General features: G+C 59.9%; 46 protein-coding genes, 1 tRNA gene and 2 rRNA genes (2 of these 49 only partly in view). 13 read left to right on the forward strand and 36 right to left on the reverse strand.

What is annotated here, in order from left to right:
• Both poxB and BLV18_RS12705 read right to left on the reverse strand, forming a co-directional pair.
• On the reverse strand, positions 1-1,142 hold the 5' portion of the coding sequence (poxB, locus tag BLV18_RS12700) for a ubiquinone-dependent pyruvate dehydrogenase (protein WP_090358992.1). Its footprint begins 577 nt before the window's first position; only the first 1,142 of its 1,719 coding nucleotides appear in the window; the start codon lies at positions 1,140-1,142; the stop codon falls past the left edge of the window.
• A 232-nt stretch (positions 1,143-1,374) separates the two neighbouring features.
• Entirely contained in the window at positions 1,375-1,785 is a 411-nt protein-coding gene (locus BLV18_RS12705) for a DUF3597 domain-containing protein (RefSeq protein ID WP_090358994.1), read from the reverse strand.
• A gap of 263 nt (positions 1,786-2,048) precedes the next feature.
• Between BLV18_RS12705 and BLV18_RS12710 the strand changes: the two genes are divergently transcribed.
• Both BLV18_RS12710 and BLV18_RS12715 read left to right on the forward strand, forming a co-directional pair.
• Positions 2,049-2,417, forward strand: coding sequence for a histone-like nucleoid-structuring protein, MvaT/MvaU family (locus BLV18_RS12710; RefSeq protein WP_090359024.1), 369 nt, complete (start codon positions 2,049-2,051; stop codon positions 2,415-2,417).
• Positions 2,418-2,504: 87 nt separating this feature from the next.
• The gene (locus BLV18_RS12715; protein WP_090359026.1) at positions 2,505-2,831 is read left to right on the forward strand and encodes a hypothetical protein; all 327 of its coding nucleotides are present in this window, start codon (positions 2,505-2,507) and stop codon (positions 2,829-2,831) included.
• 55 nt (positions 2,832-2,886) lie between these two features.
• On the opposite strand, the gene BLV18_RS12720 is transcribed toward BLV18_RS12715, so the two are convergent.
• The 4 genes from BLV18_RS12720 to BLV18_RS12735 form a co-directional block, all read right to left on the reverse strand.
• The gene (locus BLV18_RS12720) at positions 2,887-5,118 is read right to left on the reverse strand and encodes a xanthine dehydrogenase family protein molybdopterin-binding subunit (RefSeq protein ID WP_090359027.1); all 2,232 of its coding nucleotides are present in this window, start codon (positions 5,116-5,118) and stop codon (positions 2,887-2,889) included.
• Entirely contained in the window at positions 5,115-6,110 is a 996-nt protein-coding gene (locus tag BLV18_RS12725) for an FAD binding domain-containing protein (protein ID WP_056842227.1), read from the reverse strand. Before BLV18_RS12725 ends, BLV18_RS12720 begins: the two co-directional genes overlap by 4 nt.
• A complete protein-coding gene (locus BLV18_RS12730) occupies positions 6,110-6,685 on the reverse strand; it encodes a (2Fe-2S)-binding protein (protein ID WP_236690495.1) in 576 nt (191 codons plus the stop codon). Before BLV18_RS12730 ends, BLV18_RS12725 begins: the two co-directional genes overlap by 1 nt.
• Before the next feature lie 375 nt (positions 6,686-7,060).
• Entirely contained in the window at positions 7,061-7,984 is a 924-nt protein-coding gene (locus BLV18_RS12735; RefSeq protein ID WP_090359030.1) for an AraC family transcriptional regulator, read from the reverse strand.
• 227 nt (positions 7,985-8,211) lie between these two features.
• Between BLV18_RS12735 and BLV18_RS12740 the strand changes: the two genes are divergently transcribed.
• Positions 8,212-9,360, forward strand: coding sequence for an MFS transporter (locus tag BLV18_RS12740; protein WP_090359032.1), 1,149 nt, complete (start codon positions 8,212-8,214; stop codon positions 9,358-9,360).
• On the opposite strand, the gene BLV18_RS12745 is transcribed toward BLV18_RS12740, so the two are convergent.
• Positions 9,338-10,243, reverse strand: a complete 906-nt coding sequence (locus tag BLV18_RS12745) for a LysR family transcriptional regulator (RefSeq protein WP_090359034.1) — start codon at positions 10,241-10,243, stop codon at positions 9,338-9,340. The genes BLV18_RS12740 and BLV18_RS12745 overlap by 23 nt on opposite strands.
• 99 nt (positions 10,244-10,342) lie before the next feature.
• Between BLV18_RS12745 and BLV18_RS12750 the strand changes: the two genes are divergently transcribed.
• The gene (locus BLV18_RS12750) at positions 10,343-11,512 is read left to right on the forward strand and encodes a mandelate racemase/muconate lactonizing enzyme family protein (RefSeq protein ID WP_090359036.1); all 1,170 of its coding nucleotides are present in this window, start codon (positions 10,343-10,345) and stop codon (positions 11,510-11,512) included.
• Positions 11,513-11,614: 102 nt separating this feature from the next.
• Positions 11,615-12,922, forward strand: coding sequence for a C4-dicarboxylate transporter DctA (dctA, locus tag BLV18_RS12755; RefSeq protein WP_090359038.1), 1,308 nt, complete (start codon positions 11,615-11,617; stop codon positions 12,920-12,922).
• Positions 12,923-13,074: 152 nt separating this feature from the next.
• Here dctA and BLV18_RS12760 read toward each other — a convergent pair.
• Positions 13,075-13,151, reverse strand: a tRNA-Arg gene (locus BLV18_RS12760).
• Between the two features lie 299 nt (positions 13,152-13,450).
• Here BLV18_RS12760 and BLV18_RS12765 point away from each other — a divergent pair.
• The 3 genes from BLV18_RS12765 (at position 13,451) to BLV18_RS12775 (ending at position 14,584) form a co-directional block, all read left to right on the forward strand.
• Complete coding sequence (locus BLV18_RS12765; RefSeq protein ID WP_090359039.1) at positions 13,451-13,678, forward strand: hypothetical protein; 228 nt, start codon at positions 13,451-13,453, stop codon at positions 13,676-13,678.
• A gap of 10 nt (positions 13,679-13,688) precedes the next feature.
• Positions 13,689-13,874 (forward strand): PA3371 family protein, encoded by a 186-nt coding sequence (locus tag BLV18_RS12770; RefSeq protein ID WP_056842221.1) that lies wholly within the window; start codon positions 13,689-13,691, stop codon positions 13,872-13,874.
• Between the two features lie 383 nt (positions 13,875-14,257).
• On the forward strand, positions 14,258-14,584 hold the full coding sequence (locus tag BLV18_RS12775) for an Arc family DNA-binding protein (RefSeq protein ID WP_043190613.1): 327 nt from the start codon (positions 14,258-14,260) through the stop codon (positions 14,582-14,584).
• Between the two features lie 58 nt (positions 14,585-14,642).
• Here BLV18_RS12775 and brnQ read toward each other — a convergent pair whose 3' ends face one another.
• Both brnQ and mqo read right to left on the reverse strand, forming a co-directional pair.
• Positions 14,643-15,956, reverse strand: coding sequence for a branched-chain amino acid transport system II carrier protein (brnQ, locus tag BLV18_RS12780; RefSeq protein ID WP_049859861.1), 1,314 nt, complete (start codon positions 15,954-15,956; stop codon positions 14,643-14,645).
• A gap of 272 nt (positions 15,957-16,228) precedes the next feature.
• A complete protein-coding gene (mqo, locus tag BLV18_RS12785) occupies positions 16,229-17,881 on the reverse strand; it encodes a malate dehydrogenase (quinone) (RefSeq protein ID WP_090359042.1) in 1,653 nt (550 codons plus the stop codon).
• A 473-nt stretch (positions 17,882-18,354) separates the two neighbouring features.
• On the opposite strand from mqo, the gene BLV18_RS12790 reads away from it, so the two are divergent.
• A complete protein-coding gene (locus BLV18_RS12790; RefSeq protein ID WP_090359044.1) occupies positions 18,355-18,918 on the forward strand; it encodes a GNAT family N-acetyltransferase in 564 nt (187 codons plus the stop codon).
• Between the two features lie 63 nt (positions 18,919-18,981).
• Here BLV18_RS12790 and sucD read toward each other — a convergent pair whose 3' ends face one another.
• The 9 genes from sucD to sdhC all read right to left on the reverse strand — a co-directional run bounded on the left by sucD (position 18,982) and on the right by sdhC (position 30,336).
• Positions 18,982-19,863, reverse strand: a complete 882-nt coding sequence (gene sucD, locus BLV18_RS12795; protein WP_090359046.1) for a succinate--CoA ligase subunit alpha — start codon at positions 19,861-19,863, stop codon at positions 18,982-18,984.
• Complete coding sequence (gene sucC, locus BLV18_RS12800; RefSeq protein ID WP_049859858.1) at positions 19,863-21,029, reverse strand: ADP-forming succinate--CoA ligase subunit beta; 1,167 nt, start codon at positions 21,027-21,029, stop codon at positions 19,863-19,865. The genes sucD and sucC overlap by 1 nt, the downstream gene beginning before the upstream one ends.
• A 176-nt stretch (positions 21,030-21,205) precedes the next feature.
• On the reverse strand, positions 21,206-22,639 hold the full coding sequence (gene lpdA / locus BLV18_RS12805; RefSeq protein ID WP_049859857.1) for a dihydrolipoyl dehydrogenase: 1,434 nt from the start codon (positions 22,637-22,639) through the stop codon (positions 21,206-21,208).
• Positions 22,640-22,739: 100 nt separating this feature from the next.
• Positions 22,740-23,975, reverse strand: coding sequence for a 2-oxoglutarate dehydrogenase complex dihydrolipoyllysine-residue succinyltransferase (gene odhB / locus BLV18_RS12810; RefSeq protein ID WP_049859856.1), 1,236 nt, complete (start codon positions 23,973-23,975; stop codon positions 22,740-22,742).
• 42 nt (positions 23,976-24,017) lie between these two features.
• Positions 24,018-26,849, reverse strand: coding sequence for a 2-oxoglutarate dehydrogenase E1 component (locus BLV18_RS12815; protein WP_049859855.1), 2,832 nt, complete (start codon positions 26,847-26,849; stop codon positions 24,018-24,020).
• A 246-nt stretch (positions 26,850-27,095) separates the two neighbouring features.
• Positions 27,096-27,800, reverse strand: a complete 705-nt coding sequence (locus BLV18_RS12820; RefSeq protein WP_043193659.1) for a succinate dehydrogenase iron-sulfur subunit — start codon at positions 27,798-27,800, stop codon at positions 27,096-27,098.
• Between the two features lie 11 nt (positions 27,801-27,811).
• Positions 27,812-29,584 carry a succinate dehydrogenase flavoprotein subunit gene (gene sdhA / locus BLV18_RS12825; protein ID WP_049859854.1) on the reverse strand — a complete coding sequence of 591 codons (1,773 nt, stop codon included), beginning with the start codon at positions 29,582-29,584 and terminating at the stop codon, positions 27,812-27,814.
• Positions 29,585-29,587: 3 nt separating this feature from the next.
• Complete coding sequence (sdhD, locus tag BLV18_RS12830; RefSeq protein WP_049859853.1) at positions 29,588-29,956, reverse strand: succinate dehydrogenase, hydrophobic membrane anchor protein; 369 nt, start codon at positions 29,954-29,956, stop codon at positions 29,588-29,590.
• Positions 29,950-30,336 carry a succinate dehydrogenase, cytochrome b556 subunit gene (sdhC, locus tag BLV18_RS12835; RefSeq protein WP_177327952.1) on the reverse strand — a complete coding sequence of 129 codons (387 nt, stop codon included), beginning with the start codon at positions 30,334-30,336 and terminating at the stop codon, positions 29,950-29,952. The genes sdhD and sdhC overlap by 7 nt, the downstream gene beginning before the upstream one ends.
• A gap of 350 nt (positions 30,337-30,686) precedes the next feature.
• On the opposite strand from sdhC, the gene gltA reads away from it, so the two are divergent.
• Positions 30,687-31,976, forward strand: coding sequence for a citrate synthase (gltA, locus tag BLV18_RS12840; protein ID WP_049859852.1), 1,290 nt, complete (start codon positions 30,687-30,689; stop codon positions 31,974-31,976).
• Between the two features lie 48 nt (positions 31,977-32,024).
• Here gltA and BLV18_RS12845 read toward each other — a convergent pair whose 3' ends face one another.
• The 9 genes from BLV18_RS12845 to BLV18_RS12885 all read right to left on the reverse strand — a co-directional run bounded on the left by BLV18_RS12845 (position 32,025) and on the right by BLV18_RS12885 (position 39,010).
• Positions 32,025-32,627: an START domain-containing protein gene (locus tag BLV18_RS12845; RefSeq protein ID WP_090359048.1), complete on the reverse strand. Its 603-nt coding sequence runs from the start codon at positions 32,625-32,627 to the stop codon at positions 32,025-32,027.
• A 37-nt stretch (positions 32,628-32,664) separates the two neighbouring features.
• On the reverse strand, positions 32,665-32,916 hold the full coding sequence (locus tag BLV18_RS12850) for a YkgJ family cysteine cluster protein (RefSeq protein WP_090359050.1): 252 nt from the start codon (positions 32,914-32,916) through the stop codon (positions 32,665-32,667).
• A 130-nt stretch (positions 32,917-33,046) separates the two neighbouring features.
• Positions 33,047-33,391: a translation initiation factor 2 gene (locus tag BLV18_RS12855; protein ID WP_244156860.1), complete on the reverse strand. Its 345-nt coding sequence runs from the start codon at positions 33,389-33,391 to the stop codon at positions 33,047-33,049.
• 238 nt (positions 33,392-33,629) lie between these two features.
• Entirely contained in the window at positions 33,630-35,069 is a 1,440-nt protein-coding gene (locus BLV18_RS12860) for an aminotransferase-like domain-containing protein (protein WP_056842215.1), read from the reverse strand.
• A 111-nt stretch (positions 35,070-35,180) separates the two neighbouring features.
• Positions 35,181-35,981 (reverse strand): OmpA family protein, encoded by an 801-nt coding sequence (locus tag BLV18_RS12865; RefSeq protein ID WP_090359056.1) that lies wholly within the window; start codon positions 35,979-35,981, stop codon positions 35,181-35,183.
• Positions 35,982-35,995: 14 nt separating this feature from the next.
• Complete coding sequence (locus BLV18_RS12870) at positions 35,996-36,334, reverse strand: DUF4398 domain-containing protein (protein WP_090362264.1); 339 nt, start codon at positions 36,332-36,334, stop codon at positions 35,996-35,998.
• 24 nt (positions 36,335-36,358) lie between these two features.
• On the reverse strand, positions 36,359-37,186 hold the full coding sequence (locus BLV18_RS12875) for a substrate-binding periplasmic protein (RefSeq protein WP_090359058.1): 828 nt from the start codon (positions 37,184-37,186) through the stop codon (positions 36,359-36,361).
• A gap of 129 nt (positions 37,187-37,315) precedes the next feature.
• Complete coding sequence (locus BLV18_RS12880; RefSeq protein WP_049859845.1) at positions 37,316-38,260, reverse strand: electron transfer flavoprotein subunit alpha/FixB family protein; 945 nt, start codon at positions 38,258-38,260, stop codon at positions 37,316-37,318.
• On the reverse strand, positions 38,261-39,010 hold the full coding sequence (locus BLV18_RS12885) for an electron transfer flavoprotein subunit beta/FixA family protein (protein WP_049859844.1): 750 nt from the start codon (positions 39,008-39,010) through the stop codon (positions 38,261-38,263).
• A gap of 564 nt (positions 39,011-39,574) precedes the next feature.
• Between BLV18_RS12885 and BLV18_RS12890 the strand changes: the two genes are divergently transcribed.
• Positions 39,575-41,239: an electron transfer flavoprotein-ubiquinone oxidoreductase gene (locus BLV18_RS12890; protein WP_090359060.1), complete on the forward strand. Its 1,665-nt coding sequence runs from the start codon at positions 39,575-39,577 to the stop codon at positions 41,237-41,239.
• 25 nt (positions 41,240-41,264) lie between these two features.
• Positions 41,265-42,032 carry an SDR family oxidoreductase gene (locus BLV18_RS12895; RefSeq protein ID WP_090359062.1) on the forward strand — a complete coding sequence of 256 codons (768 nt, stop codon included), beginning with the start codon at positions 41,265-41,267 and terminating at the stop codon, positions 42,030-42,032.
• Positions 42,033-42,036: 4 nt separating this feature from the next.
• On the opposite strand, the gene mrdA is transcribed toward BLV18_RS12895, so the two are convergent.
• The 6 genes from mrdA to BLV18_RS12925 form a co-directional block, all read right to left on the reverse strand.
• Complete coding sequence (gene mrdA / locus BLV18_RS12900; RefSeq protein WP_090359064.1) at positions 42,037-43,929, reverse strand: penicillin-binding protein 2; 1,893 nt, start codon at positions 43,927-43,929, stop codon at positions 42,037-42,039.
• Positions 43,930-44,027: 98 nt separating this feature from the next.
• Entirely contained in the window at positions 44,028-45,101 is a 1,074-nt protein-coding gene (locus tag BLV18_RS12905; RefSeq protein ID WP_049859840.1) for an AI-2E family transporter, read from the reverse strand.
• 99 nt (positions 45,102-45,200) lie between these two features.
• Positions 45,201-46,517: an ATP-binding protein gene (locus BLV18_RS12910; protein WP_090359066.1), complete on the reverse strand. Its 1,317-nt coding sequence runs from the start codon at positions 46,515-46,517 to the stop codon at positions 45,201-45,203.
• Positions 46,514-47,182 carry a response regulator transcription factor gene (locus tag BLV18_RS12915; RefSeq protein WP_056842207.1) on the reverse strand — a complete coding sequence of 223 codons (669 nt, stop codon included), beginning with the start codon at positions 47,180-47,182 and terminating at the stop codon, positions 46,514-46,516. Before BLV18_RS12915 ends, BLV18_RS12910 begins: the two co-directional genes overlap by 4 nt.
• Positions 47,182-47,493, reverse strand: a complete 312-nt coding sequence (locus tag BLV18_RS12920; protein WP_049859837.1) for a PepSY domain-containing protein — start codon at positions 47,491-47,493, stop codon at positions 47,182-47,184. Before BLV18_RS12920 ends, BLV18_RS12915 begins: the two co-directional genes overlap by 1 nt.
• Positions 47,493-47,801, reverse strand: a complete 309-nt coding sequence (locus tag BLV18_RS12925) for a PepSY domain-containing protein (RefSeq protein WP_049859836.1) — start codon at positions 47,799-47,801, stop codon at positions 47,493-47,495. Before BLV18_RS12925 ends, BLV18_RS12920 begins: the two co-directional genes overlap by 1 nt.
• A 243-nt stretch (positions 47,802-48,044) precedes the next feature.
• Here BLV18_RS12925 and queD point away from each other — a divergent pair, with 243 nt between their 5' ends.
• The gene (queD, locus tag BLV18_RS12930; protein WP_090359068.1) at positions 48,045-48,401 is read left to right on the forward strand and encodes a 6-carboxytetrahydropterin synthase QueD; all 357 of its coding nucleotides are present in this window, start codon (positions 48,045-48,047) and stop codon (positions 48,399-48,401) included.
• A 120-nt stretch (positions 48,402-48,521) separates the two neighbouring features.
• Here queD and rrf read toward each other — a convergent pair.
• A 5S ribosomal RNA gene (gene rrf, locus BLV18_RS12935) occupies positions 48,522-48,637 on the reverse strand.
• Positions 48,638-48,783: 146 nt separating this feature from the next.
• Positions 48,784-50,997 (reverse strand): 23S ribosomal RNA (locus BLV18_RS12940) (it continues 679 nt past the right edge of the window).

Below are 50,997 nucleotides of genomic sequence, written 5' to 3' on the forward strand. Positions count from 1 at the left end.
CCCACGTCGCAGGTAAACACGGCGTCTTCGGCCGCCAGCTCGCTGACCAGTCGACTGACGTATTGCGGATGGATGATGGTGCTGTTCGGACCACTCTCGGCGAGGTCGTCGAGGCCCTTGCGCGCGCTGTCGTAGTCCGCCAACGCCTTGTTCAAGTGCATGGTGTCGGTGCGTTCTTCAAGGCGTGGCAGCAGTTGCTGCACGGTGTGCTTGATATCGCCGATCAGGCCGATGGCCAGCGGGCATCGGTTACCCAGGGCTTCCGGCTGCAGGTCGATCTGAGCGATGCGCGAATGTTCGGGAAAGAACTGCCGATAAGGGAAGTTGGTACCCAGCATCAACAGGGTGTCGCACTCTTTCATGGCATTGAAGCCGGAGGCGAAGCCGATCAAACCAGTCATGCCCACATCGTAGGGGTTGTCGTACTCCAGATGTTCCTTGCCACGCAGCGCATGCACGATCGGCGCCTTGAGTTGCTTGGCCAGGGCGACGACTTCGCTGTGGGCGCCTGCGCAGCCAGCACCGCACAGCAGCGTCACGCGCTTGCCGCCGTTGAGAAACTGGGCGAGTTCGTCGATCTGGGCGGGCTCGGGCACCACGACCGGCTTCGGTGGTGCGATCCACTGGCTCACCGTAGCCTCAAGTGGGCTCAATGCCACGTCACCTGGAATCACCACCACCGCCACACCGCGGCGACTGATCGCCACGCGCATGGCGCGCTCGAGAATCTGCGGCAATTGCTCGGCACGCGAGACCAACTCGACATAGTGGCTGCAGTCCTTGAACAGTGATTCCGGGTGCGTCGCCTGAAAGTAGTCGATACCGATTTCGCTGCTGGGAATGTGCGCCGCAATGGCCAGCACCGGCACACCGCTGCGGTGGCAATCGAACAGGCCATTGATCAAATGCAGGTTGCCCGGGCCACAGCTGCCCGCACACACCGCCAGCTCACCGGTGAGATGAGCTTCACCACCGGCAGCGAATGCCCCGGCTTCTTCGTTGCGCATGTGTATCCAGTCCAATCCGCCCAGCCGACGCATCGAATCGGTAAAACCATTCAATGAATCGCCGACTACGCCATAGACGCGCTTGACGCCTGCTTGCTTGAGAGTATTGACCATGAAATCGGCTGCGGTAGGCATTCGGCGCTCCTTCGAAATATAAGTTCATGAATCTGAGTGCCGGCCTGCCGAGGGTGTTCAAACCGATTTATTAACAAAAATATAGAATCAGCCCGGTCACTTTTCTGCAGGCAGCGTTTATCGCTGCACTAAGGGTCGGGGTCGCCCCGAAGGATACGGGTATCCAAATGCAAGAAGGCCCGACAGATGTCGGGCCTTCTTAATAAGCGCTACGGAAAGCGTGAGCAAACTATCAGTTCAGCAATTCCGCTGGCACGTTGCCGCCGTTTTCAGCGAGCTTTTTCATCACAGCCGAATGCAGCCAGGTGTTCATGGCCGCCGAGTCATCGGTGGAACCGGTGTAATGCAATTCTTCGGCAAGTTCCTTGCGAGCGGTCAGGCTGCTGTCCAGACCCAGCAGTTTCAGCAAATCGACGATCGAAGTGCGCCAGTTCAGCGTCTCGCCGTGATTGGCGGCCAGCGCTTCAAGTTTTTGAGCCACATCCACCTGGGTGATCGGCGCAGCCGAAGGTTGGTTGGTGACAGTGGTGGTTGGCGAGGCACCTGGCGCGGGGGCGGCAGGGGTTTGTGTAGAAGCGTCTGCGTCCGGAACCGCGTGCTTGCCGATACCCAGTTTCTCGAGGATGCTGCTGAAAAAGCTCATTTCGTATCTCCAGATTTCATGGCTGCTGCCGTGGATTCGACAGCCTACTTAAGACCTGACCTGCCTGGACTCTGAAAAGTTTTATCGGATCGGTCACATCCCTGCTGCGCCCTTCCCCCTAATAGTGCTCACCTTGTTGCTTAAAGTGTTAACACAGGTTATTTAGTTGTGGCGTCAATGGGCGTACTGCGCCAGAATCCTACCTTGATAGCTTTACCGTTCTTATCCACGATCCATACCACGATCCATGCCTGGGGATACCAATGTCCAAACTTGCTGAATACCGTCAACTCGAACGTCATCTGGCCGAACAACTTGCCGCACTCGAAGCCATGAAAGGCGACAAAGGCCTGGAACAGGAAATCGAGTTCGAGACCAAGTTGCGCGCGCTGCTGGGCGAGTACAATAAAAGCCTCAAGGACATCGTTTCCATTCTTGACCCACAGGGCGGCGGCAAAACAGTCAAGGCGCCTGCCGCACCCGAGAAGGCCACTCGCAAGCCGCGCTCTTTGAAGACCTACAAAAACCCGCATTCGGGTGAAGTTGTCGAAACCAAAGGCGGCAACCACAAGACGTTGAAAGAATGGAAAGCCGAATACGGTTCCGACACCGTCGAAAGCTGGTTGAGCTAAGTCACACTGACCGGCAGGCGGCGCCATGCGGCCCGCTTGCCGGATTGTCCCATCCCCTCCGATACCTCTCCTTTTCGAAGATCGCCGATGTATCCCACCACGCCCGATGGACGCTATTTCGTAGTACGCGGTCGGCTCTGGCGCTGCAGCAATCCTGCCCTTGCCGAAGATGTGCGCCAGCATTGGGTCAACGCGCTGATGGATGCCCGGCGAGCCGTCAAGGCTGCCAAACACGCCGAAGATCCCCAGGCGCTGAAACAGGCGCGTGCGCAGGTCGACGCTGCCAAGCAGGCCTTGGGCGAACGGGGTGAAGTGTGGTGGACCGACGGCAGCGCCGACATGAATCGACGCATGGCGCGCAATACCGTTTATGCAGATTGGTACGCGGGGCTGGATGAGGCATCGCTGAAGTAGCGCGCCACGGCAAAGCTGGACCGCGCCGAGAAAACCCCGGCGCGGCACACAGCGATCAGACGCTGACGATGGGTACACCATCCATCAGCTTTTCCAGGGTGATCGGCAGGTTGCGCACGCGCTTGCCAGTGGCATGGTAGACCGCATTGGCCACCGCCGCCGCCAAACCGGTCACACCAATCTCACCGACCCCACGCGCACCGTACTCGTTGAGGTTGTAATCCGGGTAATCGAGCAGAATCACATCGATCTCCGGCTGGTCGGCATGCACCGGCACTACATATTCGGCATAGTTGTTGTTCACCGGCATGCCATTGCGTTCGTCGTAGTCGGTGGACTCGAACAACGCCATGCCGATGGCCATGACGATCGCGCCTTCGACCTGATTACGCGCGGTCTTGGCGTTGATGACCTTGCCGACGTCGATGGCGCTGACCACACGAGACACCCGCAGGCGCGAGATACCCGGATCCCAGCGAACCTCGACGAAATGCGCGCCGAACGAACTGAAGGCGTGCTTCTTGGTGTCGGCCATGCCGGTATGGGCCTCACCCTCGGCACTGGCGATCTTGAGCTTCTTCAGCACTTCGGCGAATTCCAGGCTGGTCGAGCCATCCTGCAGACGACCGTTGCTCACCGTAATCGCTTCCGCCTTGGCATTGGGCAACCCGCCCTGTTCGGAAACGGCAAAGCTCTTGAGTTGGGTAAGCGCTGCACGGGTGGCCTCGGCCACAGCGGGCAGTGCACTGGCCGTCATCCAGGAGCCACCGGAAACCGGCGCGGGTGGATAGGACGAATTACCCAGCTCCACCGTGATCCTGTCCAAGGGCAGACCGGTGATGTCGCTGACGCACTGGGCGAGCACCGTGTAGGTACCGGTGCCGATGTCCTGGCCACCGCAATACACCACGGCACGGCCGTCGGCAGTCAGCGAAACCCGCGCCTCGCAGGGCGTGCGGAAGGCATCCCAGTTGCACTGCGCCATGCCGTAGCCAACGATTTCATGGCCATCGCGCATGCTGCCGATACCGGGCTTGCGATTGGCCCAGCCAAAACGTTCCGCACCTTGCGCCAAGGCTTCGCGCAGATGGTTGCCGGACCAAGGCAGGTTTTCCTGCTCGTTCTGCTCGGCCCAGTTCAACTGACGGAACGCCAGCGGGTCCATCTTGCAACGCTCGGCCAGCTCGTCGATGGCCGACTCCAGCGCGAACAGACCAGGTGCCGCCCCCGGCGCACGCATCGAGGTCGGTGCCCCACGATTGACCTGGACCGTGCCGTGGGTGACCTCGACATTGGCACACGAATACAGGCTGGCGCTCATGCCCCCGCAGTTTTCGACGTACTGGTCGCCGATGCCGGTGGTATTGAGCGATTCATGCCGAAGCGACACCAGTTTGCCCTTGCCATCGGCGGCCAGGCGCATGCGCTGCCGGGTTTCCGGACGATGGCCCACGGTGGTGAACATCTGCGCCCGTGGAATCACCAACTGCACGGGGCGACCGACCACCTTGGCAGCAGCGCAGGCCGCGACCGAGTGTGGCCAGATCCACAGCTTGCCACCGAACCCCGAACCAATGAACGGCGCGCGAACTTCGACGCGCTCGGTCGGCAGGCCAAAAATCTGCGCCAGGGTGTTGCGATGGACCACTACCGACTGGGTCGATTCGTACACCACCAACTTGCCGTTGTCCCACATGGCCACGGTGGCGTGCATCTCCATCGGGTTGTGGGTTTCCACCGGCGTCGTGTAGATGGCGTCGACCGTCTGTGCACCACCGTCGAACGCACCGGCCGGATCGCCGCGCTTGTGACCCTGCCCACCATCGGCAGCCGCCTTGCGTTTCAGACCCTGCTTCAGATTGGCTGCAGCGGCACTCTCGCTGTAGCTGACCTTGACCTTGTAGGCCGCCTCACGGGCGTGCTCGAACGTGTCGGCCACCACCAGCGCCACGAACTGCCCGGCATAGCGCACCACGTTGTCTTCGAAAGGCAGCCTTTTTTCATCGGTACGCGAGCCCGACAGCACGCCGGCCAAGGAAAACGGCACGGGCGAAGTATGGAACGCCTGGGGAAAGTTGCCGTGGTGCAGAATTTCCAGCACGCCGGGCGAGCGCCGTGCAGCGTCGATGTCCAGGGACTTGATCGAGCCACTGGCTACGGTGCTGTAGACGCCATAGGCGAAAACCATGCCCTTGGGCTGATGGTCGGCCGCATAGTGCGCGGCACCGGTGACCTTCAGGCGACCGTCGACGCGGCGTGGGGATGCCCCCATGATTGACTCGCTCATGCGATGGCTCCTGTGCCCAGTGTGGTGAGGTTGCGCACAATGGCCTGCTGCCCCAGCGGGATCTTGTAGGCATTGTGGGCATACGGCTTGGCGCCTTGCAGGGCAATGGCCGCGGCCTTGGCAAAATTCTCCGGGGTCGCCGCCGCGCCACGCAGCGCACGCTCGGCTTCGAGCGCGCGCCACGGCTTGGTGCCGACGCCGCCCAGGGCAATGCGCGCCTCACGGATGACCTGACCGTCCATCACCAGAATGACCGCGCTGGAGGCCAGGGCGAACTGGTAGGAAGCCCGATCACGCAGCTTCAGGTAGGCGGATTTGCCGCCCGCCAAAGGCGCGTTCAACGTGACGTGCGTGATCAACTCGTCAGGCTGCAGCGCGTGTTCTTTCCAAGGCGTCGCACCCGGCAGCAGATGGAAGTCCTGGAAGTCGATTTCCCTTTTGCCGTTGGGGCCCTGCACCTGAACGGTGGCGCCGATCGCCGCCATGGCCACGCACATGTCCGACGGGTGGGTGGCAATGCACTGATCGCTGGTGCCCAGTACGGCGTGTACGCTGCGGTTGTGCCCGCCGATGGCAGCGCAGCCGGATCCGGGTGTACGTTTGTTGCAGGCAGAAACGCCGTCGCGGAAGTAGTTGCAACGCACGCGCTGCATGACGTTGCCGGCCGTGGTGGCCTTGTTGCGCAGCTGCGTGGTGGCTCCCGACAGCAGTGCCTGGGACAACACCGCATAGTCGCTCTTGATGCGCGGATGATTGGCCAATCCGGTATTGGTGACCATGGCCCCTATGCGGGTGCGACCGTCACTCAAGGTCTCGACCTGATCCAGCGCCAGGGCATGCACATCGATCACTCGATCGGGCTGCATGATATCGATCTTGACCAGATCGAGCAGCGTCGTGCCACCGGCCAGAAACGCCGTGGCTTCATTGCGGGCATGGGTGGCAACGGCCTGTTCGGGGCTGGTTGCGCGGGTGTATTCCAAGGCTCTCATCAGCTGGCTCCCTGTACTTTGCCACGGGCATCCTGCACGGCGGCAAGGATGTTCTTGTACGCGCCACACCGACAGATGTTGCCACTCATGGCTTCGCGCACGCTGGCGTCATCGGCACCGATGTTCGGGTCCTTGATGATCGCCGCGGCCGTCATCATCTGGCCCGAGGTGCAGTAACCGCACTGAAACGCGTCGTGGGCCCAGAAGGCTTCCTGAATGGGGTGCAGCTGACCATTACGCTCCAGCCCCTCGATGGTGGTGATTTCGTCACCTTGGTGCATCGCCGCCAAGGACAGGCAGCTGTTCACCGGCTGGCCATTGATGTGCAAGGTGCAGGCGCCGCACTGGCCATGGTCACAGCCCTTCTTGGTGCCGGTCAGCTGCAGGCGATCGCGCAGCACGTCCAGGAGCACGGCATTGCCAGGCACATTGAGGGTGTGCGGCTGGCCGTTGACCTTGAGCGTGATCCGCTGCTCGCCCTTGGCCAGCGGCTTTTCGCTGTCATCGATGGGCGCCAGCTGTGCGGCCTGGGCCCAGACCGGCGCGGTCGCCGCCGCCATGCCCGATATGCCCATGGTCCGCAGAAAGTTGCGGCGCGACGGCGTGGTCAGTTCCTTGAACAGCTCGCCGGAGCCTTCGGGATCTGAGGAAGTCTTTTCGGTCGGATCGGTCATGTAGCGGTCCTCATCTATTTTTTTATGTCACGAATCACGGTCTTGCTGTGCCTAGGTGCAGACATCTGGAGAGCACCATTGGTTGATGTCGTACGTCAGGTCGGTTCGCGGTTTGGTTTCAAAGCGTGTCGCACGTCACGCGCCAGCGATGGGACTGTGTATATCGGAAGCCTGCGAACGCAATCAGCACAAAGACTTTCAGTATGCATTCGGCCACCACACGGCCCTTGCCCAATCGAAGCGCGTTCTTGCCTATTCCAATGAAAGAAAGCCGAGCTAGCCCTCGCCACGCAGGACGGCGATGTCACGCTTGGGCGGCGCGCCGAACAGACGACGGTATTCGCGACTGAACTGTGATGGACTCTCATAGCCGACCTTGAACGCCGCGCTGGAGACGTCCTGATGTTCATTGAGCATCAAACGCTTGGCTTCGTTGAGCCGCAGCCATTTTTGATACTGCAACGGACTCATCAAGGTGAGTTGCCGGAAATGGTGATGAAAGGTCGGAGTGCTCATCTGAACCTTTGCCGCCAGCTCGTCGACACGCAGCGGCGACGTATAGTTGAGCTTCAACCAATCGATGGCCCTGCCGATTCGATACCCCTGCCCATCCACCGAAGTGATCTGCCTGAGCCGTCCGGTCTGATCGCTCTGCAGCAGGCGGTAGTGGATTTCACGCTGTATCAGCGGCGCCAGTACCGCAATGGATTCCGGCTCATCGAGCAACACCAGCAAACGCTCCAGCGAACCGAGCATCTGCACGGTCACCGACCCGATACCCACGCCCCTGACCCTGACAGGAGTCCGATCGCGGGCCGCAGGCAGATCGCTCAACGCGATCAGCTCGGCGAGCATGCGCACATCCAGCCTCAACGTCAGCCCCAGGCAAGGCTTGTCGGGGCTTGCGACGAGCACTTCAGAGTTGGCCGGCAGATCCAGAGACGTGATCAAGAACCTCGACGTGCTGTATTCGTAGCCCTCCCCGCCTACCCACAGACGCTTCTCGCCCTGCGCCACCAGGATGATGCTCGGCTCCACCATGCAGGTCACCGGCGGTGCGGGATGATCACGCCTGAAAAGCCCGAGGCCGGGAATGTCCGTGGGGTAATCACCTGGGCTGGCGACGCGCGAACCGATCATGCGGGCCAGCCTTTCTGGCGCCGATACCGGCTGGAAAACTGTGTCGACTGTGTGGGTCATATGCACCTCGGGCTCCTGCAGCGACTTTAACCCGCGCTTGACTGTTCGTCCTGCCTCGCCCTGAACACTCATCGAATCAGGCAAGTAATCCAGTGAAATGCGCTACAGACCGTCTCATGAGCGCAGGAGAATGCACATCCGAACACTCATTGGAGAGGCAACATCGGATGGAAAGGTCTCCGACACCTGTCACCCAGTCCCCTCGATCCTGGGGCGCCGTATTCGCCATGTCGCTGGCTGCCTTCGTACTGGTAGCTTCGGAATTCATGCCTGTCAGCCTGCTCACACCCATCGCCTCGGACCTGCACATCACCGAGGGCCAGGCGGGTCAGGGCATTTCCGTATCGGGGCTGTTTGCCCTGTTCACCAGCCTGTTGATCGCGTCGGTCGCCGCACGCGTGGACCGCAGACCACTGCTGGTTGCCCTCACCGTGCTGATGATCGTCTCCGGCGCAGTGGTGGCGTTCGCGCCCAACTATTGGGTATTCATGATCGGCCGGGCCGTGATCGGCGTCGCGATTGGCGGATTCTGGTCCTTGTCGGCAGCCACTGCCATGCGCCTGGTCCCACAAGAGCAGATCACTCGGGCCATGGCCGTCGTCAACGGTGGCAACGCACTGGCGACCGTAGTCGCGGCCCCTCTGGGCAGCTTTCTCGGCGCCCTGATCGGCTGGCGCGGCGCGTTCCTGTCGCTGCTCCCCATCGCCGTCCTGGCCTGTGCATGGTTGCTGGCGAGCCTTCCCTCCATGAAACCGCAAGGCGGATCGAGCGGCAGCAATGTGTTCCCCTTGCTGAAAATCGCACCCGTCGCCTTGGGCATGCTCGCGATCAGCGTGTTTTTCATGGGCCAGTTCATGCTGTTCACCTACCTGCGTCCGTTTCTGGAAACGGTCACGCACGTCAGCGTTTCCACCCTCTCATTGATGCTCCTGGGGCTGGGGGTGGCCGGGCTGGCCGGAACGTTCCTGATCGAGGCCTTCCTGAAGCATGGGCTGCACCGCACGCTGATCGTCATTCCCCTGCTGATGTCCGCGGTGGCCCTGGCGCTGGTTGCCTTCGGCAGCTCGACGACGGTGACCGCTGCACTGCTCGGCTTTTGGGGGCTGGTGGCGACGGCCGCACCGGTGGGCTGGTGGACCTGGCTTGCGAAGACACTGCCGGACGACGCCGATGCCGGCGGCGGCCTGATGGTGGCGATCATCCAGTTGGCCATCGCCTCTGGCGCCATCGTCGGCGGGCTGATCTTCGACGCAAGCGGCTACCGTGCAACCTTCGAGTCCAGCGCAGCGTTGCTGGCAATGGCCGCGATTCTGGCGGCGATTGCAGGACGCGCCACATCCCGTGCATCGGCTTTCAGCCGCGCGGCAACGGACTAAGCGCCAGATCACTGCCCGCCCTTGCCCAGAACGCTTCGGCCGACTGGCCCAGATGGCCTTTTGGCCGAGTCAGATGAATCTCCAGAGGTATGTCCCAGCCTTCGTCGAGCGCCCTGACCAGGCGGCCTTCCTGAACTTCCTGCTCCGTCAGGCTCTTGGGTAGCCAGGCGACGCCTTTGCTTTCCAGCGCCATCGACATCAGCACGGCCGCGAGATGACTGCTGAACAGAGGCTGCAGATGAAGGTAGTCCTCCTTGCCCCGAAGGCGGTGAGCAACGATCCGCCCCAAACCTGATTGATGGGTATAGGCCAGATAAGGAAGTGCCGCTGGCGACGTACCGACATGAACGCCGGCACTGGCGAGCGGTACCAGAACATCCTCACCCACCTTCTTGCTGACGAACTGGTCGGGAGCCAGCAGCGGTGGGACGTCGGGGTGACGATGGCAGAGCAGAAACTGAACCTGGCCGTGTATCAGCATCTGCTCGCAGACGGCCATGCTGTCGGAATGAAGCTGCACCGCTTCGATCGGCGCACCGGTATCGGAGCTGCGCAGCCACTTGGGGAAAAACGTGAACGACAGCGAATGGGTCGCAGCGAACTTGAGTGACCGGGCCGACACGCCCGCCACTTCCTGAGCCTCGTTGCGCAGCCGGTAAAGGTGCCGGGCCGCCTCCTGCGCGCCGGGTAGAATCTTGCGCCCTGCCTCCGTCAACGTTGCGCCATGGGGCGTGCGCACGAGCAATTCCACACCCATCCAGTTTTCCAACGAGCGGACCCTGCGGCTGAAAGCCGGCTGGGTGATGTGACGTGCTTCGGCGGCGCGCACGAAGCTGCCGTATTCGGCAAGCGCCGAAAGATCTTCAAGCCAGACGAGTTCCACGGGCCATGCCTTCTGTGCATAGGGTTCGGCATTAATAGCATTGGGCGGGTGACTGCGCAAAGCATAACGTGAGGCCACAACCAACAAGAGGAACCCTTTATGCGCATCGTGGACATTCGTGAAAAGACCGTCTCCATTGCCTCCCCCATTGCCAACGCCTACATCGACTTCTCCAAGATGACCTGCTCGGTGGTGGCCGTGATCACCGACGTGATTCGCGATGGCAAGCCGGTGATCGGCTATGGCTTCAACTCCAATGGTCGTTACGGTCAGGGCGCGCTGATGCGTGACCGCTTCCTGGCACGCATCGCCGAAGCCGATCCCGACACCCTGGTCGATTCGGTAAACGAAAACCTCGATCCGTTCGCCATCTGGAAAACCCTGATGACCAACGAAAAGCCGGGCGGTCATGGCGAGCGCTCGGTCGCCGTCGGCACCCTGGACATGGCGGTGTGGGATGCGGTCGCCAAGATCGAAGGCAAGCCCCTGTATCGCCTGCTGGCGGACCGCTACCGTAATGGCGTCGCGGACGACAAGGTCTGGGTCTACGCGGCGGGTGGTTATTACTATCCCGGCAAGGACCAGACCAAGCTCAAGGCCGAGATGCAAAGCTATCTGGACCGCGGCTACGACGTGGTCAAGATGAAGATCGGTGCCGTACCGCTGGATGAAGACATCCGCCGTATCGAAGCCGTTCTCGAGGTGGTAGGCGATGGCCGTCGATTGGCCGTGGATGCCAACGGCCGCTTCGATTTGCAGACCGGCATCGCCTATGCCGAAGCGATCAAGCAGTACAACCTGTTCTGGTATGAGGAAGTCGGTGATCCGCTGGACTACGCGCTCCAGGCCGAACTGGCCAATCATTACGAACTGCCCATGGCCACCGGCGAGAACCTGTTTTCCCATCAGGACGCCCGCAACCTGCTGCGTCACGGCGGCATGCGCCCCGATCGCGACTACCTGCAGTTCGACTGCGCGCTGTCCTACGGGCTCGTGGAATACATGCGCACCCTGAAGGTGATGGAAGAGCTGGGCTGGTCTTCGCGTCGGGTGGTGCCGCACGGTGGCCACCAGATGTCGCTGAACATCGCCGCCGGCCTGCACCTGGGCGGCAACGAATCCTACCCGGATGTGTTCCAGCCATTTGGCGGCTTCGCCGACGGCATCCAGGTCGAAAACGGTTATGTCGGCCTACCGGACATTCCGGGCGTCGGCTTCGAAGCCAAGTCGGCCCTGTACGCCGTCATGTGCGAACTGGGCGAAGGCTGACCGCCACCCTTCTGCGGCCTGCCCAGAACAGGCCGCAGACGCCGGCGTCGGACACCGACGCCACGCCACACGCCCATCACAACAATAAAATGAGGTGCTCTCGTGGAAGTCTCCAGATCTCGCTGGTACGGCCAGCTGTATGTCCAAGTGTTGATCGGCATCGTCATCGGTGCCGCCATCGGCTATTTCGCCCCCAACATCGGCGCCAAGCTTCAACCCTTTGCCGATGGTTTCATCAAGCTGATCAAAATGCTTCTGGCACCCATCATTTTCGGTACCGTCGTCGTCGGCATCGCAAAAATGGGCAGCATCAAGGAGGTTGGCCGCATCGGCGTGAAAGCCCTGATCTACTTCGAGATCCTCTCGACCATTGCGTTGGTCGTAGGCTTGATCGTGGTCAATATCGTCAAGCCCGGCGTCGGCATGAACATCAACGTCAATGCACTCGACGCCAGTGCCATCAACAAATACAGCCAGGCGGCCAGCGAACAAGGCGGTACGGTCGAATTCTTCCTCAACATCATCCCGCACACCTTCGTCGGTGCGTTTTCCAACGGCGTGATGCTGCAGGTGATACTGCTGTCGGTACTGATGGGCATCGCGCTGGTTCAATTAGGCGAAGTCAGCAAGCCGCTGATCAATACCATCGATCTCTTCCTGCAAGGGCTGTTCAAGATCGTCGCCATGGTCATGCGCCTGGCGCCGCTCGGCGCAGGCGCCGGCATGGCGTTCACCATCGGCAAATACGGCATCGGTACCTTGCTGTCCCTCGGCCAGTTGCTGGTCGCGCTCTATATCACGACGCTGATATTCATCGTGGTCGTGCTGGGCGCGGTAGTCCGCTGGTCGGGGATGCCGTTGATGCAGTTTCTGCGCTACTTCAAGGACGAAATACTCATCACGCTGGGCACCTGCTCCACCGAGGCGGTGTTGCCGCGCATGATGGTCAAGCTGGAGAAGCTGGGTTGCAGGAAATCAGTCGTGGGCATGGTCCTGCCTACCGGGTACACGTTCAACGCCGACGGCACTTGCATCTACCTGACCATGGCAGCGATCTTCATAGCCCAAGCGACCAATACCCCCCTGACGTTCGCCGACCAGATGATTTTGCTGGCCGTGTTCCTGCTGACATCCAAAGGCTCGGCGGGCGTGGCTGGTGCCGGGTTCGTCACGCTGGCGGCCACGCTGACCACCATTCACTCCATCCCTCTGGTGGGTCTGGTGCTGCTGCTGGGTATCGACCGGTTCCTCAACGAAGCCCGCGCGGTGACCAACCTGATCGGAAACGGCATCGGCACCATCGCGATTGCAAAGTGGGACAACTCGTTCGACGCCGAAACCTGCCAGCGCGAACTGGCAGCCATGAAAGACGAAAAGGCCGCGAAAAAAGCGCTGCTGGCGCAAAAGTGAGAGGCCGTGCTCGCCACGTCCGGGCATCACGACTCATGGCGCAGGACCGTTGAGTACACCGAAAAAAGGTTGTTACAACCCACTAGGTCATGACGGTCTGGCTTTTGGATGTCCTGAAAGGCTGGCGACAGATAAACAATCGCACGTAAAAATGGTGTCCCAGGCGGGGTTCGAACCTGCAACCTTCCCCTTAGGAGGGGGATGCTCTATCCAATTGAGCTACTGAGACACACAGCGGCGTACCGGGCGGCACGACGAACGGCATGCATGTTACCCAGCCGGGCAAGGTTTGTCATGCAGCATGGAGAGGATTTTGCCTCGTAGAGTCGCTCGAAAACTCAGCTTCGGCGCTCATGCATTTTGCAATACTCAACTGCACTCGGCAGTGCAGGATGCAATATCAAATTGCCCTGAGCACTGCGCATACCGCTGAAATCACTGGGTTTTTCCAAATCGCTGAAGTTGGCACGCCGCCTGCTACACCCGATGTTGAACCACGCTTCGACATTCAGGCTGCGGAGAATTTCAATGAACAGCGTCCTCTTGATGCTCAACGCTATGACATTTGTCATCCTCATTGGCTTTCAGTTCCACAGCCAGACCACCGATCCTGCGCTGGTCCATGTCGATGCCACACGCTTCATCCCCGCCCCCGTCGCTCGCGTTGCGTCTTCCAGCACCGAGGCGCCGCTCACGGCCGCCAAGGGCGTCAGCGAGCCCGCCACGACCCAGCGCACTGAACGCTATACCTTTTAAGGAGTTGGAGATGTCGAGATATGCCTTGGCATTCATGTTGATTGCCATAGCCTGTTGGACCAGCGCGTTCGCGTTCGGACAACACACGTCTGCCTTGGGGATCGCGTTGCAAGCCATGGGCGGTATCGCCAGTCTTGCGTTGTTGCTGGCGCTGATCAAAGGTCGCAGGATCAAATTCGATCCCCTGTTGCGCTAATCGCCTACAAGATCGACGCCTGCCGACAATCAATGCTAGCAAATGGACCAGATGTCACTATGCTACCCCCCTAGGTAGCTCGCGCGTGCTGTGCGCGGTATGCACAAAACGGGTCAGAGCACCTCTTGAAGCAATCTCCAATCTGTATGTGAACGTGTCCTGGCAGATGCGAGCAGCCTGTACAAAATACAGTGCAGGAGGGACTGGCAAAATGCCACGATTCGGATCATTATTTGTCACAGAATTGGCGTCAAAGCTATGTCGCATTAGTGCATCATAGCGCCGCATCGGCAGGCTGGAACAATTTGCCGATCGGCGTGTCCTAACCGACATCCTGCGGCCTACTTCAAGAACCGCTCCCCCTGAACTTATCGGTCATCACTATGCGCCCACTCAAACAGGCTGTTTACTCCAGCCGCACGGCTGACAAATTCGTAGTACGTCTTCCTGACGGGATGCGTGAGCAGATTGCTGAGGTGGCTCGTAACCATCACCGCAGCATGAACTCCGAGATCATCGCACGCCTGGAACAGAGCCTGATCCAGGAAGGTGCCTTGGGTGAAGAGTTGAGCATGAAGATGGACAGCCCGGAATTGTCCCTGCATGAGCGTGAGCTCCTGCAGCGCTTCCGTCAGCTGTCGCACCGACAGCAAAATGCACTGGTGTCCTTGATCGCCCATGACGTCGAGGCCGCAGCCGAAGCGTCATGAACACCGCCGCAAAAAAAAGCCAGCTCTAGAGCTGGCTTTTTTGTGGGTGACGAAAGGCTCAGGCCGCAGCGTGAACGCGCGCGCCCAGCACACGATCGACTACCACCGCCACGAGCAGCACAGCAACCGACGGCACCAGCCAGGCCAGGCCTTGTTCACTCAGCGGAAGGTCTAGCAAGGATGCTGGCAACCACTGCGAAAGGCCCGCCCCTTTGATCGCATCGATGAGGCCGAAGAGCAACGAGACCAGCATCACCGGGCCAAGAATGCGCGACTGCGAATACCACAACCCGGCGCAGAAACTCAGCGCCACTAGCACGATGCAGGGCGGATAGATGGCGGTCAGCACGGGGATGGAAAACGCGATCAGCTTGGTCAAGCCCAGGTTGGATACCAGCAGCGAGAACAGCGCCAGCAAGAGCACCAGCGTCTTGTAGGACAGTGGCAGGACTCGGCTGAAATACTCGGCGCAGGCGCAGGTCAGGCCAACAGCAGTCACCAGGCATGCCAGCGAGATCAGCACGGCCAGGAAACCACTGCCCAGCCCGCCGAAGGTGTGCTGCACATAGGCGTGCAGAACCGCAGCGCCGTTGGTAGCACCGGCCGCAACGGCGTGGCTACCCGACCCAAGGCGGAACAGACTGATGTACACCAGGGCCAGCCCTACTCCGGCAATCAGCCCGGCGATGATCGCGTAGCGCGTGATCAGCTTCGGCGACTCGACGCCTCTGGAGCGAATGGCATTGACGATGACGATGCCGAACACCAGCGCACCCAACGTATCCATGGTCAGGTAACCATTGATGAAGCCGAGTGAAAATGGCGCAGCGACATACTCGGGCACCGCATCACCGCTGGGACCTACCGGCAAGGCAAACGCAGCAATACCCAATACGGCCAGAGCGATGATTTTCAGCGGAGCCAGAAAGCGCCCTACGGTATCGAGCAGACGTCCGGGATAGAGTGAAACGATGTATACCAGCAGGAAATACACCGCGCTGTAGAGAAACAGCGCCAGCGGCGTTTCACCGGTCAAGGGCGCCAGGCCTACGGCAAACGACACGGTGGCAGTGCGCGGCGTTGCGAACAACGGGCCCACCGCCAGATAGCACACGGCGGCCAACAGACCACCCGCCAGCTTGCCGATCGGGCTGCTCAGCGCGTCCATCGAACCGCCGACCCTGGCCAGCGCCACCACGGTGATCACCGGCAGACCTACCGCCGTCACCAGGAAGCCCAGTGCCGCCATCCAGACGTTCGGCCCAGCCTGCAGGCCGACGAAGGGTGGAAAGATGATATTGCCCGCGCCTACGAACAAGGCGAACGTCATGAAACCAAGCGCCAGAATATCCTGGCCTTTAAGCACTTTCATTGGAAGGAAACCACGTCAATAGATTGGAATTGAGAGAGGTTTTCCCCATGGATTGAGGGAAACACGGTCGACCGGATGAGGCCAGACTGGATGCGCAGGCGGCTGCCTTGTGGGCGGGCCCGGCAAAATGGCGCGTAGAGTAGCGAAATTCGACGCTCCTCGCACTGTTGCAGTGCGAAGTGTCCGCTGAGTGCACCTGAGTGTCGCATCGGTGCAAGACTCAGCGGAAACGATACAGCAAGTTCCAAAAGCCTCAGACGTGAGGCTCGAACTTACAGCGCCATGTCGGCCGCTGGGTTGCTTTCAGCTTTCGGTGCCGTCTGACCTTCGATCGGGTTGGCAGCGGCAGCGGCCTGGTCGATCACAGGAGGAGCAACGGCCAACTGCAGAATCTTGGCGGTGTAGTTCCACTCTTTCTGCACGGCTTCCGGCGAGTTGTTCAGCGCAGTACCGTAGCTAGGCACGATCTGACGCAGCTTGGCTTGCCACTCGGGTGTCGCGACCTTGTCCTTGAACGCCTTTTCAAGCACGTTGATCATGATCGGTGCAGCCGTCGATGCGCCAGGCGATGCACCCAGCAAACCGGCAATGCTGCTGTCCTTGGAGACGACGATTTCAGTACCCAGTTTCAGCACGCCGCCCTTGTCTGCGTCACGCTTGATGATCTGCACACGCTGGCCAGCCTGCCACAGACGCCAGTCTTCTTTCTTGGCGTTGGGGAAGTACTGTTTCAGCGCTTCATAGCGATCGTCATCCGACAGCATGACCTGACCGGCCAGGTATTCGATCAGCGGGTACTGCTCGATGCCGACCTTGGTCATGGGCCATACGTTGTGCAGGTTGGTGCTGGTCAGCAGGTCCAGGTACGAACCGTTCTTCAGGAACTTGGTCGAGAAGGTGGCAAATGGGCCAAACAGGACCACACGCTTGCCGTCCAGGACACGGGTGTCCAGGTGCGGAACGGACATGGGCGGTGCACCGGTCGATGCGATGCCGTAGGCCTTGGCCATATGCTGCATGGCCACACTTGGGTTCTCGGTCACCAGGAACGAGCCGCCCACTGGGAAGCCACCGTATTCCTTGGCTTCTGGGATACCCGAATCCTGCAGCAGATGCAGGGCAGCGCCACCGGCACCGATGAACACGAACTTGGCGTCGGTTTCGGTCTTGGTGCCGTCTTTCAGGTTCTTGTAGCTCACGCGCCACGAACCATCGTCATTGCGCTTGATGTCTTCAACTTCGCTGGACAGCTTCAGGTCGAAGCCTTTCTGGCCCTTCAGGTGACCGACGTACTGGCGGGTGATCTCGCCGAAGTTCATGTCGGTACCCAGCGGGCTCCAGGTGACGGCCAGTTTCTGATTGGGGTCGCGGCCCTCCATCATCAACGGCACCCACTTCTTGATCTGCTCGTGGTCCTGGGAGAATTGCATGCCGGCGAACAGCGGGCTCGCCTTCAGCGCTTCATAGCGCTTCTTGAGGAACTCGATGTTGTTATCGCCCCAGACGAAGCTCATGTGCGGCGTGGAGTTGATGAACGTGCGTGGGTTCTTCAGCACACCCACCGTCACTTGGTGAGCCCAGAACTGACGGGAAATCTGGAAGGCTTCGTTGATCTCGATCGCCTTGGCGATCTGGACCTTGCCGTCCTTGTCTTCCGGGGTGTAGTTCAGCTCGGCCAGGGCCGAGTGGCCGGTACCCGCGTTGTTCCATCCATTGGAGCTTTCTTCGGCGACAGCGTCCAGGCGCTCGACCATTTCCATCGACCAGCTCGGCTCGAGCTCGTTGAGCAGCACGCCCAGCGTGGCGCTCATGACACCGCCGCCAATCAGCAGGACGTCGACTTTCTTCGCTTCGGCCGCTTGTGCCGACACCATCCCCATGGACAGAGCCAGACCCAGCAGCGCTGTGTTCGCTTTCTTCAACATACAGAAATTCCTAGGATTGAACGCCACCGTTCGATTCAACAGCCATCAGGTTTCAAGGGCCTCATCAGCGGCAACGTGAAACGGATAGCGGGCAAACCGATAAATGGCATAGAAGGCCAAAATCACAACATCGGCCTCACATTCATGTCCTTCGCGTGCTGAATTTCTTGTTGAACATTGTTTTCAGCGACTTCAGTGACATCGACCTTGGCACGCCTTGCGGCATCAAGGTCATTGCTGGCAGCCGGCCAGAATCTACAACCTGAACATTCGTTCATGGACTGCGACATTATGGCGGGTCGACATATTACATGAGAGTGGCTACCTGCAACCAGATCAATGTCGTTGATTGCTGTCATCCTTATAAATGTTTTGAGCAAATACGGAAAATCCCTACAGAGACAAAGGACAATTCCGAAGCTTAGTCCACCATCGATCCAGTAGAGTCCTTAGCTTTTGACGAGCATCCAGCAATGACTCACGGCCCACACGCGATCATCCCCATCCTGAAAACCAGCAGACTGCAGTTGCATCCTCTTACCCTCGCCGACGCCCCGCGCTATCAACAGTTGATTGCCCACTGGGGCATGGTTCGCTACATCACCGACAATATGCCGTGGCCCTACCCCGCCGACGAGGCAGAGCGCTACATTCGAGAGGACGCGCTTCCGGCCATGGCCAACGCGGAGGAATGGCACTGGACGCTTCGACTGCGCGATGCGCCCGAACTTATCATCGGCGTCATCAGCCTCATGGATGAGTACAACGACAACCGTAGCTTCTGGATTGCCGAGCCTTGGCAGAACAAGGGGCTGGTGAGTGAGGCCTGCCAGGCGGTGAATCGCTTCTGGTTCCAAGCGCTGGGCAAACCCGTCTTGAGAGTCGCCAAAGCAGCAGCCAACGAACCGTCCAGACGGATCTCGATGCGCGAGGGCATGCGGGTGGTGCTCAAACGCCAACAATCCTTCGTCGGTGGCACCATGGAGGAGGAAATCTGGCAACTGACGCGTGACGAATGGTTGAGCCAGCAACGCTGAACGCCTGAAACACAAAAGCCACCCGAAGGTGGCCTTTGCGACTGCGCGTCGAGCAAGCGAAGCTTACTTGGCAGTCCAGCCGGTCAGCTCGGCCAAAGCCTTGCCGATGTCAGCCAGCGAACGCACGGTTTTCACACCAGCGTCCTGCAGGGCAGCGAACTTCTCGTCTGCAGTACCCTTGCCGCCGGAGATGATTGCACCCGCATGGCCCATGCGCTTGCCTGGAGGGGCAGTCACACCAGCGATGTAGGAAACGACCGGCTTGGTCACGTGTGCCTTGATGTAGGCAGCGGCTTCTTCTTCGGCCGAACCACCGATCTCGCCGATCATGACGATCGCTTCGGTCTGTGGGTCTTCCTGGAACAGCTTCAGGATGTCGATGAAGTTCGAGCCCGGGATCGGGTCACCACCGATACCGACGCAGGTCGACTGGCCGAAACCGGCGTCGGTGGTCTGCTTGACGGCTTCATAGGTCAGTGTGCCGGAACGCGACACGATACCGACCTTGCCCGGCAAGTGGATGTGGCCTGGCATGATGCCGATCTTGCACTCGCCCGGAGTGATCACGCCTGGGCAGTTAGGGCCGATCAGGATGACACCCAGCTCGTCGCACTTGACCTTGGCTTCCAGCATGTCGATGGTCGGAATGCCTTCGGTGATGCAGACGATCAGCTTGATGCCGCCGAATGCTGCTTCAAGGATGGAATCCTTGCAGAAAGGAGCCGGTACGTAGATGACCGAGGCGGTAGCGCCTGTGGTTTCCACGGCTTCTTTCACGGTGTTGAACACAGGCAGGTTCAGGTGGGTGGTACCACCCTTGCCTGGCGTCACGCCGCCAACCATCTTGGTGCCGTAGGCGATGGCCTGTTCGGAGTGGAAAGTACCCTGCGAGCCGGTGAAGCCCTGGCAGATGACCTTGGTGTCTTTATTGATCAGGACGCTCATTACTTGCCCTCCGCAGCTTTGACAACTTGTTGAGCAGCGTCGGTCAGGCTGGTGGCTGCGATGATGTTCAGACCGCTTTCCGCCAGTACTTTAGCGCCCAGTTCAGCGTTGTTGCCCTCAAGGCGCACAACCACCGGGATTTTCACGCCGACTTCTTTCACCGCGCCGATGATGCCTTCGGCAATCATGTCGCAACGAACGATGCCGCCGAAGATGTTGACCAGTACGGCCGCGACATTGGTGTCGGACAGAATGATCTTGAACGCTTCGGTCACGCGTTCCTTGGTAGCACCGCCGCCAACGTCGAGGAAGTTGGCTGGCTTGCCGCCGTGCAGGTTGACGATGTCCATGGTACCCATGGCCAGGCCGGCACCGTTGACCATGCAACCGATGTTGCCTTCCAGCGCCACGTAGTTCAGTTCGAACTTGGCAGCGTGCGCTTCACGCGGGTCGTCCTGCGAAGGATCGTGGAAACCCTTCAGCTTGGGCTGACGGTACATGGCGTTGGCGTCGATGTTGATCTTGGCATCGAGGCAATGCAGATCGCCGTCCGCCTTGATGACCAACGGGTTGACTTCCAGCAGGGCCAGGTCGTGGTCCTGGAACAGCTTGGCCAGGCCAACGAAGATCTTGGCGAACTGGGCAACCTGCTTGCCTTCCAGACCCAGCTGGAATGCCAGCTCGCGGCCCTGGAACGGCTGAGCGCCGACCAACGGATCGATGGTGGACTTGAGGATCTTCTCGGGAGTGTCGTGAGCGATCTTCTCGATGTCCACGCCACCTTCGGTGGAAGCCATGAACACGATGCGACGGCTGGAGCGGTCTACAACGGCGCCCAGATACAGCTCTTTGGCGATATCGGTGCAGGACTCGACCAGGATCTTGGTGACAGGCTGACCGTTGGCATCAGTCTGGTAAGTCACCAGACGCTTGCCCAGCCATTGCTGAGCGAAAGCCTTGGCGTCTTCCTTGCTGCGAACCAGCTTTACACCACCAGCTTTACCACGGCCACCGGCGTGGACCTGGGCCTTGACGACCCACTCGCTGCCGCCGATCTTGTCGCAGGCTTCTGCGGCTTCTTCGGGGGTGTCTACCGCGTAACCCTTGGATACTGGCAGGCCGTATTCAGCGAACAGCTGCTTACCCTGATACTCGTGAAGATTCATGCTTATTACCGTCTTCGTTAGGTACTGCGCTTTTCGGCGCTGCGCTTCGTGATTGAAGTGCCGCGCCACCTGTGACTGCTACTCGCCGGTTGACCGACGAGGCGAGTCCGGCGGACGTTCCGCGGCATCCCTGCGGACAGGTATGCGACGGGCAATCCACCGTGGTTTCTTATTGTTTAACGCTTCTTGCGGTTGGCGATGTGGATGGCGCCGCCATTCACGGCCAGGGCCGCTTCGTGCAGGGCTTCCGACAGGGTCGGATGCGAGAAGACCATCATGCCCAGGTCTTCGGCACTGGTGCCGAATTCCATGGCGATGGCGCCCTGCTGAACCAGTTCTGCGGCGCTTGGGCCGATCACGTGGACACCCAGTACGCGGTCGGTCTTGGCATCGGCGATGACCTTGACGAAACCGCCGGTGTCGTTGGCTGCCATTGCACGACCGCTGGCCGCGAACGGGAAGCTGCCGACGTTGACTTCAACGCCTTCGGCCTTGAGCGCCTGCTCGGTCTTGCCGACCCATGCAATTTCCGGGTGGGTGTAGATGACCGATGGAATCAGATCGTAGTTCATCACGGCCTTGTGGCCCTTGATGCGCTCGACGACCATGATGCCTTCCTCGGACGCCTTGTGCGCCAGCATCAGACCACGGACCACGTCACCAATGGCATAGACGCCAGGGACGCTGGTCGCGCAGTAGTCATCGACATAGATGAAGCCGCGCTCGTCAATGTCAACACCGCTGTCAGAAGCCAGCAGGTCAGTGGTCACCGGACGACGGCCGACAGCGACGATCAGCTTGTCGAAAGTGATCGACTGCTCGCCATTGGCATCGGTGTACTTGACCACGACTTCTTCGCCCTGAACCTCGGAGCCGGTCACGCGAGCGCCGAGCTTGATGTCCAGGCCTTGCTTGGTCATGGTCTTCAGGGCCTCCTTGGACACCGCGGTGTCTGCAGCCATGAGGAACGTATCCAGTGCTTCGAGCACGGTGACCTGGGCGCCAAGGCGCGACCATACCGAACCCAGTTCCAGACCGATCACGCCGGCACCGATAACGCCGAGACGCTTGGGCACTTGCTGGAATTCCAGCGCACCGGTGGAGTCGACGATGATCTTCTGGTCGACCGGCGCCGGTGGAATGTCGATCGGACGCGAGCCGGAAGCCAGAATGACGTTGTCGGCTTCGACGACTTCAACGCCGTTGGGGCCCGTCACTTCGACTTTCTTGCCAGCCAGCAGTTTGCCGTGGCCTTGCAGCACGGTCACGCCGTTGGACTTGAACAGGCCGGCAACGCCGCCAGTCAGGTTCTTGACGATGTTGGACTTGCGACCAATCATCGCCGGGACATCCATGGTCACGCCGGCATGGTTGATACCGTGGATGGCAAAGCCGTCCTGGGCTTCGTGGAATTTCCACGAGCTGTCCAGCAGTGCCTTGGACGGAATGCAACCCACGTTCAGGCAGGTACCGCCGAGGGCCAGCTTGCCCTCGCCGTCTTGATACTTCTCGATACAGGCAGTCTTGAGGCCCAGCTGTGCGGCCTTGATGGCAGCGACGTAGCCACCAGGGCCTGCGCCAATCACTACCACGTCGAATTTCTGAGTCATAAAACAATTCCTATTAACGGCATGCTTGAAGCCCAGCCAGCGGGGTCCGGATCAAGCTGCGTGGGCTCGATGGCGGATCCCGCTACCTGTGGCTGCCTTGTCAGATATCCAGCAACAGACGCGCTGGATCTTCCAGCAGGTTCTTGATGGTCACCAGGAACGTCACGGCTTCCTTACCATCGATCAGGCGGTGGTCATAGGACAGCGCCAGGTACATCATCGGGCGGATGACCACTTGGCCGTTGATCGCCATGGGACGCTGCAGAATGTTGTGCATGCCCAGGATGGCCGCTTGCGGCGGGTTGACGATCGGGGTCGACATCATCGAACCGAAGGTACCACCGTTGGTGATGGTAAAGGTACCCCCGGTCATCTCGTCCATCGACAGCTTGCCGTCGCGCGCTTTCTTGCCGAAGGTGGCGATGCCGCCTTCGATCTCGGCCAGGCTCATGGCCTCGGCATTGCGCAGGACGGGAACCACCAGACCACGGTCGCTGGACACCGCGACACCGACGTCGGCGTAGCCGTGGTAGACGATGTCGGAGCCATCGATCGAGGCGTTGACAGCCGGGAAGCGCTTGAGCGCCTCGGTGGCCGCCTTGACGAAGAACGACATGAAGCCCAGGCGCACGCCGTTGTGCGACTTCTCGAACAGGTCCTTGTACTTGGAGCGCAAGGCCATGACTTCGGTCATGTCGACTTCGTTGAAGGTGGTCAGCATGGCCATGTTCGACTGGGCTTCGACCAGGCGCTCGGCGACCTTGGCGCGCAGACGGGTCATCGGCACGCGCTTCTCGGTGCGGTCGCCGGTGGTCTGGACCACGGCGGCTGCCGCGGCAGGCATGGCAGGCTTGGCGGCCGGTGCCGACTTCTTGGCTTCGATGGCGGCGACCAGGTCTTCCTTGGTGACGCGACCGTCTTTGCCGGTGCCCTTGACGCTGTTCAGGTTGATGCCGTTTTCTTCGGCCAGCTTGCGTGCAGCCGGACCACCGATGGCGTCATCGTCGCCGGCAGCAGGTGCCGAAGCCGCCTGTGGTGCGGCGGCTTGAGGCGCGGCAGCGGCCTGAGGTGCAGCAGCAGGCGCAGCGGCGGCAGCACCGCCCTCCTCGATGGAGCCCAGGACTTCGTCCGACAGAACGGTGTCGCCTTCGTTCTTGACGATCGCGCCCAGGACGCCGTCGGCAGTGGCCAGCACTTCCAGGACGACCTTGTCGGTCTCGATGTCAACGATCAGGTCATCGCGCTTGACCGCATCGCCCGGCTGCTTGTGCCAGGTCGCAACGGTGCCGTCGGCGACCGATTCCGGGAAGGTAGGGGCTTTGATCTCGATAGCCATTATCAGTAATTCCTTAAATTCGGTTTCAGGTGCGCGTTGGCATTAAACGGTGAAGGCATCTTGCAGCAGTTTGGCTTGCTGCTCGGCATGCATCGAAGCGTAACCACAAGCCGGGGCGGCCGATGCGTCACGGCCGGCATACTCGAGGACCAGGGTCTTCTTGTGATTGCTCATGCTGCGGCGCAAGTGATGCTGACTGCTGTACCAGGCACCCTGGTTCATCGGTTCTTCCTGACACCAGACCACGTGCTCCAGATTGGTGTAGGCAGCGATCGCTTCCATCAAGTCGTCTTCAGGGAACGGATACAGCTGCTCGATACGCACGATGGCGACATCTTCGCGGCCTTCGGCGCGGCGCTTCTCCAGCAGGTCGTAGTAGACTTTGCCGCTGCACAGCACCAGACGCGTCACCTTGGCGGCGTCCAGGGTATCGATTTCCGGGATGACGGTCTGGAACGAACCTTCAGCCAGGTCTTCCAGGGTCGACACCGCGAGCTTGTGACGCAGCAGCGACTTGGGCGTGAGCACGATCAGCGGCTTGCGCAGCGGACGGATCACCTGACGACGCAGCAGATGGTAGATCTGCGCGGGCGTGGTGGGCACGCACACCTGAATGTTGTGCTCGGCGCACAGCTGCAGGTAACGCTCCAGACGCGCCGACGAGTGCTCCGGGCCCTGCCCTTCGTAGCCGTGCGGCAGCAGCATGGTCAGACCGCACAGACGGCCCCACTTGTGCTCGCCGCTGGTGATGAACTGGTCGACCACGACCTGTGCACCGTTGGCGAAGTCACCGAACTGCGCTTCCCAGATCACCAACGCGTTGGGCGAGGTGGTCGAGTAGCCGTATTCGAACGCCAGAACCGCCTCTTCGGACAGGAACGAGTCGTACAGATCGAAGCGCGGCTGGCCGTTGTACAGGTTCTGCAGCGGAATGTAGGTCGCCGCATCCTTCTGGTTGTGCAACACCGCATGGCGGTGCGAGAAGGTGCCGCGGCCGATGTCCTGGCCGGTCATGCGGATCGGGTGACCTTCGAAGGCCAAGGTGGCGTACGCCATGGTCTCGGCATAGCCCCAGTTGATCGGCAAGCCACCGGCCTGCATCTTCTGGCGATCTTCGTAGATCTTGGACACCTGGCGCTGCACGACGAAGCCTTCGGGAATTTCCAGCAGCTTGGCGGACAGTTCCTGCAGGGTCTTGAGGTCGAAGCGCGTGTCATGGCGCGCCGTCCAGGCATGGCCCAGGTAAGGACGCCAGTCGACGAACAATTCCTTGTTCGGTTCCTTGACCAGGCTCTTGACCACATGCAGACCGTTGTCCAGCGCATTGCGGTACTCGTCGATCTGGCTCTGCACGCTGCCTTCGTCGAGCACGCCGGCCTTGATCAGGCTTTCGGCATACAGCTCGCGGGTGGTGCGCTGCTTGGCGATCTGCTGGTACATCAGCGGCTGGGTGCCACTTGGCTCGTCGGCCTCGTTGTGGCCGCGACGGCGGTAGCACACCAGGTCGATGACCACGTCGCGCTTGAACTGCATGCGGTAGTCGATGGCCAGCTGGGTGACGAACACCACGGCTTCCGGATCATCGCCGTTCACGTGCAGGATCGGCGCCTGGATCATCTTGGCCACGTCGGTCGCGTACTCGGTGGAGCGCGCGTCGTACGGGTTGCTGATGGTGAAACCAACCTGGTTGTTGATCACGATGTGCACGGTACCGCCGGTCTTGAAACCGCGGGTCTGCGACATCTGGAAGGTTTCCATGACCACGCCCTGGCCGGCGAATGCAGCGTCGCCGTGCAGCGAGATCGGCAGCACCTTGTCGCCGACCGCATCGTTGCGACGGTCCTGGCGGGCACGTACCGAACCCTCGACCACCGGAGAAACGATCTCCAGGTGGGACGGGTTGAACGCCATGGCCAGGTGCACTTCGCCACCTGCGGTCATCACGTTGGACGAGAAACCCTGGTGGTACTTGACGTCACCGGAGCCCAGCTCGACCTTCTTCTTGCCTTCGAACTCGTCGAACAGGTCACGAGGGTTCTTGCCGAAGGTGTTGACCAGTACGTTGAGACGGCCACGGTGGGCCATGCCGATCACGACTTCCTTGGTGCCGTAGGAGCCCGAGCGCTGAATCATCTCGTCGAGCATCGGGATCAGGGCTTCGCCACCTTCCAGACCGAAACGCTTGGTACCGGGGTATTTGGTGCCCAGATACTTCTCAAGGCCTTCGGCAGCCGTGACGCGCTCCAGCACGTGGCTGCGGATCTCGGCCGAGAACGAAGGACGACCGCGCACGCTTTCCAGACGCTGCTGGAACCAGCTGCGCTGCTCGGAATCGGTGATGTGAGTGAACTCGGCGCCGATGGTGCGGCAATATGTCTGCTGCAAAGCCTCGAGAATTTCACGTAGGCTCGCCTCCTCCTTGCCGATGAACAGGTCGCCGGCACGGAAGGTCGTATCCAGATCGGCATTGGTCATGCCGTAATGGTTGATTGACAGGTCTGCCGGAGCAGGCCGTTGCCACAGCCCCAACGGGTCCAGTTGGGCTGCCTGGTGGCCGCGCATCCGGTAGGCCTGAATCAGTCGCAGCACTTCCACTTGCTTCTTTTCGTGCTCGCTGCTCACGCTCCCGGCGGAAACCGGTTGAGCACGGCGCTGGTTTTTGGCCAGCAGGACGAAATGATCGCGAATGGTGGAGTGTGCAACGTCGGTGGCAGTGCTGCCTTCGGCAGGCAACTTCTGAAAGTAGGTGCGCCATTCCTCTGGCACAGCGTTAGGGTCGTGCAGGTAAAGCTCATAGAGCTCTTCCACATAGGCAGCGTTACCACCGGATAGGTGGGCGCTGTTCCACATGCGCTGCATCACGCTTTCTTGCATGCTTGGTCACCCTCGGTTAGGGGACACCACCGGCGCTGACAGCTTGGGCGTATTGACGCGGTCCGTGTAGAGCGACCGTGCAAGCCACCTCAGAGTTGTACGCTGGTAGTCCGGGTACCAGCCCGGAGCCCCTGCTGGTCTTGTTTCTTCGAAAGTAAAAGCGAAGCCATACGCAGCCGCGCTCGGGTTTTCGCCACAGCGCAGGATCGATCCCGCGCTGTGACGGCTTGCGGTGTAGCAGTTGAATCAGACGCCGTTGGACAACAGCATGTTCCGCACATGGCCAATGGCCTTGGTGGGGTTCAAGCCTTTCGGGCAGACGCTGACGCAGTTCATGATGCCGCGGCAGCGGAATACGCTGAACGGGTCATCCATCGATGCGAGGCGCTCGCTGGTCCGGGTATCGCGGCTGTCGGCCAGGAAACGATAAGCCTGCAGCAACGCTGCCGGGCCCAGGAACTTGTCAGGGTTCCACCAGAACGACGGGCAGGATGTCGAGCAGCATGCACACAGGATGCACTCGTACAGACCGTCAAGCTTTTCGCGCTCTTCCGGAGTCTGCAGACGCTCGATGGCCGGAGCCGGAGTGTCGTTCTGCAGGAACGGTTTCACCTTCTCGTACTGCTTGTAGAAGATGCTCATATCCACGACCAGGTCACGGATGACGGGCAATCCTGGCAGCGGACGCACGATCAACTTGTTACCTTTTACGACAGCGGACAGCGGCGTGATGCACGCCAGGCCGTTCTTGCCGTTGATGTTCATGCCGTCGGAACCGCACACGCCTTCACGGCACGAGCGACGATACGAAAAGCCTTCGTCCTGTTCCTTGATCAAGGCCAGCACGTCCAGCACCATCACATCCTTGCCACCGGTGTCGACCTGGAATTCCTGCATGGACGGCGCTGCGTCCTGATCCGGGTTGTAGCGATAAACACTGACTTGCAACATGACGGCCACCCTCAATAAGTCCGGATTTTCGGTTCGAAAGTCGGAACGGTTTTCGGCGAGAAGTTCACGGCGCGCTTGGCAACACGTTTTTCACCCGGGAAGTACAGGGTGTGGCACAGCCAGTTTTCGTCGTCGCGATCTTCATAGTCTTCACGGGCGTGAGCGCCGCGGGACTCTTTGCGATGCTCTGCAGCGATCGCGGTGGCTTCCGCCACTTCCAGCAGGTTCTGCAATTCCAGCGCTTCGATCCGGGCGGTGTTGAAGCCCTGGCTCTTGTCGTTGATCTTGACGTTGGCAATGCGCTCGCGCAGGCCGGCCAGCTGATCGATACCTTTCTGCATGTACTCGCCGGTACGGAACACACCGAAGTAGTTCTGCATGCAGCTTTGCAGTTCCTTGCGCAGGCTGGCGACGTCTTCGCCGGTAGTCCGTGCATTGAGGCCGTCCAGACGCGCCAAGGCGACTTCCAGATCGGTGTCGCTGGCACGGCGGTAGTCAATGCCTTCGCTCAGTGCCTGCTCCAGGTGCAGACCGGCAGCGCGACCGAATACCACCAGGTCGAGCAGCGAGTTGCCACCCAGGCGGTTGGCACCGTGAACCGACACGCAAGCCACTTCGCCCACGGCGAACAGACCAGGGATGATGGCGTCGTTGCCATTGGCATCCTGGGTGATTGCCTGACCGTGGATGTTGGTAGCGACACCCCCCATCATGTAATGACAAGTTGGCACGACAGGAATCGGCGCAGCGGCCGGATCGACGTGGGCAAAGGTCTTGGACAGCTCCATGATGCCCGGCAGGCGGCTGTGCAGCACTTCCTCGCCCAGGTGATCGAGCTTGAGCATCACGTGATCGCCATCGGGACCACAGCCATTGCCGGCGATGATTTCCTTGACCATGGAGCGCGCAACCACGTCGCGACCGGCAAGGTCCTTGGCGTTCGGTGCGTAGCGTTCCATGAAACGCTCGCCGTGCTTGTTGATCAGGTAACCGCCTTCACCGCGACAACCTTCGGTGACCAGTACACCTGCGCCAGCGATGCCGGTCGGGTGGAACTGCCACATCTCGATGTCCTGTACCGGCACACCGGCACGCAAGGCCATGCCGACGCCGTCACCGGTGTTGATCAGGGCGTTGGTGGTGGACGAATAGATGCGCCCGGCCCCGCCAGTTGCCAATACGGTGGCGTTGGCACGGATGTAGGAGGTTTCGCCGGTTTCGATGCAGATGGCGATCACGCCAACGATCGCACCGTCCTGGTTCTTCACCAGATCGACCGCATAGTATTCATTCAGGAATACAGTGCCGGCCTTCAGGTTCGCCTGATAGAGGGTGTGCAGCAAGGCGTGACCGGTACGGTCGGCAGCAGCACAGGTACGTGCCGCCTGGCCGCCCTTGCCGAAGTCCTTGGACTGGCCACCGAACGGACGCTGGTAGATGCGGCCCTGCTCGGTACGCGAAAACGGCAGCCCCATATGCTCGAGCTCGAAGACGGCCTCCGGGCCTACCGAACACATGTACTCGATAGCGTCCTGGTCACCGATGTAGTCGGAACCCTTGACGGTATCGTACATGTGCCAGCGCCAGTCATCGTTCGGGTCGGCCGAAGCGATGGCGCACGTGATGCCGCCCTGCGCCGACACGGTGTGCGAGCGAGTCGGGAAGACTTTGGTGACAACGGCAGTCTTGTGACCGCCCTGGGCCAGCTGCAGCGCTGCGCGCATGCCGGCACCGCCACCACCAATGATGATGGCGTCGAAGGAAAGCGTACTAATGTTAGCCATGAATCAGATACCCCAAAGAATCTGCACACCCCAGACGAAGTACGCGAACATCGCGACGCCGCATACCGCCTGGAACAGGAAGCGTATAGCCGTGGCCGACTTGCCGAACGACATTGGCGTCAGGTAGTCGGTGGCGATGGTCCACATGCCGACCCAGGCGTGGGCGCCCAGGGCGACCAGGGCCAGGAGGCTGAAGATGCGCATCCAGTTGCTGCTGAACAGCGAGTGCCATTGGGTGTACTCCATGCCTGGATTGGCAATGATGTACCCGATCAGAAACAGAAAATAAGCCGCGAGAACGACCGCAGACACGCGCTGTGCCATCCAGTCATAGAGGCCCGAACGCGAAAGGTTCGTAACGTTGGTTACCATACCCAAACTCCTGCCAGAACGATCAGCACCACCGAGATGATGAGAACGATTTTGGAGCCCAGCTTGCCGCCTTCCAGCGTCTCACCGATGCCCATGTCCATGATCAGGTGGCGCACACCGGCCACCAGGTGATACAGCAAGGCGGACAGCAGGGCCCAGATCACAAACTTGGCCAGCGGGCTGGTCAAATACGCCTTCACCTCGCCGAAGCCTTCCTCGGAGCCCAGGGATTTGCCCAATGCGTACAGCATGAGAGCGATGCCCAGGAACAGGATGACACCGGATATACGATGGAGAATGGACGTGTAAGCAGTGACAGGGAGTTTGATGGTCCTTAGGTCTAGGTTTACAGGTCGTTGGCTATTCACGGCTTTTTTCACACTGAAGAGCCCCTAGCAAGCAGGGCAAGTTGTAGGGAAGTGTACTGGTCAGGTACTCACCACCCAGGGAGTGACGACCCCGTCGAAATGGCTCGGAAAAGCCCCCGGCGGTCGGCTGCCGAGTATAGACAGTTAGGATACTAATGACAACGCACGCGCAGGCCTCGGACGGCGGATTGCGCAGCCAGGGCAAAAGGTTTGAACGGGGCGGAATTTCGCGAAAAAAGCGTGCTCGAAGCCCTCTGGAGCCTCACTTTAAGCAAATTGACATTCGAATTTATCTCACTATAGTGGTGCGGGCCCTGCGTGGGGGGTCTGTCTGATGATTTCAAGCATTAATAGGAGGCCACATGGCTGACAAAAAAGCGCAGTTGATCATCGAGGGCGCAGCCCCCGTCGAGCTGCCGATTTTAACCGGCACCGTTGGTCCCGATGTAATCGACGTCAGGAGTTTGACTGCCACGGGCCGCTTCACTTTCGACCCAGGCTTCATGTCGACCGCGTCGTGCGAGTCGAAGATCACCTATATCGACGGCGATGCCGGAATCCTGCTGCACCGCGGCTATCCGATCGAGCAACTCGCCGAACAATCCGACTACCTTGAAACCTGCTACCTGCTGCTCAACGGCGAACTGCCGACTGCCGAGCAGAAGGCCAAGTTCGTCGGCAACATCAAGAACCACACCATGGTTCACGAGCAGTTGAAGACCTTCTTCAACGGCTTCCGCCGCGATGCCCACCCCATGGCCATCATGTGCGGCGTGGTCGGCGCACTGTCCGCGTTCTACCATGACTCGCTCGACATCAATAACCCCCAGCATCGCGAGATCTCGGCGGTACGCCTGGTAGCCAAGATGCCGACCCTGGCAGCCATGGTCTACAAGTACTCCATGGGCCAGCCCATGATGTACCCGCGCAACGACCTCTCGTATGCCGAAAACTTCCTGCACATGATGTTCAACACCCCGTGCGAGATCAAACCGATCAGCCCGGTGCTGGCCAAGGCCATGGATCGCATCTTCATCCTGCACGCCGACCACGAGCAGAATGCGTCCACCTCTACCGTACGCCTGGCAGGCTCTTCGGGCGCCAACCCGTTCGCCTGCATCGCTGCCGGCATCGCGGCGCTGTGGGGCCCTGCCCACGGCGGTGCCAACGAAGCGGTGCTGACCATGCTCGATGAAATCGGCGATGTTTCCAACATCGACGCCTTCATCGCCAAAGCCAAGGACAAGAACGATCCGTTCAAACTGATGGGCTTCGGCCACCGCGTCTACAAGAACCGCGACCCACGGGCCACGGTGATGAAGCAGACCTGCGACGAAGTATTGAAGGAACTGGGCATCAAGAATGATCCGCAGCTCGAACTGGCCATGCGCCTGGAAGAGATCGCGTTGACCGACCCGTACTTCATCGAGCGCTCGCTGTACCCGAACGTCGATTTCTATTCGGGCATCATCCTCAAGGCCATCGGCATTCCAACCAGCATGTTCACGGTGATATTCGCCCTGGCGCGCACCGTTGGCTGGATTTCCCATTGGAAGGAAATGCTCTCGAGCCCGTACAAGATCGGCCGCCCACGCCAGCTGTACACCGGCGAGAAAAGCCGCGACGTCACAGCGCTGGACGACCGCACCTAAGCGTTCGCGCTGCAACGAAAGGCCGCCCTCGGGCGGCCTTTTGCTTTTCTATTGTTCCGCCTTGGCACGCAGCGCCTTGAGGGTGTTGAATGGCGCATCCACGACGAACTTGTTGGCGAGCCAGGAAGGCACGCTGCCACCCGGCTCGGTATGCACCTGGTAGATCACCTGGGTCTGATTGGCACCCTGAGGCACCATCTTCCAGAAGCCTTCGACCTGAGCCACACGCACGAAGCCTTTTTCCTCCGGCACATAGTTGGCCGCCCCAGCCAGGTTACGGGTAACGCTGCCATCGCTGCCATCCACCGTGGTGATGTGCAACACCGAATCCCTCGGCGTCACCGGCCATGGCGTATTGAACTGGGTGTAGGTCCAGGTCTGGTCGCCCTGATGCTTGAGCAGCTTTTGCGCCTTGCACTCGTGAATCCAGGTGCACGCGCCGGCGACGTCTTCCTGCATTGCCCGCAACTTCGCTACGCTGGCCTTGATGACGGTTTCGCCACGATAGGCCTTGTACTTGGAGCCTGCGACCTCGCTCAGCGAGACCTTGATCCCCTCCTCGTCCTTGGCCACCACCCACGACTCCGCCTGGGCGGACACGTGGACACTACCCAGCAGGGCTACCAACGCTATCGAATGCATCGCTCTCATTGTTGTTGTTCCTTGTTGTCGAGAATGGAGCCCTTGCCTATGCGGTCATCTGCTCCCACCAACCCAGAATGCGCACGGCATCCTGATCGCTGTCACCGCACACCTCGGGATCGGCATTGAACGCCGAGCACACTGCCGGCCGCTCGGGCAGACCGAACAGCGCACAGAGATTGTCCAGAGATAGCTGCACACAGCGCTGCCCTGCCGGCTTACCTGAAGGCATGCCAGGAATAGGCGAACTGATGGAAGGGGCGATACAGCAGGCGCCACAGCCTTCGCGGCATTTCATGACGTCATGACCTCACAGGCACGGTGGGTTGAAGAGCCCCCATGGTAGTGACCAAACGAGCGTTTGAAAATGCCCGCATCGATATTTCAATCAGCCAAACTGTAACGGTCGATACTGCGGGCGGCACTGATCACTGCTTGAAATTGAAGTCCAGCGCCGCACCCTCGACTTCACGACCGTCGCCGCGCCGCTGCAGCTGCATTTCGTTGTTCAGCAGACGGCCATTGAGCTGGAAGTCCTCATTGCCCTTGTCACTGAAGAAAGCGGGCAGGATGGGTTTAGGCGCACGCTCGGCAAGCGGAGTCGGCTGGACCGCAGCGTTGACAGGCTGAGTCGGCGGCTTAAGGTCCTTGACGATGTCCTTGGGCAGGCTCAGATCCAGCTTGGCCTCAGGCACAGGAGTGGCGATGACGTCCGACTCCTTGCGCGAACGGCTTTTGGCCGCCTTCTTGCGAACCGCTGGCTTTTTTGCCACGGCCTTCTTTGCCGGCGCGTCAGTTTTGACGACAGGCTTGCCAGTTTCCGCCGAGCGCGCTGTGGAAGACGGAATTTCCGACGTTTGTGCCTGAACGCAAGGCACTGCGAAGACGCCTAGATTCAAGCAGAAGACCAGCAATGCAATACGACGCATGGTGTTCATAAGGGCACGGCAACAACGATGAGAGCCCTATGCTCCGCGTTCGCGGTCGAGCTGACAAGCCCCCTGAGCGCTTTCAATAGGAAACTCCTGACTCCTGACACAATTGACGTGCCAGTACACCCAGCGTCGCCAGGGCACGCTCCGCTTCGCGGTTCCACGGCACGCCGCAATTGAGCCGAACGCAGTGGTTGAATTGCTCTGTATTGCTGAAGATCAGCCCCGGGGCAATGCTGATCCCCTGCTCCAGCGCGCGAACGTGCAGTTCCTGAGTATTGACCCGCCCCGGCAGACTGACCCAGAGAATGAATCCACCCGTGGGCCGCGTGATCTGCGTGCCTTCGGGAAAGTGCTGCTGCACGGCCAACTGGAAGGCACTGAGGTTCTTGCGGTACTCCTGACGAATGAAACGCAGGTGCCGGTCGTAGCCGCCGTTCTCCAGGTAGCTGGCCACGCCCATTTGCGTGACGCTGCAGGCCGAATGCGTGCTGAACGTCTGCAAGCGCTGGACCTCGGCCTGGTATTTACCGGCAATCATCCAACCAATCCGCACCCCTGGGGAAAGTGTCTTGGAGAAGCTCGAGCAGTAGATGACATGCCCCAGCCGATCGAACGCCTTGAGCGCCTTGCTCTTTCCTTGCTCGAACATCAATTCGCCATAGATATCGTCCTCGACAATCTGAATATCGAAGTCCGAAGACAGTCGCAACAGCTGCTTCATGCGCTCCTCGGGCATGGTCCCGCCCAGTGGATTGCTCAAGCGCGGTGTCAGCACCAGCGCCTTGATCGACCACTGATTGGCGGCCAACTGCAGCGCCTCCAGGCTGATACCCGTCGACGGATCGCTGGGGATCTCGATCACCTTGAGGCCGAGCAAGTCCGCCAGTTGCAGCAAACCGTAATAGGTAGGCGACTCGGCCGCGATCAGATCTCCGGGCCGGGTGAGCACGCGCAGGCTCATCTGCAACGCGTCGACGCAACCGTGCGTGATGACGATCTCCGAAGGATCGACCACCACGCCCGCATCGCGCATGCGGATCGCCACTTGCCGGCGCAGCGGCTCGAAGCCTGGGCTGAACATGTAGCTGAACGCACGTGGACTCTGGAAGCGGGTGACCTTGGCCAACTGCTGGTGCAATGCCCGTACCGGCAGAAACTCGACATGGGGCACCGCAGCGCCCAACGGAAACACGCCCTCTCGTCGGGACTCATCCAGCACTTGCTGGATGATGCTGCTGCGTGTGACCAACCCCGGCCGCTCCACCCGCGCAATGTCAGGCGTCGGCGCAGTCAGCGCGGGCGTCTGGTGCACGTAGTAGCCAGACTGTGGCCGCGCGCGGATCAACCCCTGATCTTCGAGGTTGGCGTAGGCCTGCAACACCGTGGCGTGGCTGACATTGAGCTGCGCGCTCATCTTGCGTACCGAAGGCACACGCTCACCTGGCTGATAGACCCCTCGCCGGATGTCATCAGCCAACTGTTGGGCAATACGCTGGTAGAGCAAGAGGTTGGTCATGGCGGGATCTCAGATGTGCCACTGGACCCCTACAGATGCAAACTGTACGGGGACAGCTGGCAGAATAGCAGAGCTGATCCTGCAACTGCACTGTCGAGATTCACCTGAGCATCAACCGCGCGGCAACGCCATTTCCCCTTTTGCGTTGGAGAAGACGATCTCGACCCGACGGTTCTGCGCCCTGCCCCGCTCCGAAGCGTTTGCATCCACAGGATAGGCATCGCCATAACCGTGCACCTGAATACGCGACTCATCGATGCCCAAGTCAACCAGCGTGTCGGCTACCGACTGCGCTCGGTCGGTCGACAGCTGCAGGTTAAAGGCTTTTTCGCCAGTGTTATCGGTGTAGCCTTCGATACGCACCACGCGCTTGGGATTGAGTTGCAGGAACTGCACGAGCTTGAGGATCGTACGGTTGGCCTGTGGCTTGAGCTGCGCCTCCCCCGTATCGAACAGCACGTCACCCAGTGTCATCACCAGCCCGCGGTCGGCCTCGACATTGGCCAACGCCAGAATCTGCTCTTCCAGCCACTTGCCCTGCTGCTGCACGCTTTCCAGCTTGGAGTCACGCAACGCCAGTTGCAGGCGCTGCTGGTCCATCTGCAGCTTGGTCAGGCGCTGCTGATTGAGCATCTGCTGACTGCGCTCCCGGGCGATCTCGCTGTAGCGCTGGCTCAGGTAGGCATAATGCTGAGCGTCGCTGCCCGTGCCCCAATAGCTGGCGAGCCGCTCGGCGCGGGCCAGCGATTCGCCAGCCCGGATGACATCCTTGGGCGCGCTGCGCAGCACGTTGGAATCATCGCGGACCGCCTGAAAGGCAACCTCGGCACGCTGGACGGCCTCGCTATTGGCGCGCTGACCGGTACAGCCTACCGTCACCAAACCGGCCGCCAGCACCAGCCCCATGCGCATTCCCGTCAACTGCTTCACTGCATGTCTCCCAATTGTTTGCGCAGGCGCTGGATGCGAGCCTCCAGCACCTTGATCTGCTCCTGCCCCTTGGCGGTCAACAATTGATCTTCGGCCAGACGTGCGTCCAACTCGGCCTGTTCGGCGTTGAGCCGGGCGCTCTTGTAGTTTTCATCGACCATTTGCGCACGCGCCTGGGCAAGTTTGTCGACCGCCATTTTCATGGCCTCGTTGTCGTCTGTGGCGCCAACGGCGCGGGCCTGCTCGACGGTCTGGTCAGCCAGACGCAATTGCTGCGTAGGCGCCGGGTCGTTGGCGCAACCAGCAAGCAGCGCAAACATCGCGCCTGCGGTCATCGTTTGAATGTTCACGAAAGATTCCTACTGTGGAAGTACTGCAGGCTTGAGCGATTGCTGGACTTTCCAACGCTCGACATTGCGGGAAAACACCTCGGGAGGTATGCCTGAAGCGGTCAATTCTGTCATTTTTTTCGCCAGCTGTCCGCGCAGCCAGGGATCGTTGCACGCGGAGTCGTGAGACAACGCCAGGTACAACCCCGGGCGGTCGACGGGCAGCTCACTGCTTTGCAGTCGATCCCCCAGCCCCTGTGCCTGAGCCATGGCCGCACCGGAATAGCGTCCGGCGATCACGTATTCGACCTGGCCAAGCACCAGCTTGTCGAAGGCCTGAATCAGATTGTCAGTACTGACCAGCTTCAGATGCTCGGCGGCCAGAGTAGCGAATGCCTGGGTCGGTCGCGCCTTGGCCGAGATCGCCCCGGCGTGGCCGTGAAGATCGGCAAGACTGCGGTAGGTCAGTGGCGTCGATCGCAGGGTCCACACCAGGTAATCGTTCGGGACCAGGGCAGGATGCACATAATCCAGGGATTCAAGCTCGCTGACGTTCAGGGGTGCATCCACCAGCAAGTCCATTCGCCCACTGCGCACCTCTTCCAGCGCCTGTGAACGCTTGCCGGCATAAAGAATGTCGACCTTGACGCCGATCTGGGTCGCCACCTGCTGCAACAGCTCGGCGTTGACGCCGATCAGCCGCTCCGGGTCCTGTGGATCCCGCCACAGATAGGGCGGCGCGTCGGGGCTGCCACTGGCAACCAGTCGCTCGCACTTGCCCGCCCCCTGTGCTGCCAGCGGTAGCAACGCCGCGACCATGCAAAAGCCCGCGCGGCGAAGTCTGCCTTGTCTGGTCATGCTCAACCTCAACCTCTTCAGCCCATGTCACAGGCAAATTCAGATACAAAAAAGCCCGGTCGCCGCCCGCTGCCCTGTGGGCAACGGATGGCGACCGGGCTTGAGTCGACCGCAGCGCGAAGCGCTGGATCAGACCAGTTTTTCCAGCTCGGGAACAGCTTCGAACAAGTCGGCGACCAGGCCATAATCGGCCACCTGGAAGATCGGCGCCTCTTCGTCCTTGTTGATCGCAACGATCACCTTGGAGTCCTTCATGCCAGCCAGATGCTGGATGGCTCCGGAAATGCCTACCGCGATGTACAACTGCGGCGCGACGATCTTGCCGGTCTGGCCGACCTGCATGTCGTTGGGCACGAAGCCGGCGTCCACCGCTGCACGCGACGCACCCACGGCAGCACCCAGCTTGTCGGCCAGGGTGTAGAGGTGCTTGAAGTTGTCGCCGTTCTGCATGCCACGGCCGCCGGAGACGACAATCTTCGCCGCGGTCAGCTCGGGACGATCGGACTTGGCCAGCTCTTCGCCAACGAAGCTCGATTTGCCGGTATCGTGAGCTGCGCCCACCGCTTCGACAGTTGCTGAACCGCCTTCGGCAGCCACGGCGTCGAAACCGGTGGCACGTACGGTGATGACCTTGATCGCAGCGCTCGATTGCACAGTGGCAATGGCGTTGCCGGCGTAGATCGGACGCTTGAAGGTGTCTGGCGACTCGACCGAGATGATCTCGGAGATCTGGTCGACGTCCAGCGCAGCGGCAACACGCGGCAGGATGTTCTTGCCGTTGGCGGTCGCAGCGGACAGCACATGGCTGTAGCCCGAGGCCAGCTCGACGATCAGCGGCGCCACGTTTTCAGGCAACTGGTGCGCGTAGGCGGCATTGTCCGCCACCAGCACCTTGCTCACGCCCGCGATCTTCGCGGCGGCTTGCGCGACGCTGTCGACCTGCACGCCGGCGACCAGCACGTGAATGTCGCCGCCGATCTTCTGCGCGGCAGCCACGGTGTTCAGGGTCGAAGGTGCAACGCCAGTGTTCACCTGACCTTCGGTTACATAATCGGCGATAACCAGGATAGTCATTCAGATTACCTTCGCTTCGTTTTTCAGTTTTTCGACCAGTTCGGCCACCGACTTGACCTTGACACCGGCGCTGCGGGTCGCCGGCGCCTCGACCTTGAGGGTCTTGTTGGTGGAGGTCAACGACACGCCGAGCGCCTCGGGCGTGAACGATTCGAGCGGCTTCTTCTTGGCCTTCATGATGTTGGGCAGGGAGGCGTAGCGCGGCTCGTTCAGACGCAGGTCGGTGGTGACGATGGCCGGCAGGGTCAGGCCAACGGTCTGCAGACCGTCATCGACTTCACGGGTGACATTGAGCTTGTCGCCCGCCACTTCGACCTTGGACGCGAAAGTGCCCTGGGCGTAGCCGCTCAGCGCAGCCAGCATCTGGCCAGTCTGGTTGTTGTCGCTGTCGATCGCCTGCTTGCCCAGGATCACCAACTGCGGCTGTTCCTTGTCGACCACCGCCTTGAGCAGCTTGGCCACTGCCAGGGCGTTCAGTTCCTCGGCGTGCTCGACCAGGATGGCGCGGTCGGCGCCCAGGGCCAGCGCGGTGCGCAGTTGCTCCTGAGCGGTGGCCGGGCCGATGGTGACCACGACGATTTCGCTGGCGATGCCTTTCTCTTTCAGGCGGACGGCTTCTTCAACAGCGATTTCGCAGAACGGGTTCATCGACATCTTGACGTTGGCAAGATCAACGCCTGAATTATCCGCCTTGACGCGAACCTTGACGTTGTAGTCGACCACTCGTTTGACAGCTACAAGAACCTTCATGGATTCCTCGTTACTCTCCGGTGAAAAGAATGTCGCCCAGGCAGACCGGACGATGACGTGGGCGCAAGGGCACCATTGAAACGTTTGCAGCATTGCGTAGTGCTGGCAAAAACCTGATTTTTCAAGACCTTGACCAGCAAAACGGGGCAGCCTTCAACAAGTATGACGTGTAAACTCGACCCGATGGGCGTTCGACATGGATGAATGACCCGTGCCGGGGTCGAGATTCGATGCATCCTGTACTGCATGCAGGCGCTGCATCGAACATGAAGCTGGCCGTATCTTGACCGCTGAGCCCTGACCGGTCAATACGCGGAACTCACCGGTCACGCCCCCTGGCCACCTTGATTTTACTGGGCTGCAGCAGATTCAAACAAACGTTTGTATTGGACCGGCCAAGTGGTGTAGATATACTGCAGCACGCGCATGCCCTTGCCTGTAGCCGTCCAGACACGGTACTACACGAGCAGATGAACGCAGCACCCAACCGCGACACCCCGGATGACCGTTCCGGACGCTTCACCCATTAGAAAGGCCTGATGAGCCCTGAGTAGGAGAGAACCCGTGGAACGCGAATACATGGAATTCGACGTCGTCGTCGTCGGCGCAGGCCCAGCAGGCCTGTCCGCGGCATGCCGACTGAAGCAGAAAGCCGCCGACGCCGGACAGGAAATCAGCGTCTGCGTGGTTGAAAAAGGCTCCGAGGTCGGTGCTCACATCCTTTCCGGTGCCGTCTTCGAACCGCGGGCGCTCACCGAATTGTTCCCGGACTGGAAAGCCCTGGGTGCCCCCCTGAACACGCCCGTCACCCGCGACGACATCTTCATCCTGAAAAACGCCGAGAGTGGCACAAAGATCCCCGACGCCTTCGTGCCCAAGACCATGCACAACGAGGGCAACTACATCATCTCCCTGGGCAATCTGTGCCGCTGGCTCGCCCAGCAGGCTGAAAACCTGGGTGTCGAGATCTACCCCGGATTTGCCGCACAAGAAGCGCTGATCGACGAAACGGGCGTTGTGCGCGGCATCATCACCGGCGACCTCGGCGTGGATCGCGAAGGCAAGCCCAAAGAAGGGCTGTACACCCCGGGCATGGAACTGCGCGGTAAATACACCCTGTTCGCCGAAGGCTGCCGCGGGCACATCGGCAAGCAACTGATCGAACGCTTCAAACTGGACAGCGAAGCCGACGCGCAGCATTACGGGATCGGCTTGAAAGAGATCTGGGACATCGATCCTGCCAAGCACCAGCCGGGGCTGGTGGTCCACACCGCCGGCTGGCCGCTGGAGGTCATGGGTACCGAGAACACCGGCGGCTCGTTCCTCTATCACCTGGAAAACAATCAGGTGGTGGTCGGCCTCATCGTCGACCTGTCCTACGCCAACCCATTCCTGTCGCCTTTCGGCGAGTTCCAGCGACTCAAGCACCATCCGGTTCTCAAGCAGTATCTGGAAGGCGGCAAGCGCGTCAGCTACGGCGCCCGCGCCATTTGCAAGGGTGGCTTCAACTCGCTGCCCAAGATGGTCTTCGCCGGCGGCGCGCTGATCGGCTGCGACCTGGGCACCATGAACTTCTCCAAGATCAAGGGCAGCCACACCGCCATGAAGTCCGGCATGCTCGCCGCCGAGGCGGTGGCCGACGCGCTGTTCCAGGGCTCGGAAGGCGGAGACGTGCTCGACGGCTACGTGTCCGGCTTCAAGGCCAGCTGGCTGTATGAAGAGCTGTTCGCCAGCCGCAACTTCGGGGCTGCCATCCACAAGTGGGGAGCCATCATCGGCGGCGCGTTCAACTTCGTCGATCAGACCCTGTTCAAGGGCAAGATCCCCTTCACCCTGCACGACAACAAGCCTGACTACGCCTGCATGAAGCTGGCAGCTGACAGCAAGCGCATCGACTACCCCAAGCCCGATGGCAAATTGAGCTTCGACAAACTCAGTTCGGTGTTCATCTCAGGCACCAACCATGAAGAAGAGCAGCCGTGCCACCTCAAGCTCAAGGATCCGAGCATTCCCATCGGCAAGAACCTGCCGCTGTACGACGAGCCCGCCCAGCGCTACTGCCCGGCCGGTGTCTATGAAGTCGTCACCCAGGAAGACGGTGCCAAGCGCTTCCAGATCAACGCGCAGAATTGCGTGCACTGCAAGACGTGCGACATCAAGGATCCTTCGCAGAACATCGTCTGGGTGGCACCCGAAGGCTCGGGTGGACCAACTTACCCGAACATGTAACTTCTCACCCACGGCAGGAGCGGATATGCCCAAGACCACGATGTTCGACCTCGACGGCAGAATAGCGCTGGTCTCCGGCGCCAGCCGTGGGATCGGCGAGTCCATTGCCCGATTGCTGGCGCAGCAGGGTGCACATGTGATCGTCGTCAGTCGCAGGCTGGACGGCTGCCAGCGTGTCGCCGACAGCATCAACGCTGGCGGCGACCAGGCTACCGCGATGGCCTGCCACATTGGCGAAACCGAGCAGATTCAGGACTTGTTCGCACGCATCCGCGCAACCTTCGGTCGCCTTGACATCCTGGTCAACAATGCTGCCACCAACCCCCAGTTCGGCAGCGTCCTGGATGTCGACCTGGGCGCTTTCCAGAAGACCGTGGACGTCAACGTCCGCGGTTACTTCTTCATGTCGGTCGAAGCCGGCAAGTTGATGCGTGAACACGGTGGCGGCAGCATCATCAATGTGGCGTCGATCAACGGCGTGTCACCCGGTGTGTTCCAAGGCGTCTATTCCATGACCAAGGCTGCGGTGATCAACATGACCAAAGCGTTCGCCAAGGAATGCGCCGGCTTCAACATCCGCTGCAATGCGTTGCTACCGGGGCTGACCGACACCCGTTTTGCCTCCGCGCTGGTCGAGAATCAGGCGATCCTCAAGACCGCGCTCGCGCAGATCCCGCTCAATCGTGTTGCCCAGCCTGAAGAAATGGCCGGGGCGGTGCTGTACCTCGCCAGCTCGGCTTCCAGCTACACCACAGGAACCGCCCTGAACGTGGACGGTGGCTTTCTCTGCTGAAGGCTCAGACCTTAGGATCCGTAGGCGCCTTCGCGGGCGCCGCGTACTTGGGCTTGAGGTGACCTTCGCCATCCAGTAACCAGGCATCCATGATCTCGCGTACCACGGGACCTGCGACGCGCCCGCCCGCCTCGCCGTTCTCGATCATCACCGCCACCACGATCTTCGGCCGGTCGGCCGGCGCAAAGCCCACGAACAGCGCGTTGTCACGGTTGCGTTCCAAGGTCTTGAGACGGTTGTAGCGCTCACCCTGCTTGATCGCGACCACCTGAGCGGTACCCGACTTGCCCGCGATGCGATACTGCGCACCGGCGGCAGCCTGCCGCGCAATGCCGCGCGGATCGTGCATGACGAGTTGCATGCCGTGGTTGACCTGATCCCATTCGCGGTTGTCACGCAGCACGATATTGGGGATCGGGTTGTCGTCCACCGGCGCCAGCCCCCCTACGGTTTCCGCCAGATGCGGCCGACGCCATACGCCCTTGCTGGCGATCAGCGTGGTGGCCTGGGCCAGTTGCAACGGTGTGACCTGCATGTAGCCCTGGCCAATACCCAGGATCAGCGTCTCGCCGGGGAACCACGCCTGACGTCGGGTCGCGCGCTTCCACTGCTGCGACGGCATCAAGCCAGGCGCTTCCTCGAACATGTCCAGCGACACCTTCTGACCCAGGCCGAAGCGGGTCATGTAGTCGTGCATCCGGTCCACACCGAGCTTGTGCGCCAGATCGTAGAAGTAGGTGTCATTGGAGCGCATGATGGCGGCGTCCATGTCCACCCAGCCATCGCCGGTGCGATTCCAGTTGCGGTACTTGTGGTCGTAGTTGGGCAGCTCGTAGTAACCGGGGTCGAAGACCCGAGACTGGGGCGTAACCGCACCCGTATCCAGGCCGGCAATCGCCACTTCCGGTTTGATCGTCGAACCAGGTGCGTACAGGCCCCGCAGGACGCGATTGAACAGCGGCCGGTCGATGGAATCGCGCAACGCCGCATATTCCTTGAAGCTGATCCCGGTGACGAAAAGATTGGGATCGAAGCTGGGCTTGCTGACCATGGCCAGCACGTCGCCGGTTTCCGGATCGATGCACACCACCGCCCCACGCCGATCGCCCAGCGCCTTCTCGGCGGCTTCCTGCAGGTGCACATCCAGGCTCAGTACGATGTTCTTGCCCGGCACCGGATCGTGGTGGTTGAGCACCCGCATGACCCGCCCTTGAGCATTGGTCTCGACCTCTTCATAGCCCACCTGGCCATGCAGCTCCGTTTCATAGAAACGCTCGACACCGGTCTTGCCCACCGACTGCGTGCCGCGGTACTGCGTCTGATCCAATGTCTTGGATTCCTTCTCGTTGATCCGCCCTACGTAGCCGACCGAGTGTGCGAAATGCTCCTTGCGCGGATATTCACGTACGAACTGAGGTTCCACATCGATGCCCGGCAGCAGAAATTGATTCACCGCGATCTTGGCGATCTGGTTCTCGTTCAGTTCATACATCAAGGTGACGGGTTCAAAGGGATGGCGTACACGCTTCAGGTCCTTGTCGAACTGCTTGCGCGCTTCATCGCTCAGCTCCAGCACCTTGACCACCTCATCGAGCACCTGCGCGGTATTGCCGGCGCGCTCGCGGGTCAGGGTCAGGTTGAAACTGGGTCGGTTATCGGCCAATACCACGCCATTGCGGTCGTAGATCACCCCGCGCTCCGGCGGGATCGGCAGCACGTGCACCCGGTTGTTTTCCGATACCGTGGAGTTGTAGGCGAACTCGATGACCTGCAGGAAGTACAGACGCCCTACCAAGGCAATGCTCAAGGCCAGCACCAGCAATGCGCAGGCGATCAACCGACGGTTGACCAGGCCTTGTTCCTTGCCATGATCTTTGAGAGGGATGGGCTGGGGCATGCGGACCGCTCTGAAAAAGCGCCGATGGTAACCAAGCAGGCCCCTGCCCTCAAGCGCCAACTCCCTCGGGCTGACCAAGGGAGCCGGTAAGGCGTGTGTCAGGTGCGGTCCTGAGGCAGACGCACCTGGCGCTTGGTACTGACGAAAATACCCCAGCTGGACATGAACAGCGCCGCGATCAACGGGCCGATCACGAAACCGTTGAGGCCAAACACCGCCAAGCCACCCAGTGTCGATACCAGAATGAGGTAATCCGGCATCTTCGTGTCCTTGCCGACCAGAACCGGACGCAACACGTTGTCGACCATGCCGATCACCAGAATACCGAACAGGGTCAACGTCACTCCCTGCCAGATATAACCGCTCAACAGGAAGTAGGCCGCCACCGGCGCCCAGACGATGCCGGCCCCGACGGCAGGCAACAGCGACAGGAAGGCCATGAGTACAGCCCACAGCAACGCGCTGGGAATATCGAGGAACCAGAAGATCACCCCACCCAAGGCACCTTGCGTAACGGCCACCAGCAGGTTGCCCTTCACGGTGGCACGCACCACACGGTTGAACTTCAACTGCAGACGGCGCTTCTGCTGTTCGGCCAGCGGAATGGCCGTACGGATCTTGCGCGACAGTTCAGGGCCATCACGCAGGAAGAAGAACAGCAAGTACAGCATGATGCCGAAGCTGATCACGAAATCCAGCGTGCCCTGGCCGAAGCTGAATGCCTGAGTCGCAAAATATTGACTGCCCTGCATGGCGCCCTTGGCAACTTTATCGCGCACGCCTTCGAGATCGCCCATGCCCATGCGATCGAGCAATTGTTGCCCGGAGGCCGGAAGCAGCTGCTTGAACTGATCGATATAACCCGCCACGTCCAGTTGGCCACTCTCGATATTCTTGTAGAGCACCGCGCCTTCTTGCACCAACAGCGCGCTGATGATGATCACCGGCAGGATCGCTATAAGCAGCGCCGTGGTCAACGTGACCAGCGAACTGATATTGCGACGCCGGTTCAACTTCATCATGACCAGTCGCTGCAAAGGCGCAAACACGATTCCCAGAATCACGGCCCAGAATACCGCGCCGTAATAAGGTAGAAGAATCCAGATGAAAGCGATGGTGACGAGGATCAACAGTAACAACAGGGTTTTGTTTTGCAGGTTGGTTTCGTTCATGTCCGATCCATGTCGATAAGCTACAGAACCGTCATTCGGTCCTGTGAGTTAGTCCTCCCAGCCGCCTGCGAGTTTAGTCATCGGCAAGATATATCCGCGTTAAACGCGTTTATCCAGGTCGACTGCCACGCGCAGCCCACCCAGCGGACTTTCAGACAGCTGCAAACGAGCCGACCAGCTTTCCACGATGTCACGAACGATACCCAGCCCCAGACCATGTCCGTCGACCTGCTCGTCCAACCGAGAGCCGCGATCCAGCACCGCCTGACGTGCGTCCTCGGGTATCCCCGGACCGTCGTCGTCCACCCAGATACTGTAGCCCTGCGCATGCTCGACAATGCTCAGGCAGACCTGCGCGTCTGCCCACTTGCAGGCGTTGTCGAGCAGATTGCCCAACAGCTCCAGCACGTCCTCGCGATCCCATGGTAGACGCACATCCGCTGCCACCTCGTAGCTCAGGTTCAAATGCCCGCCGTGAATCATCTCGAGAGTCGCGAACAGACCCGGAATCTCTTCTGCGCAATCGAACTGAACACCCGGCAGCGCATCGCCTGCCAAGCGCGCACGATTGAGCTCACGGCTCAGCCGCAACTGGATGTGCTCCAACTGCTCACGCAACAGCCGACCAACCTCGGGATGGTCGCGCAGCCGCTCACTGCTCGCCAGACTCAACAGCACCGCCATGGGCGTCTTCAGCGCATGCCCAAGATTGCCCAACGCATTACGCGAACGCTTGAGACTGTCTTCGGTGTGCAGCAAGAGGTGGTTGATCTGCGCCACGAGCGGCTCAAGCTCTGCCGGAACTTCGCTGTCCAGTTGCGACCGCTGCCCGAGCTGCAACTGGGCAATCTGTTCCCGGGTGCGTTCCAGTGGCTTGAGCGAGCGTTTGACCGTGATCCGCTGCAGTACGAGCACCGCAATCAATGCGGCCAGGCCCATTCCCAGGCCAATCTGACGTACCCGCTGAAAGCTGGTGCGAACCGGTGTGTAGTCTTGGGCCACGATGATGGACAGCGGCTGGCCGAGCCGACGGTAATCGGCCCTCAATACCAGCAGCAGTTGACCTTCGGGACCCAGCTTCAAACCTGAATACAACCCCGACTGCTCGGGCACCGGCAGCTCGAGATCCCACAGCGAGCGGGACCGCCAGTGACCTTCGGGAAAGTCTATGCGGAAATAATGCCCGGAGAACGGACGTTCGTAGGCAGGAGAAATACGGTGTTGATCCAGCTGCAAACCCTGTGGCCCCCGCTGCATGGCCACCAGAAGGTTTTCACTTTCGTTGCGCAGCCCCGCTTCCAGATAGCGTTGCAGACCCATTTCGAACAGCCACAAACTCAACTGCGCGAGCACCAGGCCAACCACGACCAGAACGCTGATCAGTCCGACGCTCAATCGCGCCTGGATGGATCTCACTGCACGACCCCGGCAAAACGGTAGCCCTGCCCTCGCCGCGTTTCGATCACACTGCGACCCAGCTTGCGCCGCAGGTGGTTGACGTGCACTTCCAGCACGTTCGAATCGCGCTCGGTTTCGCCGTCATACAGGTGATCGGCCAAATGGCCCTTGGAAAGGATCTGGTCGGGATGGAGCATGAAATAGCGCAGCAGCCGGAACTCGGCAGCCGTGAGCTGTATATCGACCCCGGCCTGTAATACGCATTGGCGACCTTCGTCCAGATGCAGACCCGCCGCTTCCAGGCGGGGCATGTTCGACAGGCCTCGCGCCCGCCGCACCAACGCCTGGGCCCGCAACTGAAGTTCTTCAGGGTGAAACGGTTTGGTCAGGTAGTCATCGGCGCCTGCTTTCAACCCTTCGATACGCTCGGCCCATGAGCCACGCGCGGTCAGAATGAGCACCGGGGTGGAAAGGTTCGCCGCTCGCCACTGAGCCAGTACCTCCAGCCCAGGCAGGCCGGGCAATCCTAGATCCAGGATGATCAAATCATAAGGTTCGGACTGCCCCTGATAGACCGCGTCTCGACCGTCCGCCAGCCAATCCACGGCGTACCCCTGGCGACTGAGGCTGGCGCTCAGCTCATCGGCCAGAGGAACGTTGTCTTCCACCAACAGCAAGCGCATCAGTCATCTTCCTCGTCTTTGAGCAAATCACCTGTCGCCGCATCCAACTTGATCTCGCGAACGACACCCGCCGTAGTCAGCAACTCGACTTCATAGACCAGCTTCTGCTGCTTTTCTTCGAGTTCAGCCTCCAGCAGACGAGCACCGGGATAACGCGCCATGGCCTGGCCTAGGAGTTGTTCGAGGGGCAGGATCACACCCTCCTGTCTGAGTCGCAACGCCTCATCCTGGTCTAGATCCCGAGCCACTGCCAAAGAGCAGAACGCCAGCAGCCCGACCATCAGTGCGCGACCCGCTGGCGGTATGTTCATTAGGTATCCTGATGATCTTTGAGCACTTGGCCAGTGGTTGCATCAAGCTCTACATCCCACTCGACGCCCTTGCTGTCGCGCAGTTCGACTTGATAGATGTATTTACCGTATTCCTCTTCCAGCTCGGTCTCGTGAACAGTGCCACCTGGATGTTTCGCCAATGCTGCGGCATTGAGCTTTTCGAAGGACTGGATGGTACCAGCATCGCGCAAGCGAAGCGCTTCGTCCGGGCCAAGATCTTTGGCCTGAGCACTGACGGCAACGAAACTCATGGAAGAAGCCAGAAGCAAAGCAGTCAACGTTTTCATTCAGTTCACCTTGTGTATGTGTGAGGTATGTACGGTGTACGAGAGACACAATACCGAAGGCGACTTAACTCAAACTTAATGGCACAACGCTAGCCTCCAAATGATCGCGGTGTTGCAGCACGCTCTGCCCCACCGTGCGTCAGCCGGCTGGATCAATCCCACCACGCGTCCCAAGCGCACTTACCGTCCAGGTTGGACACCTGATAAACTGCAGCACTGACTTGCCTACAAATTGGAACAAACGTGGAAATTTTCAAGGAATTCACTTTCGAGTCTGCCCATCGGCTTCCTCACGTACCCGAGGGACACAAATGCGGTCGCTTGCATGGCCATTCCTTCAAGGTCGCGATCTATCTTAAAGGCGACGTTGATCCCCATACCGGCTGGATCCGAGACTTTTCCGAAATCAAGGCGATATTCAAGCCGCTGTACGAGCGTCTGGACCACAACTATCTGAATGATCTTCCCGGCCTGGAGAATCCCACCAGCGAGAACCTCGCCAAATGGATCTGGCATGAGCTCAAACCGCTATTGCCCGAATTGTCCAAGATTCGTATCCACGAGACCTGCACGAGCGGATGCGAGTACACCGGTGACTGACCGGCATGCTACGAAAAACCACCCTGCTGGGTGGTTTTTTTTGCGTGCGGATCAGTGTTTTTTGCTTCGAGAAAGACAAAACCCCTACCTGCTCGCGCAGATAGGGGTTTCGGAATTGAATCTTGACGATGACCTACTCTCACATGGGGAAACCCCACACTACCATCGGCGATGCATCGTTTCACTGCTGAGTTCGGGATGGGATCAGGTGGTTCCAATGCTCTATGGTCGTCAAGAAATTCTGTAGCCAGGACGCCCTTGGGAGGCATTCCAGCGAATCGGGTATGTGATATTCGTGGGTTGTCTTGCTGCGAACTTTCGGTTCGTGTCATCTCCACAGTCACCGCAATCTGGTCTTCGACGCAAATTGCTTGGGTGTTATATGGTCAAGCCTCACGGGCAATTAGTATGGGTTAGCTCAACGCCTCACAGCGCTTACACACCCCACCTATCAACGTCGTAGTCTTCGACGGCCCTTCAGGGAACTCAAGGTTCCAGTGAGATCTCATCTTGAGGCAAGTTTCCCGCTTAGATGCTTTCAGCGGTTATCTTTTCCGAACATAGCTACCCGGCAATGCCACTGGCGTGACAACCGGAACACCAGAGGTTCGTCCACTCCGGTCCTCTCGTACTAGGAGCAGCCCCTCTCAAATCTCAAACGTCCACGGCAGATAGGGACCGAACTGTCTCACGACGTTCTAAACCCAGCTCGCGTACCACTTTAAATGGCGAACAGCCATACCCTTGGGACCGGCTTCAGCCCCAGGATGTGATGAGCCGACATCGAGGTGCCAAACACCGCCGTCGATATGAACTCTTGGGCGGTATCAGCCTGTTATCCCCGGAGTACCTTTTATCCGTTGAGCGATGGCCCTTCCATACAGAACCACCGGATCACTAAGACCTACTTTCGTACCTGCTCGACGTGTCTGTCTCGCAGTCAAGCGCGCTTTTGCCTTTATACTCTACGACCGATTTCCGACCGGTCTGAGCGCACCTTCGTACTCCTCCGTTACTCTTTAGGAGGAGACCGCCCCAGTCAAACTACCCACCATACACTGTCCTCGATCCGGATGACGGACCTGAGTTAGAACCTCAAAGTTGCCAGGGTGGTATTTCAAGGATGGCTCCACGCAGACTGGCGTCCACGCTTCAAAGCCTCCCACCTATCCTACACAAGCAAATTCAAAGTCCAGTGCAAAGCTATAGTAAAGGTTCACGGGGTCTTTCCGTCTAGCCGCGGATACACTGCATCTTCACAGCGATTTCAATTTCACTGAGTCTCGGGTGGAGACAGCGCCGCCATCGTTACGCCATTCGTGCAGGTCGGAACTTACCCGACAAGGAATTTCGCTACCTTAGGACCGTTATAGTTACGGCCGCCGTTTACCGGGGCTTCGATCAAGAGCTTCGCTTGCGCTAACCCCATCAATTAACCTTCCGGCACCGGGCAGGCGTCACACCCTATACGTCCACTTTCGTGTTTGCAGAGTGCTGTGTTTTTAATAAACAGTCGCAGCGGCCTGGTATCTTCGACCGGCATGAGCTTACGGAGCAAGTCCTTCACCCTCACCGGCGCACCTTCTCCCGAAGTTACGGTGCCATTTTGCCTAGTTCCTTCACCCGAGTTCTCTCAAGCGCCTTGGTATTCTCTACCCAACCACCTGTGTCGGTTTGGGGTACGGTTCCTGGTTACCTGAAGCTTAGAAGCTTTTCTTGGAAGCATGGCATCAACCACTTCGTCGTCTAAAGACAACTCGTCATCAGTTCTCGGCCTTGAGATCCCGGATTTACCTAAGATCTCAGCCTACCACCTTAAACTTGGACAACCAACGCCAAGCTGGCCTAGCCTTCTCCGTCCCTCCATCGCAATAACCAGAAGTACAGGAATATTAACCTGTTTTCCATCGACTACGCTTTTCAGCCTCGCCTTAGGGACCGACTAACCCTGCGTCGATTAACGTTGCGCAGGAAACCTTGGTCTTTCGGCGTGGGTGTTTTTCACACCCATTGTCGTTACTCATGTCAGCATTCGCACTTCTGATACCTCCAGCAAGCTTCTCAACTCACCTTCACAGGCTTACAGAACGCTCCTCTACCGCATCATCAAAAGATGATACCCGTAGCTTCGGTACCTGGTTTGAGCCCCGTTACATCTTCCGCGCAGGCCGACTCGACTAGTGAGCTATTACGCTTTCTTTAAAGGGTGGCTGCTTCTAAGCCAACCTCCTAGCTGTCTAAGCCTTCCCACATCGTTTCCCACTTAACCAGGATTTTGGGACCTTAGCTGACGGTCTGGGTTGTTTCCCTTTTCACGACGGACGTTAGCACCCGCCGTGTGTCTCCCATGCTCGGCACTTGTAGGTATTCGGAGTTTGCATCGGTTTGGTAAGTCGGGATGACCCCCTAGCCGAAACAGTGCTCTACCCCCTACAGTGATACATGAGGCGCTACCTAAATAGCTTTCGAGGAGAACCAGCTATCTCCGAGCTTGATTAGCCTTTCACTCCGATCCACAGGTCATCCGCTAACTTTTCAACGGTAGTCGGTTCGGTCCTCCAGTCAGTGTTACCTAACCTTCAACCTGCCCATGGAT

Source organism: Pseudomonas coleopterorum (genome assembly GCF_900105555.1).
Classification (GTDB): domain Bacteria; phylum Pseudomonadota; class Gammaproteobacteria; order Pseudomonadales; family Pseudomonadaceae; genus Aquipseudomonas; species Aquipseudomonas coleopterorum.

Bases quoted from the DNA above. Each gene is read 5' to 3' on its own strand.
- BLV18_RS12705 (WP_090358994.1), bottom strand. From the start codon at position 1,785: ATGAGCTTTTTCAGCAGCATCCTCGAGAAACTGGGTATCGGCAAGCAC.
- BLV18_RS12710 (WP_090359024.1), top strand. From the start codon at position 2,049: ATGTCCAAACTTGCTGAATACCGTCAACTCGAACGTCATCTGGCCGAA.
- BLV18_RS12715 (WP_090359026.1), top strand. From the start codon at position 2,505: ATGTATCCCACCACGCCCGATGGACGCTATTTCGTAGTACGCGGTCGG.
- BLV18_RS12720 (WP_090359027.1), bottom strand. From the start codon at position 5,118: ATGAGCGAGTCAATCATGGGGGCATCCCCACGCCGCGTCGACGGTCGC.
- BLV18_RS12725 (WP_056842227.1), bottom strand. From the start codon at position 6,110: ATGAGAGCCTTGGAATACACCCGCGCAACCAGCCCCGAACAGGCCGTT.
- BLV18_RS12730 (WP_236690495.1), bottom strand. From the start codon at position 6,685: ATGGGCATATCGGGCATGGCGGCGGCGACCGCGCCGGTCTGGGCCCAG.
- BLV18_RS12735 (WP_090359030.1), bottom strand. From the start codon at position 7,984: ATGACCCACACAGTCGACACAGTTTTCCAGCCGGTATCGGCGCCAGAA.
- BLV18_RS12740 (WP_090359032.1), top strand. From the start codon at position 8,212: ATGTCGCTGGCTGCCTTCGTACTGGTAGCTTCGGAATTCATGCCTGTC.
- BLV18_RS12750 (WP_090359036.1), top strand. From the start codon at position 10,343: ATGCGCATCGTGGACATTCGTGAAAAGACCGTCTCCATTGCCTCCCCC.
- BLV18_RS12765 (WP_090359039.1), top strand. From the start codon at position 13,451: ATGAACAGCGTCCTCTTGATGCTCAACGCTATGACATTTGTCATCCTC.
- BLV18_RS12770 (WP_056842221.1), top strand. From the start codon at position 13,689: ATGTCGAGATATGCCTTGGCATTCATGTTGATTGCCATAGCCTGTTGG.
- BLV18_RS12775 (WP_043190613.1), top strand. From the start codon at position 14,258: ATGCGCCCACTCAAACAGGCTGTTTACTCCAGCCGCACGGCTGACAAA.
- brnQ (WP_049859861.1), bottom strand. From the start codon at position 15,956: ATGAAAGTGCTTAAAGGCCAGGATATTCTGGCGCTTGGTTTCATGACG.
- mqo (WP_090359042.1), bottom strand. From the start codon at position 17,881: ATGTTGAAGAAAGCGAACACAGCGCTGCTGGGTCTGGCTCTGTCCATG.
- BLV18_RS12790 (WP_090359044.1), top strand. From the start codon at position 18,355: ATGACTCACGGCCCACACGCGATCATCCCCATCCTGAAAACCAGCAGA.
- sucD (WP_090359046.1), bottom strand. From the start codon at position 19,863: ATGAGCGTCCTGATCAATAAAGACACCAAGGTCATCTGCCAGGGCTTC.
- sucC (WP_049859858.1), bottom strand. From the start codon at position 21,029: ATGAATCTTCACGAGTATCAGGGTAAGCAGCTGTTCGCTGAATACGGC.
- lpdA (WP_049859857.1), bottom strand. From the start codon at position 22,639: ATGACTCAGAAATTCGACGTGGTAGTGATTGGCGCAGGCCCTGGTGGC.
- odhB (WP_049859856.1), bottom strand. From the start codon at position 23,975: ATGGCTATCGAGATCAAAGCCCCTACCTTCCCGGAATCGGTCGCCGAC.
- BLV18_RS12815 (WP_049859855.1), bottom strand. From the start codon at position 26,849: ATGCAAGAAAGCGTGATGCAGCGCATGTGGAACAGCGCCCACCTATCC.
- BLV18_RS12820 (WP_043193659.1), bottom strand. From the start codon at position 27,800: ATGTTGCAAGTCAGTGTTTATCGCTACAACCCGGATCAGGACGCAGCG.
- sdhA (WP_049859854.1), bottom strand. From the start codon at position 29,584: ATGGCTAACATTAGTACGCTTTCCTTCGACGCCATCATCATTGGTGGT.
- sdhD (WP_049859853.1), bottom strand. From the start codon at position 29,956: ATGGTAACCAACGTTACGAACCTTTCGCGTTCGGGCCTCTATGACTGG.
- gltA (WP_049859852.1), top strand. From the start codon at position 30,687: ATGGCTGACAAAAAAGCGCAGTTGATCATCGAGGGCGCAGCCCCCGTC.
- BLV18_RS12845 (WP_090359048.1), bottom strand. From the start codon at position 32,627: ATGAGAGCGATGCATTCGATAGCGTTGGTAGCCCTGCTGGGTAGTGTC.
- BLV18_RS12850 (WP_090359050.1), bottom strand. From the start codon at position 32,916: ATGAAATGCCGCGAAGGCTGTGGCGCCTGCTGTATCGCCCCTTCCATC.
- BLV18_RS12860 (WP_056842215.1), bottom strand. From the start codon at position 35,069: ATGACCAACCTCTTGCTCTACCAGCGTATTGCCCAACAGTTGGCTGAT.
- BLV18_RS12865 (WP_090359056.1), bottom strand. From the start codon at position 35,981: ATGCGCATGGGGCTGGTGCTGGCGGCCGGTTTGGTGACGGTAGGCTGT.
- BLV18_RS12870 (WP_090362264.1), bottom strand. From the start codon at position 36,334: ATGACCGCAGGCGCGATGTTTGCGCTGCTTGCTGGTTGCGCCAACGAC.
- BLV18_RS12875 (WP_090359058.1), bottom strand. From the start codon at position 37,186: ATGACCAGACAAGGCAGACTTCGCCGCGCGGGCTTTTGCATGGTCGCG.
- BLV18_RS12880 (WP_049859845.1), bottom strand. From the start codon at position 38,260: ATGACTATCCTGGTTATCGCCGATTATGTAACCGAAGGTCAGGTGAAC.
- BLV18_RS12885 (WP_049859844.1), bottom strand. From the start codon at position 39,010: ATGAAGGTTCTTGTAGCTGTCAAACGAGTGGTCGACTACAACGTCAAG.
- BLV18_RS12895 (WP_090359062.1), top strand. From the start codon at position 41,265: ATGCCCAAGACCACGATGTTCGACCTCGACGGCAGAATAGCGCTGGTC.
- mrdA (WP_090359064.1), bottom strand. From the start codon at position 43,929: ATGCCCCAGCCCATCCCTCTCAAAGATCATGGCAAGGAACAAGGCCTG.
- BLV18_RS12905 (WP_049859840.1), bottom strand. From the start codon at position 45,101: ATGAACGAAACCAACCTGCAAAACAAAACCCTGTTGTTACTGTTGATC.
- BLV18_RS12915 (WP_056842207.1), bottom strand. From the start codon at position 47,182: ATGCGCTTGCTGTTGGTGGAAGACAACGTTCCTCTGGCCGATGAGCTG.
- BLV18_RS12920 (WP_049859837.1), bottom strand. From the start codon at position 47,493: ATGAACATACCGCCAGCGGGTCGCGCACTGATGGTCGGGCTGCTGGCG.
- BLV18_RS12925 (WP_049859836.1), bottom strand. From the start codon at position 47,801: ATGAAAACGTTGACTGCTTTGCTTCTGGCTTCTTCCATGAGTTTCGTT.